The organism is Pedococcus bigeumensis, from assembly GCF_006438965.1.
Classification (GTDB): Bacteria; Actinomycetota; Actinomycetes; order Actinomycetales; family Dermatophilaceae; genus Pedococcus; species Pedococcus bigeumensis_A.
Window position 1 is genome coordinate 855,689 of sequence record NZ_RCZM01000001.1, and the last position, 56,129, is coordinate 911,817.

At 70.3% G+C, this 56,129-nt stretch carries 54 protein-coding genes, 3 tRNA genes and 1 other RNA gene (1 of these 58 cut by a window edge); 26 read left to right on the plus strand and 32 right to left on the minus strand.

From position 1 onward, the window contains the following. Positions 1 to 16: 16 nt before the first annotated feature. From EAH86_RS03905 to EAH86_RS03915, 3 genes are read right to left on the minus strand one after another with little or no spacing between them, the layout of a single operon-like run. The gene (locus EAH86_RS03905) at positions 17 to 1,084 is read right to left on the minus strand and encodes an ABC transporter ATP-binding protein (protein WP_140737260.1); all 1,068 of its coding nucleotides are present in this window, start codon (positions 1,082 to 1,084) and stop codon (positions 17 to 19) included. Continuing rightward, a complete protein-coding gene (locus EAH86_RS03910; RefSeq protein WP_140737261.1) occupies positions 1,081 to 2,634 on the minus strand; it encodes an ABC transporter permease in 1,554 nt (517 codons plus the stop codon). Before EAH86_RS03910 ends, EAH86_RS03905 begins: the two co-directional genes overlap by 4 nt. A 14-nt stretch (positions 2,635 to 2,648) precedes the next feature. Then, positions 2,649 to 3,707: an extracellular solute-binding protein gene (locus tag EAH86_RS03915; protein ID WP_140737262.1), complete on the minus strand. Its 1,059-nt coding sequence runs from the start codon at positions 3,705 to 3,707 to the stop codon at positions 2,649 to 2,651. Between the two features lie 202 nt (positions 3,708 to 3,909). On the opposite strand from EAH86_RS03915, the gene dnaG reads away from it, so the two are divergent. The 3 genes from dnaG to EAH86_RS03930 all read left to right on the plus strand — a co-directional run bounded on the left by dnaG (position 3,910) and on the right by EAH86_RS03930 (position 6,592). Beyond that, on the plus strand, positions 3,910 to 5,919 hold the full coding sequence (gene dnaG / locus EAH86_RS03920; protein ID WP_140737263.1) for a DNA primase: 2,010 nt from the start codon (positions 3,910 to 3,912) through the stop codon (positions 5,917 to 5,919). Then, positions 5,919 to 6,434 (plus strand): hypothetical protein, encoded by a 516-nt coding sequence (locus EAH86_RS03925; protein ID WP_140737264.1) that lies wholly within the window; start codon positions 5,919 to 5,921, stop codon positions 6,432 to 6,434. Before dnaG ends, EAH86_RS03925 begins: the two co-directional genes overlap by 1 nt. A gap of 85 nt (positions 6,435 to 6,519) precedes the next feature. Next, positions 6,520 to 6,592 (plus strand) — tRNA-Asn (locus tag EAH86_RS03930). Between the two features lie 140 nt (positions 6,593 to 6,732). Here the strand turns inward: EAH86_RS03930 and EAH86_RS03935 are convergent. From EAH86_RS03935 to EAH86_RS03965, 7 genes are all read right to left on the minus strand, one after another. Then, entirely contained in the window at positions 6,733 to 7,608 is an 876-nt protein-coding gene (locus EAH86_RS03935; RefSeq protein ID WP_140737265.1) for an amino acid ABC transporter permease, read from the minus strand. Beyond that, complete coding sequence (locus EAH86_RS03940) at positions 7,605 to 8,270, minus strand: amino acid ABC transporter permease (protein ID WP_140737266.1); 666 nt, start codon at positions 8,268 to 8,270, stop codon at positions 7,605 to 7,607. Before EAH86_RS03940 ends, EAH86_RS03935 begins: the two co-directional genes overlap by 4 nt. An 84-nt stretch (positions 8,271 to 8,354) precedes the next feature. After that, entirely contained in the window at positions 8,355 to 9,200 is an 846-nt protein-coding gene (locus tag EAH86_RS03945) for a glutamate ABC transporter substrate-binding protein (protein WP_140737267.1), read from the minus strand. 88 nt (positions 9,201 to 9,288) lie between these two features. Next, a complete protein-coding gene (locus EAH86_RS03950) occupies positions 9,289 to 10,029 on the minus strand; it encodes an amino acid ABC transporter ATP-binding protein (protein WP_140737268.1) in 741 nt (246 codons plus the stop codon). 84 nt (positions 10,030 to 10,113) lie between these two features. Further along, positions 10,114 to 10,761 carry a hypothetical protein gene (locus EAH86_RS03955; RefSeq protein ID WP_140737269.1) on the minus strand — a complete coding sequence of 216 codons (648 nt, stop codon included), beginning with the start codon at positions 10,759 to 10,761 and terminating at the stop codon, positions 10,114 to 10,116. Positions 10,762 to 10,868: 107 nt separating this feature from the next. After that, entirely contained in the window at positions 10,869 to 11,579 is a 711-nt protein-coding gene (locus EAH86_RS03960; protein ID WP_140737270.1) for a GAF and ANTAR domain-containing protein, read from the minus strand. Positions 11,580 to 12,053: 474 nt separating this feature from the next. After that, positions 12,054 to 12,127, minus strand: a tRNA-Ile gene (locus tag EAH86_RS03965). A 154-nt stretch (positions 12,128 to 12,281) separates the two neighbouring features. On the opposite strand from EAH86_RS03965, the gene EAH86_RS03970 reads away from it, so the two are divergent. The 3 genes from EAH86_RS03970 (at position 12,282) to EAH86_RS03980 (ending at position 14,227) form a co-directional block, all read left to right on the plus strand. After that, positions 12,282 to 12,752, plus strand: a complete 471-nt coding sequence (locus EAH86_RS03970; protein ID WP_140737271.1) for a hypothetical protein — start codon at positions 12,282 to 12,284, stop codon at positions 12,750 to 12,752. A gap of 240 nt (positions 12,753 to 12,992) precedes the next feature. Then, complete coding sequence (locus tag EAH86_RS03975; protein ID WP_140737272.1) at positions 12,993 to 13,508, plus strand: DUF3145 domain-containing protein; 516 nt, start codon at positions 12,993 to 12,995, stop codon at positions 13,506 to 13,508. Between the two features lie 95 nt (positions 13,509 to 13,603). Further along, positions 13,604 to 14,227, plus strand: coding sequence for a hypothetical protein (locus EAH86_RS03980; protein ID WP_140737273.1), 624 nt, complete (start codon positions 13,604 to 13,606; stop codon positions 14,225 to 14,227). A gap of 107 nt (positions 14,228 to 14,334) precedes the next feature. On the opposite strand, the gene EAH86_RS03985 is transcribed toward EAH86_RS03980, so the two are convergent. The 17 genes from EAH86_RS03985 to EAH86_RS04065 all read right to left on the minus strand — a co-directional run bounded on the left by EAH86_RS03985 (position 14,335) and on the right by EAH86_RS04065 (position 33,053). Further along, positions 14,335 to 14,901, minus strand: a complete 567-nt coding sequence (locus EAH86_RS03985; RefSeq protein ID WP_140737274.1) for a GNAT family N-acetyltransferase — start codon at positions 14,899 to 14,901, stop codon at positions 14,335 to 14,337. Between the two features lie 98 nt (positions 14,902 to 14,999). Continuing rightward, positions 15,000 to 16,244: a beta-ketoacyl-ACP synthase II gene (fabF, locus tag EAH86_RS03990; RefSeq protein WP_140737275.1), complete on the minus strand. Its 1,245-nt coding sequence runs from the start codon at positions 16,242 to 16,244 to the stop codon at positions 15,000 to 15,002. 112 nt (positions 16,245 to 16,356) lie between these two features. After that, positions 16,357 to 16,605 carry an acyl carrier protein gene (locus EAH86_RS03995; RefSeq protein WP_140737276.1) on the minus strand — a complete coding sequence of 83 codons (249 nt, stop codon included), beginning with the start codon at positions 16,603 to 16,605 and terminating at the stop codon, positions 16,357 to 16,359. A 109-nt stretch (positions 16,606 to 16,714) separates the two neighbouring features. After that, positions 16,715 to 17,734 (minus strand): beta-ketoacyl-ACP synthase III, encoded by a 1,020-nt coding sequence (locus tag EAH86_RS04000; protein ID WP_140737277.1) that lies wholly within the window; start codon positions 17,732 to 17,734, stop codon positions 16,715 to 16,717. 1 nt (position 17,735) lies between these two features. Continuing rightward, entirely contained in the window at positions 17,736 to 18,704 is a 969-nt protein-coding gene (locus EAH86_RS04005) for an ACP S-malonyltransferase (RefSeq protein WP_140737278.1), read from the minus strand. 120 nt (positions 18,705 to 18,824) lie between these two features. Then, positions 18,825 to 20,021: a PucR family transcriptional regulator gene (locus tag EAH86_RS04010; protein ID WP_140737279.1), complete on the minus strand. Its 1,197-nt coding sequence runs from the start codon at positions 20,019 to 20,021 to the stop codon at positions 18,825 to 18,827. An 89-nt stretch (positions 20,022 to 20,110) separates the two neighbouring features. Next, on the minus strand, positions 20,111 to 20,998 hold the full coding sequence (locus EAH86_RS04015; RefSeq protein WP_140737280.1) for an NAD-dependent epimerase/dehydratase family protein: 888 nt from the start codon (positions 20,996 to 20,998) through the stop codon (positions 20,111 to 20,113). 139 nt (positions 20,999 to 21,137) lie between these two features. After that, positions 21,138 to 23,903: a pyruvate dehydrogenase (acetyl-transferring), homodimeric type gene (gene aceE, locus EAH86_RS04020; protein WP_140737281.1), complete on the minus strand. Its 2,766-nt coding sequence runs from the start codon at positions 23,901 to 23,903 to the stop codon at positions 21,138 to 21,140. Between the two features lie 98 nt (positions 23,904 to 24,001). Further along, entirely contained in the window at positions 24,002 to 24,766 is a 765-nt protein-coding gene (locus tag EAH86_RS04025; RefSeq protein WP_338325223.1) for an SDR family oxidoreductase, read from the minus strand. Then, the gene (locus EAH86_RS04030) at positions 24,763 to 25,983 is read right to left on the minus strand and encodes a sialidase family protein (protein ID WP_194150729.1); all 1,221 of its coding nucleotides are present in this window, start codon (positions 25,981 to 25,983) and stop codon (positions 24,763 to 24,765) included. The genes EAH86_RS04025 and EAH86_RS04030 overlap by 4 nt, the downstream gene beginning before the upstream one ends. Continuing rightward, the gene (locus EAH86_RS04035) at positions 25,980 to 26,723 is read right to left on the minus strand and encodes an HpcH/HpaI aldolase family protein (RefSeq protein ID WP_425325211.1); all 744 of its coding nucleotides are present in this window, start codon (positions 26,721 to 26,723) and stop codon (positions 25,980 to 25,982) included. Before EAH86_RS04035 ends, EAH86_RS04030 begins: the two co-directional genes overlap by 4 nt. A 61-nt stretch (positions 26,724 to 26,784) precedes the next feature. Continuing rightward, positions 26,785 to 27,762: an aldo/keto reductase gene (locus tag EAH86_RS04040; protein WP_140737283.1), complete on the minus strand. Its 978-nt coding sequence runs from the start codon at positions 27,760 to 27,762 to the stop codon at positions 26,785 to 26,787. Beyond that, on the minus strand, positions 27,759 to 28,649 hold the full coding sequence (locus EAH86_RS04045; protein WP_140737284.1) for an ATP-binding cassette domain-containing protein: 891 nt from the start codon (positions 28,647 to 28,649) through the stop codon (positions 27,759 to 27,761). The genes EAH86_RS04040 and EAH86_RS04045 overlap by 4 nt, the downstream gene beginning before the upstream one ends. Then, complete coding sequence (locus EAH86_RS04050) at positions 28,646 to 29,587, minus strand: ABC transporter ATP-binding protein (RefSeq protein WP_140737285.1); 942 nt, start codon at positions 29,585 to 29,587, stop codon at positions 28,646 to 28,648. Before EAH86_RS04050 ends, EAH86_RS04045 begins: the two co-directional genes overlap by 4 nt. Continuing rightward, the gene (locus EAH86_RS04055; RefSeq protein ID WP_140737286.1) at positions 29,587 to 30,486 is read right to left on the minus strand and encodes an ABC transporter permease; all 900 of its coding nucleotides are present in this window, start codon (positions 30,484 to 30,486) and stop codon (positions 29,587 to 29,589) included. Before EAH86_RS04055 ends, EAH86_RS04050 begins: the two co-directional genes overlap by 1 nt. Continuing rightward, positions 30,486 to 31,418: an ABC transporter permease gene (locus tag EAH86_RS04060; RefSeq protein WP_140737287.1), complete on the minus strand. Its 933-nt coding sequence runs from the start codon at positions 31,416 to 31,418 to the stop codon at positions 30,486 to 30,488. The genes EAH86_RS04055 and EAH86_RS04060 overlap by 1 nt, the downstream gene beginning before the upstream one ends. Before the next feature lie 3 nt (positions 31,419 to 31,421). Beyond that, entirely contained in the window at positions 31,422 to 33,053 is a 1,632-nt protein-coding gene (locus EAH86_RS04065; RefSeq protein WP_241668169.1) for an ABC transporter substrate-binding protein, read from the minus strand. Positions 33,054 to 33,281: 228 nt separating this feature from the next. On the opposite strand from EAH86_RS04065, the gene EAH86_RS04070 reads away from it, so the two are divergent. The 3 genes from EAH86_RS04070 to EAH86_RS04080 are packed head-to-tail and all read left to right on the plus strand — an operon-like array spanning position 33,282 to position 36,397. After that, positions 33,282 to 34,535: a four-carbon acid sugar kinase family protein gene (locus EAH86_RS04070; protein ID WP_161988559.1), complete on the plus strand. Its 1,254-nt coding sequence runs from the start codon at positions 33,282 to 33,284 to the stop codon at positions 34,533 to 34,535. A 19-nt stretch (positions 34,536 to 34,554) separates the two neighbouring features. Further along, positions 34,555 to 35,559 (plus strand): 4-hydroxythreonine-4-phosphate dehydrogenase PdxA, encoded by a 1,005-nt coding sequence (pdxA, locus tag EAH86_RS04075; protein ID WP_140737289.1) that lies wholly within the window; start codon positions 34,555 to 34,557, stop codon positions 35,557 to 35,559. Positions 35,560 to 35,602: 43 nt separating this feature from the next. Beyond that, a complete protein-coding gene (locus tag EAH86_RS04080) occupies positions 35,603 to 36,397 on the plus strand; it encodes a DeoR/GlpR family DNA-binding transcription regulator (RefSeq protein WP_140737290.1) in 795 nt (264 codons plus the stop codon). Positions 36,398 to 36,407: 10 nt separating this feature from the next. Here the strand turns inward: EAH86_RS04080 and fdhD are convergent, their stop codons facing one another. After that, complete coding sequence (fdhD, locus tag EAH86_RS04085; protein ID WP_140737291.1) at positions 36,408 to 37,244, minus strand: formate dehydrogenase accessory sulfurtransferase FdhD; 837 nt, start codon at positions 37,242 to 37,244, stop codon at positions 36,408 to 36,410. Positions 37,245 to 37,364: 120 nt separating this feature from the next. Here fdhD and EAH86_RS04090 point away from each other — a divergent pair, with 120 nt between their 5' ends. Continuing rightward, positions 37,365 to 37,886, plus strand: coding sequence for a PH domain-containing protein (locus tag EAH86_RS04090; RefSeq protein WP_241668170.1), 522 nt, complete (start codon positions 37,365 to 37,367; stop codon positions 37,884 to 37,886). Then, a complete protein-coding gene (locus EAH86_RS04095) occupies positions 37,883 to 39,373 on the plus strand; it encodes a PH domain-containing protein (RefSeq protein ID WP_140737292.1) in 1,491 nt (496 codons plus the stop codon). The genes EAH86_RS04090 and EAH86_RS04095 overlap by 4 nt, the downstream gene beginning before the upstream one ends. Before the next feature lie 25 nt (positions 39,374 to 39,398). On the opposite strand, the gene EAH86_RS04100 is transcribed toward EAH86_RS04095, so the two are convergent. Next, positions 39,399 to 41,726 carry an FdhF/YdeP family oxidoreductase gene (locus EAH86_RS04100; RefSeq protein ID WP_140737293.1) on the minus strand — a complete coding sequence of 776 codons (2,328 nt, stop codon included), beginning with the start codon at positions 41,724 to 41,726 and terminating at the stop codon, positions 39,399 to 39,401. Positions 41,727 to 41,851: 125 nt separating this feature from the next. Between EAH86_RS04100 and EAH86_RS04105 the strand changes: the two genes are divergently transcribed. The 8 genes from EAH86_RS04105 (at position 41,852) to EAH86_RS04140 (ending at position 47,461) form a co-directional block, all read left to right on the plus strand. Continuing rightward, complete coding sequence (locus EAH86_RS04105) at positions 41,852 to 42,277, plus strand: DUF3052 domain-containing protein (protein WP_241668171.1); 426 nt, start codon at positions 41,852 to 41,854, stop codon at positions 42,275 to 42,277. Positions 42,278 to 42,299: 22 nt separating this feature from the next. Continuing rightward, positions 42,300 to 42,770, plus strand: a complete 471-nt coding sequence (locus EAH86_RS04110; protein ID WP_140737295.1) for a peroxiredoxin — start codon at positions 42,300 to 42,302, stop codon at positions 42,768 to 42,770. Positions 42,771 to 42,855: 85 nt separating this feature from the next. Beyond that, positions 42,856 to 42,928, plus strand: a tRNA-Val gene (locus tag EAH86_RS04115). 1 nt (position 42,929) lies between these two features. Further along, complete coding sequence (locus EAH86_RS04120; RefSeq protein WP_140737296.1) at positions 42,930 to 43,790, plus strand: Nif3-like dinuclear metal center hexameric protein; 861 nt, start codon at positions 42,930 to 42,932, stop codon at positions 43,788 to 43,790. Then, positions 43,736 to 44,527 carry a zinc ribbon domain-containing protein gene (locus EAH86_RS04125; protein ID WP_338325224.1) on the plus strand — a complete coding sequence of 264 codons (792 nt, stop codon included), beginning with the start codon at positions 43,736 to 43,738 and terminating at the stop codon, positions 44,525 to 44,527. Before EAH86_RS04120 ends, EAH86_RS04125 begins: the two co-directional genes overlap by 55 nt. 3 nt (positions 44,528 to 44,530) lie before the next feature. Next, positions 44,531 to 45,769, plus strand: coding sequence for a bifunctional RNase H/acid phosphatase (locus EAH86_RS04130; RefSeq protein WP_140737297.1), 1,239 nt, complete (start codon positions 44,531 to 44,533; stop codon positions 45,767 to 45,769). 76 nt (positions 45,770 to 45,845) lie between these two features. Then, on the plus strand, positions 45,846 to 46,259 hold the full coding sequence (locus EAH86_RS04135; RefSeq protein WP_140737298.1) for a rhodanese-like domain-containing protein: 414 nt from the start codon (positions 45,846 to 45,848) through the stop codon (positions 46,257 to 46,259). Further along, on the plus strand, positions 46,256 to 47,461 hold the full coding sequence (locus EAH86_RS04140; protein ID WP_140737299.1) for an O-succinylhomoserine sulfhydrylase: 1,206 nt from the start codon (positions 46,256 to 46,258) through the stop codon (positions 47,459 to 47,461). Before EAH86_RS04135 ends, EAH86_RS04140 begins: the two co-directional genes overlap by 4 nt. Before the next feature lie 19 nt (positions 47,462 to 47,480). On the opposite strand, the gene EAH86_RS04145 is transcribed toward EAH86_RS04140, so the two are convergent. Genes EAH86_RS04145 through EAH86_RS04155 form a run of 3 tightly spaced genes read right to left on the minus strand, consistent with a single transcriptional unit; the run spans position 47,481 to position 50,230 of the window. Continuing rightward, the gene (locus tag EAH86_RS04145) at positions 47,481 to 48,311 is read right to left on the minus strand and encodes a CHAD domain-containing protein (protein WP_140737300.1); all 831 of its coding nucleotides are present in this window, start codon (positions 48,309 to 48,311) and stop codon (positions 47,481 to 47,483) included. A 55-nt stretch (positions 48,312 to 48,366) separates the two neighbouring features. Continuing rightward, positions 48,367 to 49,464, minus strand: a complete 1,098-nt coding sequence (locus EAH86_RS04150) for an SLC13 family permease (RefSeq protein ID WP_140737301.1) — start codon at positions 49,462 to 49,464, stop codon at positions 48,367 to 48,369. A 16-nt stretch (positions 49,465 to 49,480) separates the two neighbouring features. Continuing rightward, the gene (locus EAH86_RS04155) at positions 49,481 to 50,230 is read right to left on the minus strand and encodes a YaaA family protein (protein WP_140737302.1); all 750 of its coding nucleotides are present in this window, start codon (positions 50,228 to 50,230) and stop codon (positions 49,481 to 49,483) included. An 87-nt stretch (positions 50,231 to 50,317) separates the two neighbouring features. Here EAH86_RS04155 and EAH86_RS04160 point away from each other — a divergent pair, with 87 nt between their 5' ends. From EAH86_RS04160 to EAH86_RS04190, 7 genes are all read left to right on the plus strand, one after another. Beyond that, positions 50,318 to 51,766 (plus strand): RNB domain-containing ribonuclease, encoded by a 1,449-nt coding sequence (locus EAH86_RS04160; protein WP_140737303.1) that lies wholly within the window; start codon positions 50,318 to 50,320, stop codon positions 51,764 to 51,766. Positions 51,767 to 51,942: 176 nt separating this feature from the next. After that, positions 51,943 to 52,875: a hypothetical protein gene (locus EAH86_RS04165; protein WP_140737304.1), complete on the plus strand. Its 933-nt coding sequence runs from the start codon at positions 51,943 to 51,945 to the stop codon at positions 52,873 to 52,875. A gap of 132 nt (positions 52,876 to 53,007) precedes the next feature. Further along, positions 53,008 to 53,405: RNase P RNA component class A (gene rnpB, locus EAH86_RS04170), an RNA gene on the plus strand. A 25-nt stretch (positions 53,406 to 53,430) separates the two neighbouring features. Continuing rightward, positions 53,431 to 54,093 (plus strand): MBL fold metallo-hydrolase, encoded by a 663-nt coding sequence (locus tag EAH86_RS04175; RefSeq protein WP_140737305.1) that lies wholly within the window; start codon positions 53,431 to 53,433, stop codon positions 54,091 to 54,093. A 111-nt stretch (positions 54,094 to 54,204) separates the two neighbouring features. Beyond that, positions 54,205 to 54,417, plus strand: coding sequence for a hypothetical protein (locus tag EAH86_RS04180; RefSeq protein WP_140737306.1), 213 nt, complete (start codon positions 54,205 to 54,207; stop codon positions 54,415 to 54,417). 16 nt (positions 54,418 to 54,433) lie between these two features. Beyond that, complete coding sequence (locus tag EAH86_RS04185; protein WP_140737307.1) at positions 54,434 to 55,252, plus strand: ABC transporter ATP-binding protein; 819 nt, start codon at positions 54,434 to 54,436, stop codon at positions 55,250 to 55,252. After that, positions 55,228 to 56,129: the 5' portion of a hypothetical protein gene (locus EAH86_RS04190; protein WP_140737308.1), read on the plus strand. Its footprint extends 670 nt past the window's final position; 902 of the gene's 1,572 nt are visible here — the first part of the coding sequence; it begins with the start codon at positions 55,228 to 55,230; its stop codon lies off the right edge, out of view. The genes EAH86_RS04185 and EAH86_RS04190 overlap by 25 nt, the downstream gene beginning before the upstream one ends.

Sequence of the window (56,129 nt, forward strand, 5' to 3'; positions counted from 1 at the left end):
CGAGCTCGTCGTTGGGTCAGCCCTGGTGCTCGAACGCCCGGGCCTCGCCGACGACGGACAGGCCGACGATCGACCCGGTGTGCGGGACGTCCGAGCCGTTGACGCGGGCGGTCACCACGGTGTGGTCGGCCTGCAGGCGCAGCGCCACCAGCGCATCGTGGCCGAAGTAGGTCGTCGACAGCACCTCGGCGCACGGGATCCCGGGTGCCATGTCGCGCAGCAGGATCTGCTCGGGACGGATGAGCACGTCGACCGTGCCGGCCGGGGCCGGTTGGTGGACCACCAGGCGTCCGAGCGCGGTGTTCACCACCGCACCGTCGGCACCGTCGGGGCCCTCGCCCACGTCCGCGGTCCCACGCAGGAAGACCGCGTCGCCGAGGAAGGCCGCCGCGTGCCGGTCCGCCGGAGTGCTGTAGACCTCGGACGGCGCGCCCACCTGGGAGAACCGACCATCGTGCATGATCGCGACCTGGTCGGCGAAGGACAGTGCCTCAGCCTGGTCGTGGGTGACCAGCACGACGGTGACGTCCTCGTGGGCGAGAGCCTGCGCGACGGCCTCGCGGGTCGAGGAGCGCAGGCCCGCATCGAGCGACGAGAACGGTTCGTCGAGCAGCACGACCGTGGGTCGCCGTGCCAGTGCCCGGGCCAGCGCCACTCGCTGCTGCTGGCCACCCGAGAGCTGGTCGGGTCGGCGAGCCGCGAGGTCGGGGGACAGGCCCACCAGCTCGAGCAGCTCACCGACTCGTTCGCCGGCGCGACGAGCGTGTCGCGGGAGTCCGTAGGACACGTTGGCCCCGACGCTCAGGTGCGGGAAGAGGTTGCCCTCCTGGGCGACGTAGCCGATGCCCCGCTTCTCGGGCGCGACCCACACTCCCGGGCCGGCCACTGTCCGGTCGCCGAGCTGCACGATCCCCTCGTCGGCAGGCTGGAACCCGGCGACGACACGCAGCAGCGTGGTCTTGCCGCATCCGGACGCACCAAGGATCGCCGAAGTGGTGCCCGAGGGAACGACGAGGTCGAGCCCGTGCAGCACGGGTCGGCCGTCGTAGGACGCGGCGACGCCGGAGATGCGCAGCGTGGTCACAGTGCGGGCTCCTCATCCGGTCGGCGCAGCAGCAGGTAGGTCAGTGGCGCGGACACGAGCACCAAGGCGGCGGCATACGGGGCCGCGCCCGCGTAGTCGATGCTCTCACTCGCGCTCCAGAACGCAGTGGCTAGTGTCTGCGTTCCGGTCGGAGCGAGCAACAGCGTGGCGGTCAGCTCGGTCGACGTCGCGATGAACACCATCGCGAAACCAGCCAGCGCACCCGGCGCTGTGAGTGGCACCAGGACGCGTACGAAGGCCCGGAACGGCCCGTCGCCCAGGGCTCGGGCGGCCTCGGTGAGCTCCTCGGGCGCGTGCGCCATGGCCGCACGGATGCTCACCATCGCGCGGGGGATGAACAGGATGGCGTATGCCGCGACGAGGACGACGCTGGTCTGGTAGACCGGGCGCGCGTAGCGGACCGACAGGGTGACCAGCGCGAGGGCGATGACGACACCCGGCAGTGAGGACGCGACGTAGGTGGCCCGCTCGACGAGCACCGACAGCCAGGTGCGGCGCCGGGCGATCAGCCAGGCAACGGGGAAGGCCGCCACCACCGTGACCACTCCCGCGATGAGCGCCAGGCGCAGCGTGCCCCACAGGGTGGTCACGAGCTCGGCCGGGTCGAAGGCGCTCTCGGTGAGGCCGCCGCTGCCGGCACGGAACCAGTAGACGAGGCTCCCGAGCGGCACTCCGAGAGCCAGCACCGTCAGGGCGCCCATGCCGATGAGGGCCGGCGCGGTCCACAGTCCGAGCCGCGCGGGCAGCGCGCGACGGGCCGCCCCTCGACCGAGGCGGGCGTGCCGAATCGTGCCGCGCAGCAACAGCTCCGCGGTGAGCAGACCGAGGCAGAGGGCGATGAGCACGACGGCGAGCAGGCTCCCGGCGCTGTTGCTGAACGCCACCTGGAACTGCTCGAGGATCGCTGTCGTGAAGGTCGGGAACCGCAGCATCGCGAGCACGCCGAACTCGGACAGCAGGTGGAGCGAGACGAGCAGCATCCCACCGAGCGCGGCCGGCCTCAGCTGCGGCAGGACCGCGCGGAAGAAGGACCGCCAAGGCCCGAGGCCGAGCGACCGCGCCGAGTCCTCGAGCGACTGGTCGAGCCCACGAAGCACGGCCGCCACGGGCAGGAACACGAACGGGAAGTAGGACAGCGTCGTCACGAGGACCGCCCCGCCGAGGCCCTGCAGGTCGGGGCGCACGGTCACCCACGCGTAGGAGTTGACGAACGCGGGCACCGCCAGGGGGCAGACCATGAGGACCCGCCAGAACTTGGCGCCGGGCAGGCTGGTCCGCTCGACCAGCCAAGCGGCCGCGATGCCGAGCCCCGTCGTCAGCGAGACGGTCAGGACGACCAGGGATGCGGTGTTGCGCAGCAGCTCACCGACCCGGGGTCGCCACAGCAGGTCCCAGGCAGGCCCCCAGCCGATGTCGAACGCTTTCACGGCGACGACGAGCAGGGGCAGCACGCAGACAGCCGCCACGACCAGGCTGGCCGTGACGACCGTGACGGGTGTTGGGTTCGAACGACCCCGCCGGCTGGTCATGAGAGGCGCGCCACCTAGAGGATGCCTGCGGCAGTCATCAGCTCGATGACCTTGGGGCCGTTGAGCTTGAACGGGTCCACGTCCGGCGCCTCGAGGGTGTCCAACGGCTCCAGCGCCTTGTCGGACGGCACACCGTTGCCCACGGCATACTCCTTGGCGTCGCTGGTGGCCAGCACGTTCTGGCCCGCCTTGGACGTGACGTAGGCGAGGAACTTCTGTGCGTTCGCACCCTGCTTGCTCGACTTGAGGACCGCGCCCCCGGAGATGCTGACGAAGGCACCCGGGTCCTGGTGGCGGAAGTAGAGCAGCTTGGTGTTCTTGCTTCCCACCTTGCTGAGCGCCTGGTCGCGGTACCAGTAGTAGTGGTACATGATCCCGACCGGCACCTGCCCGGCGTTGACGGCCTTCATGACCGCGATGTTGTTCTGGTAGATCTGCGCGCCGTCCTTGAGGCCCTTGAGCCAGGTGGCCGTCTTGGCCTCGCCCTGGGTCTCGAGGATGGCCGACACGATGGCCTGGAAGTCGGCGCCACCGGCGGCGGCACCCCACTTGCCCTTCCACTTCGGGTCCTGCAGATCCATGATCGACTTCGGCAGCTCGGCCTCGGTGATCTTGCTCGGGTTGTAGACCAGCACCGTCGAGCGGGCGGCGATGCCGACCCACTCGTGCGTCGACGGGGCGTAGTCCTTGCCGACCTGGGCGATCGTTGCCTCGTCGACCTTGGCGAGCAGCCCGGCGTTCTGCACCGTCGTCATCGCGGGGGAGTTCTCGGTGAGGAACACGTCGGCGGGGCTCTTGGCGCCCTCCTGCACGATCTGGGCGCCCATCGAGGAGTCCGACCCGTAGCGGATCTGCACCTTGACGCCGGTGTCCTCCTGGAACTTCTTGGCCCACGCCTGGGTCAGGTTCTCGTGCTGCGCGCTGTAGATCGTCAGCTTGTCGGGGTCGAGGCTCTTGCCGGCCTCGAGGCTCCCGCCACCGCCGCAGGCAGTCAGGGCCAGGGTGGCGGTGGTCGCCAGGGCGAGCAGGGCGGTCCGTCGGCGGATCACGGGTCTGGTTCTCCTGAACAACATGGGGGACGTGAAGGCAAGGCTTACCTTACCTTCGCGGTCGCCCACGGCCCAGTCCGGGTATGCCGGGCCGCCGGCAGGCGACGGCCCGTCGCGCCGGCGTGGGGTCGGGGAGCGCGGCGACCACCCCTCATACCGAAGCTGTGGAGGTGGCCCGCGCACCATGTGACGCACCGCCTAGACTCGGCCGCGACAAGGAGGGCCAGTGCCGGGTCGGATCAAGGCCGACGACGTCGCGCTCGTGAAGGAGCGTTCGTCGATCGAGGACGTCGTGCGTGAGCACGTGACGCTGCGACCTGCCGGGCCCGGCTCGATGAAGGGGCTCTGCCCGTTCCACGACGAGAAGACACCGTCGTTCAACATCAGGCCCGTCGTCGGCGCGTGGCACTGCTTCGGCTGCGGCGAGGGCGGCGACGTCATCTCGTTCGTGCAGAAGGTCGAGCACCTCACCTTCACCGAGGCCATCGAGCGGCTGGCCCAGAAGCTCGGCATGGAGCTGCACTACGAAGAGGGTGGCAAGCCCGGCGGCGGGGAGTCGCTCGGACGGCGCTCGCGGCTGATCGAGGCGCACCGGGTGGCGCAGGAGTTCTACCACCACGCACTGCTCAACGCGCCCGAGGCGCGGGCCGGCCGCGACTTCCTGCGCGAGCGCGGCTTCGACAGCGAGGCGGCCAAGCGGTTCGGCGTCGGGTTCGCGCCCCGCGGTGGCGAGGACCTGTCGCGCCACCTGCGGTCCAAGGGCTTCACCGACGAGGAGGTCGTCCTCGGCGGGCTGTCCGGGCGGGGGAGCCGCGGGCTGTACGACCGGTTCCGCGGCCGGCTGGTCTGGCCGATCCGCGACATCACCGGTGACACCGTGGGATTCGGCGCGCGGCGGCTCTACGACGACGACCGGATCGCGGCCAAGTACCTCAACACGTCCGAGACCCCGATCTACAAGAAGTCGACGGTGCTCTACGGGCTCGACCTGGCGAAGAAATCCATTGCAGGAGAGCGCAAAGCCGTCATCGTCGAGGGATACACCGACGTGATGGCCTGCCAGCTCGCGGGTATCGAGGGAGCGGTGGCGACCTGTGGCACGGCCTTCGGTGTCGACCACATCAAGATGCTCCGGCGGATCATGCGCGACGAGGTCGACCTGGCCCCAGCCAAGGTCGTCTTCACGTTCGACGGCGACGCGGCGGGCCAGAAGGCCGCGATGCGGTCGTTCGGTGAGGACCAGCGCTGGGCGTCGCAGTCCTTCGTGGCGGTCGCCGACGGCGGGATGGACCCGTGCGAGCTGCGCATCGCCAAGGGCGACGACGCCGTCCGGCACCTCATCGATGACGCCGTGCCGATGTTCGAGTTCGCTGTGCGCACCACGATCGACCGGTTCGACATGGTGACGGCCGAGGGACGCGTGCAGGCCATGCGGGCGGCCGCGCCGATCGTCAACTCGATCCGGGACAGCTCGATGCGCCCGGAGTACATCCGCACCGTGGCGGGGTGGATCGGGGTCGAGGTCGAGCAGGTCCAGGCCGAGGTGTCGCGCGCCCAGCGAGCCGCTGCGCGCGACGCCAAGGAGGCCAAGGACGCCCCCCAGGGTGCGGGCGGACGACCGGGTGGATCGCGTGATGCGGGGTCGGGCGGGTCCCGGGATGCAGGTGCAGGTGGCTTCCGTCCGGACGCAGACACCGTGCCGGAGCCCTCGATCGAGGAAGCCCGCGCCTCGCTGCCGACGCCAGACCTGCGCGACCCGATCGTGTTCGCCGAGCGCCAGCTCCTCCAGACGCTGCTGCAGTACCCCGACAGCTTCGCCCTCGACGACGTCGACAAGGTCTCGGCCGACGCGTTCACCGCGCCCGCCCACCGGGCCGTCTTCGACGGGGTGCGTGGGGCTGGGGGCCCGCAGCGCGGACTGTCCGTCCAGGCCTGGGCCGACCGGGTCACCCAGGCCGCACCGCTGGCCGTCCACGGCTTGGTCGCCGAGCTGTCGGTCGCGTCGCTGCCCACGCGCTTCGACAAGGCCACCGGCCTGCCCGAGCGTCGCTACATCGACGCCCTCCTCACTCGAGTCCAGGAAGTCTCGCTGACCCGCCGGATCGCCGACGCGATGTCGGCCATGCGGCGGATGGCCACCGACTCGCACTCCGACCCTGCCGCCGCGCGCACGCTCAGCACCGAGCTCCAAGAGCTCCAGCGCGAGCTCGCCACCCTCCGCGACAGTGCGTCCTGATGGCGATCTCGTTGCGGCGCACCGAGAAGCTGTCGGCTGAGCTGCGCACGGCCATCGAGCTCGGCAGCGGCGAACGCGTCCTCAGCTGGGCCCGTGAGGAGGCGACCGGCACCACCGTGGTGGCCACCAACCACCGCCTGTATGCCGTCGACGCAGCCGGAACGAGGACGCTGGCCCGACCGTGGCACGAGGTGGACGGTGGCACCTGGTCGCCCGAGCTCACCCAGCTGACAGTCACCTGGGTGGACGGCTCGAGGCCGTCGCAGTGGGTCCTGGGCGCCACCAGCCTGCTGCCCGAGACTCTGCGCGAACGGGTCCAGGCCAGCGTCGTCCTGGCCCAGCGGATCGAGCTGGGGCCGCGTCGGTGGGCCAAGGCGGTGCTCCGTCAGGACCTCGGCTCGGGCGACCTCGTCGAGCAGGTGGTGCTGGGCCGCGGGGTGCGCGCCGACGACACCGAGATGACCGCCCGCACCGACGCCACGCTGGCCTACCTGCGCGAGCAAGTCGGCCGCTAGCAACACGGCCGGGGCGTTTTCAGAACTGCGCGCATCCTTTGCTATGGTTGCGCAGCGCCGAACGCGGGGGACCGCAGACGGACATTCCCCTGTAGCTCAATTGGCAGAGCAGCCGACTGTTAATCGGCAGGTTGTTGGTTCGAGTCCAACCGGGGGAGCGCACCACACCACGAGGCCCCAGACCATCAGGTCCGGGGCCTTCGTCGTCGACTCATGCAGGGGTGGCTCAGCCCGCGCGTCGAGAGTGCACGACACGCTGAGACGAACCCACTGGGGTCAGCGTGTCGTGCACTCTCGACTAGGTCTGCGGCCCGGCGGCAGCCGGAGCAGGCACTGCGGCGGCCTCGTGCAGGGTGGTCCGGCCACGCCGGGACAGGCGACTCTCGACGTAGACGGCCAGCCGGGACAATGAGTAGTTCATCAGGATGAACAGAATCGCGGCGACGATGTAGGCGGGCACCGTGTTGGCGAAGTTGGAGCCGAGGATCTTGGACCAGGACAGCAGCTCGCCATAGGTGATCGCCGTCCCGAGAGCAGAGTCCTTGAGCACGGTGACGAACTGGCCGATGAGGGCCGGGAGCATTGCGGTGAGCGCCTGGGGGAGCTGGATCGAGCGCAGCACCTGGCTGGGAGTCAGTCCGATCGCCAGCCCGGCCTCGCCCTGCCCCCTCGGCAACGAGTAGACGCCGGAGCGCACGAGCTCAGCGACGACCGAACCGTTGTAGAGCGTGAGCCCGGTGACGACGGCGGCGAGGGGGTTGACGTCGTTCGCGAAGACGCCGTTGCTGGTGTACAGGCCGAACGCAAAGATCATCATGATCAGCACGGGGACCGCTCGGAAGAACTCCACCACGACGCTGCTCACCCAGCGCACCGCGGCAACCGTCGAGAGCCTGCCGATGCCGAACAACAGTCCGAAGACACCGGCGAGCACGATCGAGATCAGCGCGGCCTTGAGGGTGCCCCACAAGCCATGCAGCAGGTAGTCGCGCCAGACCGATCGGTCGGTGAGGAACGGCTTCCACATGTCGGCATGGAGCTGGTTGGCGTCCCGCATCTTGCGGTAGACGAGGAACAGCAAGCCGAGGAAGACCAAAAGACCCACGGCCGCGAGGAGGGCGTGGCGTCGACGGGCCCGCGGGCCGGGTGCGTCGAACAGGACCGAGGCGCTCATCGCTTCACCGCCAGTCGACGCGACAGGCTGGTCAGCCAGAGTCCGAGCGGAAGGGTGAGGATGACGAAGCCGAGCGCGAAGACGAGGAAGATCGACAGGCCGCTGCCCTCGTTCTCGATCGTCACCTGCATCAGGTTCGCGGCCTCGGACACTCCGATCACGGCGGCGACGGTCGTGTTCTTGATCAGCGCGATGAGGACAGAGCCAAGCGGAGCGATGGCGCCTCGGAAGGCCTGCGGCAGCAGCACGTGCTGCATGCTCTGGCCGAAGGTGAGTCCCATGGACCGGGCGGCTTCGGCCTGACCGTCAGGGATCGTGTTGACACCTGAGCGCAGGGCCTCGCAGACAAAGGCGCCGTGGTAGACGGACAGCATCACGACCGCCCACCGGAAGGCGTTGCCCTTGATGGAGGTGGGGTCGAGGTTGATGCCGAGGATGAAGGTCGCGCCGAGAATGCTCGACACCATGAGGAGCGTCAGTGGTGTGTTGCGGAAGACGTTGACGTACCACGTCCCCAGCAGCTGCAGCACGCGCACGGGGGAGACCCGAAGGACCGCGACCACTGTTCCGAGGACGAGCGCCCCGATGGCCGAGAGCGCCGCCAGCAGCACCGTGCTGCCGAAAGCCGAGAGCAGGGTGGAGATGGTCAGGCCGTTACCCATTCAGGACCCCTTCCGTTGCGGGAGAACGTATTTCACGCCGAGGTATGCCGCCCGCTCGGTGAGCGGGCGGCATACCTCACTGGGTCAGGAGCAGGCGTCCTGCTTGGGCGGGTTCGTGGCGGCGTCGACCTTGAACCCGGCCGGGCCGAGGTTGTCGTCGACGGCCTTCTGCCACGCCTTGTCGGTGATCATCTTGGCGATCGCGGTGTTGATCTTCTCGCAGGTGGCGGTGTCACCCTTCTTGATGCCGATGCCGTAGCGCTCGGTCGAGAAGGGGGCGCCGACAACCTTGAGCTTGCCCTTGTACTGCTCCTGCGAGGCGTAGCCGGCAAGGATCGTGTTGTCAGTGGTCAGGGCGTCGACGCCCTTGGAGACCAGGGCCGCGACGCACTCGGAGTAGGTGCCGAACTCCTGGAGCTGGACGCCCGGCACCTTCTTCTTGACGTTCTGGGCGGACGTGGAACCGGTCACCGAGCAGAGCTTCTTCCCGGTGAGCGCGTCCGGTCCGGTGATGGACGAGTCGTCGGCACGGACGAGCAGGTCCTGGCCGGCGACGAAGTACGGGCCGGCGAAGGAGATCTTCTCCTTGCGGGCGTCGGTGATCGAGTAGGTCGCGACCACCATGTCGACCTGGCCGGTCGAGATGAGCGTCTCGCGCTGGGCGGACGGGGACTGGACCCACTGGATGTCGCCGGCCGCGTGACCGAGCTCTTTGGCGATGTAGGTCGCGACATCGACGTCGAGTCCGGTGTACTTGGCGCCTTCCTTCAGGCCGAGGCCGGGCTGGTCGAACTTGATGCCCACCTTGAACTTGGCACCCCCTCCGCCCCCGGCGGTGCTGCCACCGTCCTTGGCGCTGTCGCCACAGGCGGTCAAGCCGAGCGCGAGGACCGATGCGGCGGTCACTGCGCCAATCTGACGAATCTTCATGCATTCCTCCTGGTGTGTTGCCGCTGCGCTTGGTGCGCCCCGGTGTTCCGTGCAGTGCGGTGCAGGTCTGGGGTGTGAGCAGTCAGTGTCAGTGCGTGAGGATCTTGCCGAGGAAGTCCTTGGCGCGATCCGACTTGGGTGCGGTGAAGAAGCCCTCGGGTGTGTTCTCCTCGACGATCTGGCCGTCGGCCATGAACACCACCCGGTTGGCGGCCTTGCGGGCAAAGCCCATCTCGTGGGTGACGACGACCATCGTCATGCCCTCCTTGGCGAGGGCCACCATGACGTCGAGGACCTCGGTGATCATCTCGGGGTCGAGCGCCGAGGTCGGCTCGTCGAAGAGCATCACCTTCGGGTCCATGGCCAGCGACCGGGCGATGGCCACGCGCTGCTGCTGCCCGCCGGACAGCTGGGCGGGGAACTTCTCGGCCTGGTGGGCCACGCCCACCCGCTCGAGCAGCTCCATGGCGCGCTTCTCGGCCTCCGCCCTGGGGATCTTGCGGGCCTTGATCGGGCCGAGGGTCACGTTGTCGAGGATCGTCTTGTGGGCGAAGAGGTTGAACGACTGGAACACCATGCCGACGTCGGCGCGCAGCTTGGCGAGCTCCTTGCCCTCTTCCGGCAACGGCACTCCGTCGATGGTGATCGAGCCGGTCTCGAACGTCTCGAGCCGGTTGATGGTGCGGCACAGCGTCGACTTGCCCGACCCCGAGGGGCCGATCACGACGACGACCTCGCCCTTGCCGATGGACAGGTTGATGTCCTGGAGGACGTGCAGATCGCCGAAGTGCTTGTTGACGCCCTTGAGAACGACCAGTGGCTCCGTCATGTCCGGCAACCTACCGGTTTGGGTGGATCAGGGAACCCCTCGGGGCGGCACTGTCATGCAATAGCAACTCGGAGCAAGCGGGCCTCAGGACGGGAAGGCCGGCGGATTTCGGCCGGTCGCACGGCGGTAGTCGCGAAGGGTCATGGTGAGGAACGCCGCGGCATACGCGACCAGGCACACGCCGCCGACCACGGCGGTGAGGAACCCGTTCGCACCGCAGGCGTCGGTCACCAGCGCCCCGAACACTCCTGCCACGATGGCATTCACGGCGATCATGAACAGTCCGGTGCTGCCGATGAAGTGGCTGGGCCCGCGGGTGCGGGTCATGCCGTAGGTGCGCCGGACGCCGATGAGGTCGTCGGTGATCCCGGTGACCAGGTAGGGCGCGACGCCGGGGTCCAGGTCGACGTAGGCGGCGCGCAGTCGGTTCATGCCGATGACCATGGACTCGTCGTCGGTCATGACGTTCGCGACCCGGATGCCGGTGAGCGTCCCCAGCACCAGCATGGCCGCGCTCAACCCCACTGCGAGCACGTGGAAGGCGTGGCCGAACCCCGCCACCTGCACCGTGAGCCCCACCACGACGAGGGAAGCCGACTCGATGGTGAGCAGGATCGAGATCCGTGACATCACCTCGGACCACGTCATGCTCCGGGTGGCGAGCAGGCTCCAGTGCTCGGTCGCGAGGATCTGCGCGCGAACCGCAGGTGGGACGTCTGGGCCTTCAGCCACGGAACCCACGGTAGGGGGGCGGCGCCCGGACGTCATCCCGCACGTGGACGACCGTGGTGACCACGGTGAACGGGTCGGGCCGCCACGGAGGGGGCCCTTGTCTTGGTCTAGGCCTGCAGTGCAGTCGGCACGCTCTCGTCGTTGGCCTGCTGGACCATCTCGGCGGCCACGCGGCGCAGCTTGATGTTGCTGTGTTGCGAGACGTGGGTGAGGTACTGGAAGGCGCGGTCGTCGGTCAGCTTGTACCGCTCCATGACCAGGCCGGTGGCCTGACCGATCACGGTACGGGTGTCGAGGGCGGACATCAGGTCGTCCTCGTGACGGGCCTTGCCGAGGACGAGGGCGACGTGCGCGGCCAACAGCTGGGCGGTGGCCTCGAGCTCGGGCCTGAGGGTCCCGGGCTTGGTGGCATAGAGGTTGAGTCCGCCGAGCGTCTTGCCGTCGAGGAAGATGCGCAGTCCCATCTGGGAACGCAGCCCGAGGGCGATGGCTGGCGGCAGGTACCGCGGCCAGCGTGTTTCGGTGGTGGCGTCCTCGATGGTGATGACGGGGCTGTCCTGGATGGCCGTGATGCATGGCCCCTCGCCGAGGGCGTACTGGAGCCGGTCCAGGGTAAAGGCAAGCGGATCGGAGCCCGCCAGGGTCTCGATGGTTCCGTCCGCGCGACTCACCGAGATGCCGGCGTGGTCGACACCGGGCAGCGCCTGCCGGACCGCGTTGATGAGGGTGTCCAGGTTGCTCTGCAGGTCCGCCGAGGAGCCGATTCGCCTGGTTGCGTCCGCCAGTGCCTCGAAGAGGTCGGGCCGGTCAGGGGCCATGGGGCATCCGGTTGCGATCGTGGTGAGTTGATCACCAAGCGTTCGCTCTGGGGAACAGGTCGCCTGAGGTCAATGCGGTTTTGAGCAGTTTCAAACCCGATTGGGACTATTGGTCAGGTTACTCCTGTTTGGCTCAGCGGCAGTCGGTTCGCCGCGTTGTTGTGGGAGTGGCTGTCGGTGCGATTTCAGCTCAGGTCTGCAGCCGCCGCTTCTCGGACCCCGGTGGTGTCGTGGCTGCGGCCGTGGGAGCGGACCAGTCAAGGACGAGCAAGGTGGCGAGGGGGAGCGGCAATGTCTCGGGTCGGTCACTTTGGGTAGGTATGCGGGGCGCCCGTCGGAGCGCCGCCGCATCCTTGGCGGATGACAAGGCCATGGTTTCCGACGGCATCGCCATGGCGTCGAGCGCCTCGCCTGTTGGGGCCGGAGTTTCGTGGCCGACCCCTGAATGTTCGCTCGCGGCGACGCAACGTCGTGTGGGGCAGGTCGGGCTTGAACCGACGACCGACGGATTATGAGTCCGCTGCTCTGACCGACTGAGCTACTGCCCCGGCGCCAGCTCGGCTGTCACCGGCTGGGCGCCGCGAGCCTATCGCTCACCGTGCTGGCTGCCGTGGACCGGCGCACAGCCGACCCACGGCCTGCAGAGGCCGCCGCCACAGGACGGGCACGCACGGTGGAGCTCCACCACCGAAGGAGCACCTCATGAAGATCCGAATCGTCCCCGTCGCCGCGGGCCTGGTTGCCGCCGCAGGCATCGCCATCACCGCGGCGTCCTTGGCCAGCGCCGACCCGACGTCACCGACGTCCACCCTCGCCGCCTACGGCCAGGTCGCGCCGGGCCAGGGGGAGACGCCGCAGGGCAACGGCAACACCGACCCCAGCAAGCCGATGCGGTCCGACGAGAAGCTGTTGACCGGAGACGTGGCCGCCAAGGTCACCGCCGCCGCCAAGGCCAAGGAGCCGACCGCGACCATCCAGCGCGTGGAGACCGACTCCGACGGCGTCTACGAGGCCCACATGGTCCGCGCCGACGGCACCCAGATCATCGTGCAGATCGACAAGAGCTACGCCGTGACCAACGTCCAGGTCGGCGGGGCCGGGGGACCGGGCGGGGAGGCGGGCCAAGGCGCGCCACCGGCCGCACCCTCGGCGGAGTCGAGCTCGACCACCTGAGCGTGCCCTGACCCCGCGGAGAGGGTGCCGGTGTGCCGCGTAGGGGAGCCCGCGGCATACCGGCACCGTGCGGTCCTGTTCCACCAGATGAACGTGAGGTTGGTGAGAGTGCTGGTGCGTGAGTGCTTCGTGGTGCACAATGGGCGCAGCACAGCCAACTGAAGAAGCGACACACAGCCAGGCCAGCAGGTGACGAGGTTCGTGGGGAAGACGTCCCTCGCACACCAAAGGAGGCCCGGAATGTCTGTCGCGATGCCGCGTGTCATGACCCGCGGGGTGGTGTTCATTCACGCCACCCCGAAAGCGCTGTGCCCACACATCACCTGGGCCCTCGAAGCCGTGCTCGATGGCCGGGTGGCCATCGACTGGACGCCTCAGCCGGCCGGTGCCGCACTTGTCCGCGCGGAGCTCGCGTGGGCAGGGGTGCAGGGCACCGGCGCCAAGCTCGCCTCGACGCTGCGCGGGTGGGACAACCTGCGCTACGAGGTGACCGAGGAGCCCAGCGCCGGCTCGGACGGCTCGCGCTGGTCCCACACGCCCGCGCTGGGGATCCACCACACGTGGACCTCGGCCTCCGGTGACGCGGTGATCAACGAGGACCGGCTGCGCGAGGTGCTGCGGCTGTCCCAGGGCTCACCCGAGGCGATGGCCGAGATGGTCGAGGAGCTGCTCGGCACCGACTGGGACGCCGAGCTGGAGCCGTTCCGGTATGCCGGCGACGGGGCTCCCGTGCGCTGGTTGCACAAGGTGGGCTGACCGGGTCCGACCGGCCGCGCTGACCTGCAGGTTTGGAGGGTTACGTCGGATGTTGGGTATTCTCGCCCGCTGACCGACCAACTCTGGAGGAACGTGTGACCCGCCCCAACCTCATCGTGGGGGCGCTGGCCGCAGTCTGTGTGGGGATGCTGCTGTGGTGCGCCCGACTCATCCTGGCCGCCGATCTGCCTCTCGGCGCCCACGTCGCGGCGTGGGTTCTCTGGGCAGTGGCGACCGTGGCTGTCGTGACCCTGATGGCCTACCTGCGTGAGTTCCTGACGCACCGGCAGGTCGTCGGACGCGAGGCGAGCTGGAAGCCACTGCCGTCCCTCGTACTGCTCTGGATCGGTGGGCTGACGGCGTTGCTGTCCTTCGCCTTCATCCTGCCCGACAAGGCCGCGTCGGATGGTGCGGAAGGGCCGACCAAGGCCAACACGTCCCTGACCGGACAGGCGGTCACGTCAACACCGTCGACCGCCACGCCTGCGCCGGGCGCCGCGCGACAGGCCTCGTCGACGACCTCGTCGCGGTCGGTGTCGTCGCGCACCGTGCCGCCGGCGCCTGTCTCGACGACCGCTCCGCGGTCCACCCCGACAGGGGGCGCGACAGCCTCGCGGACGTCGACAACGACGACGCCGTCGACCACCACGTCGCCGCTCATCGACATCCACATCCTGCCGCCCCCGGCCAAGCCGACCACACCGCCGGGGCGCGGCTAGGGACCCTCCTCAGGATGCCTACGACCCACCGACCGCGCACGGTGACGGGAGTAGGGCGGCCCGCCTGAAGGTGCTGGAGCAGCGGTGCACAGTCCGGTTCGCCACCATCATCGGCGTTCCCACTGCTCCCTCGTGATCTCGAACCGGAAGCCGCCACGCTCAGCACCTTCGACGCCCTGCATGTCGTCAGGTGTCGGGACCGCCGCGACGACGGACATGCCGACCTTCTGCATGACCCGCTGGGAGGAGACGTTCAGCGCCATGGTCTCGCCCCAGACGGTGCTGACACCAAGCTCGGTGAAGCCTTTGTCCAGAAGGGCCTGCGAGCCCTCGGTCGCGTACCCCTTGCCCCAGCCGTCCCGGCGGAGCCGGTAGCCGAGCTCGACCTCGTCCAGCGGACCCGTCCGCTCCGGGCGAAGGCAGAACCAACCGATGAAGGCGCCGGTCTCCTTTTCGTAGGCTGCGAACAGTCCAAACCGACCGTTCCACCGCTCATACGCGGCAAGGAGGCTCGGGATCACCTCGTCACGGACGACGTCATCCGACAGCGACGGCTCGCCACCAGTGAGGTAGCGCATCACGGCGGGATCACTATCCAGCTCGATCAGCAGGTCCGCGTCGTCCGAGGTGAACTGGCGCAGCACCAGGCGGTCGCTCTCGACGTAGTCGCTCATGGCAGAAGCATGCCGAGGACGGCACGCATCGCCAAACGACTTTCCTGGTGGGCCGGCCTTCCTGCGCGGGAGGTGCCCACCACACCTTGCTGGTGATCTCAGATCGAGGTGAAGACCACCGCGACGTTGTGACCGCCGAAGCCGAACGAGTTGTTGAGCGCGGCGATGTCGCCGTCCGGCAGCTTGCGGGCCTCCCCGTGCACGACGTCGAGCTTGATCGCGGGATCGAAGTCGTCCAGGTTGATCGTCGCCGGGGCGAGCCGGTGGTGCAGCGCCAGGATCGTGAAGACGCCCTCGAGCGCGCCGGCCGCACCGAGCAGGTGCCCGGTCATCGACTTCGTGGCACTGACCGGCATACCGTCGGCGTCGTCGCCGAAGGCGCGCCGGATGGCGTTCGACTCGGCCACGTCACCGACGGGGGTCGAGGTGGCGTGGGCGTTGACGTGCACGATGTCCTTGGGAGTCAGGCCGGCTCGCTCGACCGCCTCGACCATGGCACGGGACGCGCCAGCACCTTCGGGCTCGGGCGCCGCGATGTGGTGCGAGTCGGAGGACATGCCCACGCCACCGATCTCGGCGTAGATCTTGGCGCCACGGGCCTTGGCGGCTTCGTACTCCTCGAGCACGATCACCGCGGCACCCTCACCGAGGACGAACCCGTCACGACCGGTGTCGTAGGGGCGGGAGGCGCGCTCGGGGTCGTCGTTGCGGGTCGACAGCGCCTGCATGGCGGCGAAACCGGCGATGGGCAGCGCGTGGACCGCGCCCTCGGTGCCACCGGCGACGGCGATGTCGGCGCGACCGTTGCGGATCATCTCGTAGGCGTAACCCATCGCCTCGAGCCCGGAGGCGCAGGCCGACACCGGGGTGTGGGCTCCGGCGCGGGCGCCGATGTCGAGCGAGACCGCAGCGGAGGAGGCGTTGGGCATGAGCATGGGGACGGCGAGCGGGAAGACCCGGCGCGGACCCTTCTCGCGCAGGTTGTCCCACTGGTCGAGCAGCGTCCACACGCCGCCGATGCCGGTGCCGATGCAGGCCGCGAGGCGCTCGGGGTCGACCTCGGGGGAGCCGGCGTCGGCCCAGGCCTCGCGGGAGGCGATGAGGGCGTACTGGGCACTGGGGTCGAGTCGGCGGACCTCGACCTTGGTCAGCACGTCCAGCGGCTGGGTGTGGATGGTCGCGGCGAACTTCACCGGGAGCTCGTACTTCTCCACCCAGTCGAAGGGCATGGTCTTGGCGCCCGACCGTCCGGCCAGGATGGCGTCCCACGTCTCGGGGACGGTGCCGCCCACGGGGGTGGTGGCTCCGAGGCCTGTGACGACAACGCGTCGTTCGGCGGTCATGGCTGGAGGTGCTCCTTCATCTGGGGTGGGACGGGTGCGTGCGCAGGGCTGCGCAGCGGGGGCGGCGGGCACGGACGGCAGGTTTGCCGGGTGCCCACCACCCCGCGCGGGATCAGCTCTGGCTCTTGGCGATGAACGACACGGCGTCGCCGACGGTCTTGAGGTTCTTGACCTCGTCGTCGGGGATCCGCACGCCGAACTTCTCCTCGGCGTTGACGACGATGGTCATCATCGAGAGAGAGTCGATGTCGAGGTCGTCGGTGAAGGACTTCTCGGACTGCACCGAGTCGGTGTCCAGTCCGGTCTCCTCGTTGACGATCTCGGCCAGACCCTCGAGGATCTCCTGTTCGCTCTGCGCCATGCGGCTCAGCTCCTTCTTTCTGTTGGTGTGACTGGTGTTGCGTGACTCTGGTGTCACTGGTGTGGTCACTGCGGTGGCCCGGTTCACCCGCGGGCCGACGGGAGTCTGGTCAGGGGAGGACGACGACCTGGGCGGCGTAGACGAGCCCGGCGCCGAACCCGATCTGCAGGGCCAGGCCGCCATGTGCGACCTCACCCTCGCGCAGCATCCGCTCGGTGGCGAGCGGGATCGACGCGGCCGAGGTGTTGGCGGTCTCGGCGATGTCGCGGGCGACGGGGATGTCAGCAGGCAGCTTGAGCTGCTTGATCATCGCGTCGATGATCCGCATGTTGGCCTGGTGCGGGATGAACGCGTCGAGGTCCTCGGCGCGGACGCCGGCGGCATCCAGCGCCTTCTGCGCGACGGGTGCCATGCCCCACACAGCCCAGCGGAAGACGGACTGCCCGGCCATGCCGATGGCGGGCCAGCCGAGGTCGCCGTCGCGGACCTCGACCCACGAGTCGCGCTGGGAGATGGTCTTCCACTGCGATCCGTCCGAACCCCAGACGGTGGGGCCGATGGCCGGGGTGTCGGACGGGCCGACGATGGCGGCGCCGGCGCCGTCGCCGAAGATGAACGCCGACCCGCGGTCGGTGGGGTCGGTGAAGTCGGAGAGCTTCTCGACCCCCACGACCAGGACGTGGCGGGCGCTGCCGCCGCGGACCATGTCGCTGGCCAGGCTGACGGCGTGGCAGTAGCCCGCGCAGGCGGCCGAGATGTCGAACGCCGCCCCGCGGATGCCGAGGCGATCGGCGAGGATCGGCGCGGCTGCGGGGGTCTGGTAGGGGTGGGTGACCGTGGCCACGATCACCGCGTCCACGTCGGAGGCCTCGAGCCCGGCTGCCACGAGCGCATCGCGGGTGGCCGGCTCGGACATGTCGACCACCGACTCGTCCTTGGCCGCGAAGCGGCGGCTCTTGATGCCGGACCGCTCCTGGATCCACTCGTCGGAGGAGTCGATGGCCTCGATGATCTCGGAGTTCATGACGACTCGCTCCGGACGGTAGCCGCCCACGCCCATGATGCGCGCGTACGTCGCACCATCGGACGGAGTGATGAAGCCGGTGCCCTTGGGGGCTGGTGTGCTCATGTCAGGCCTCTTGCGCGTCGGTCGGGGTGGAACCTGCGGGAGCGGGGTCTCCGCCGTGCTCGCGAATCAGTTGCTGTGCCGCCTCGAGGTCGTCGGGCGTCTTGACTGCCAGTGTGGCAACTCCGGGCATCGCGCGCTTGGCGAGGCCGACGAGGGTGCCCGCCGGGGGGAGCTCGATCATGGCGGTGACGCCGAGGTCGACCAGGGTCTGCATGCACTGGTCCCACCGCACCGGGCTGCTGACCTGTCGCACGAGACGGGCCAGTGCGTCGGCCCCGTCCGCGACCGGTCGGCCGTCGGCGTTGGACAGCAGGGTGACTCCCGGGTCGCTGACGTCGAAGTCGGCCGACAGCCGCTGGAGGTCCTCCACCGCCGGGGACATGTGGACGGTGTGGAAGGCGCCGGCTACCTGGAGTGCGATGACGCGGGCCTTGGCCGGGGGATCGGCTGCCAGGGCCGCGAGCTGGTCGAGCGTGCCGGCGGCCACCGTCTGACCGGCGCCGTTGGCGTTGGCAGCGGTGAGGCCGTGGCGGGCGAGCACCTCGGCGACCTCGGTCGGGTCACCGCCGAGGACGGCACTCATGCCGGTCGGGGTGAGCGCGCTGGCGGCGGCCATCCCGGTACCGCGCTCGCGGACGAAGACCATCGCGTCGTGGTCGGACAGCACGCCGGCGAAGGCCGAGGCCGTGATCTCACCGACCGAGTGGCCGGCCGTGGCCCCGACCGCCCCGGAGGGTCCGTCCGGGAGCAGGACGGCGGCTGCAGCGAGCCCGGCGGCGACGATCAGCGGCTGGGCAACTGCCGTGTCCTTGATCGTCTCGGCGTCGGAGGTCGTGCCGTGCGCGACCAGGTCGAGCCCGGCGACGTCGGACAGCGACTCGAGCCGCTCGCGAAACGCCGGCAGCTCGAGCCAGGGCGCGAGGAAGCCAGGGGTCTGGGAGCCCTGTCCCGGGCAGACGATTGTTAGCACGGGCTCAGCCTTGCGGTAAGCCGGTGGCGTCAGCGTGACCGTTTGGCACGAACATCGGCGACGACTGTTGGAGGATGTCTACAAATTCGTGCTCGACCCTGGAGCGGGTTGTGCCGCGTCTCACACCCCTGTGCGAGGCCTCGGTGTCGCGCTGAACGGTCGGCTGAGCCTGCCGAGAGCCAGGGCGATCCGCACGGTGTGGGCGTCGTGCGGGTCGGTGAGCTGGTAGCCCGTGAGGTCGGCGATCTTGCCCAGGCGGTAGCGCACCGTGTTGGGGTGGACGAAGAGCACGCGGGCAGTCCCCTCCAGCCCACCCCCTGTCTCGAGGTAGGCCGATGCCGTCTCCAGCAGGCCGCCGCTGCTCGACGAGAGGGGGTGCCAGATGCGGTCGAGCAGGAGCGCCCGGGCGGGGGCGTCACCCACGAGGACCCGCTCCGCGAGCAGGTCGTCGGCGGTCACCGGCCGGGGCGCGCCGGGCCAGGCGTGGGCGCAGGACTGGCCGGCCAGGGCGGCCCGAGCGGATCGGCCCGCTGCGAAGAGGTGGGGCACGGTCGGCCCCACCACCAGTGGTCCGTCGCCGAAGTGGTCGGCGACCGCACGGGCCGCCGCCATCGGGTCGTCGACGTTGCCGAAGATGCACACCAGCCGGCGTCCCTGGACGGCTGCGAGCGTGTCCACCCCGGCGCGTTCGGCTGCCCGGCGGAGCCCGTCCACGACTCCCGCTGAGCCTCCCGGAGGCGTGCTGCCCGCGATCACGGCAACCCTGGTCGTGGACCCCCAGCCGAGCGCCGCCGCGCGCGACTGCATCGAGTCGTCGGCCTCGCCACGGAGCACCGCGTCGACGACCAGGCCTTCGAGGCGGGCGTCCCACGCGCCACGCGCCTCGGCGGCGTGGGCGTAGACCTCCGCGGCCGCGAAGGCGATCTCGCGCGAGTAGCGCAACACCGACTCTCGCAGTGCCTGCTCCTCACCGGGCTCGGCAAGAGCCGTCGCGTCCTGCTCGACGACGTCGACGACCGAGCGCACCAGGTCGAGGGTCTGGCGCAGGGTGATCGAGCGGGTCAGCTCGCGAGGCGCGGTGCCGAACACGTCGGCGGTGACCGGCGTCTGGTCGCCGCCGTCCCGCAGCCACGCGATGAACGCCGCGATGCCCGCCTGGGCGACCAGGCCGACCCAGGAGCGGTCCTCCGCGGAGAGCGAGCGGTACCAGTCGTGCGTCGCCTCCACCCGGCGCGTCGCAGCCGACGAGAGCTCACCGGCGGACCGCTCGACCCGCTGCAGGGTGGCGGTCGAGGTGCTGACGCGGGTGGACGGCATACCGGCAGTCTATTTGTATGCCGCCCACAACCGGGGGTGGTCGTCGCGGGAAGCCGACCATCCCGGAAAGCTGCTGGTGGCGCGTGGTTTCAGCCGACGTGGTCGCGCCAGGAGTGGTCTGGCTGGTAGCCCAGCAGCCGTCGGGCCTTGTCGATGGACAGCAGGGTCTCGTGCTCGTCGAGGGCCTTGCGCACCTCGACGTCGGGGAAGACCTGGGCCATCAGGTCGGCACTGCTGCGTGACATCACCGTGTCGGCGTTGGCGACGATGAAGACCTCCACGCCCGGGTCGGTGCGCTCCAGCCCGAGCCGGACCGCCTGGGCTCCGTCGCGCGCGTCGATGTAGCCCCACAGGTTCCACTGGCGCAGCGACGGGTCCTCGTCGTACGCCGGGAAGGCGGCGTAGTCCTCAGGGTCCATGACGTTGGAGAACCGCAGGCCCACCATGGTCAGCTCAGGGTCCCAGCGGCAGAAGTGCCGGGCCATCTCTTCCTCGAGCGCCTTGTTCAGCGAGTAGGTCGTCTCGGGCCTCGGGTGGTACTCCTCGTCGACCGGCGCGTACGGCGGCGGCGTGTCGAACGGCAGGCCGAGCACCGTCTCGCTGGATGCCCAGACGACGCTGCGGATCTTCAGGGCCTTGGCCGCGGCGAAGACGTTGTAGGTCGCCGCCGAGTTGTTCGCGAAGGTCGCGGCGTTGGTGGTCAGTCCCGGCGCCGGGATCGCGGCGAGGTGGACGACCGCGTCCACCGGGGTCGGGTGCTCGTCGACGCCTCCGGAGAGCGCCTCGAAGACCTGGCCGTAGTCGGTGAGGTCAACCGCGACGAACGGCGCCGCGGGGGACTCGGGTCGCGTCCGGTCGAGGGCCAGCACGTCGTAGCCCTGCTCCACCAGGTGGGCGACCACAGTGCGGCCGAGCTTGCCGGTGGAGCCTGTGACGGCGACGCGGCGCGAGCCGTTCTGTACGGAGTCGGAGGTCATGGCCTCATCCTGCCCCAGCCGGCGCGCTATCCCAACCGAAAGCCCTACCCCAACAGAAAGGTATGCCGCCCACTCGGCTGAGTGGGCGGCATACCTTGTCGTGCAAGGGCTTTCGTCACATCGGCATGGCCAGCCAGGGTCAGCTGTCGCCGCCGGAGTTGCCGGACGTGCCGGCAGTGACGTCGAGCAGCCGGTAGCGAGACGCTGCCTCACGGGCCACGCCACCCTCGACCTCGCCACGCTGGACGAGCATCTGCAGCGCGCGCACGGCGACGGACGGACCGTCGATGTGGAAGAACCGTCGCGCGGCGGGACGGGTGTCGGAGAACCCGAACCCGTCGGCACCGAGCGAGGCGAAGTCTCCGGGCACCCACTGCTGGATCTGGTCCTGCACCTGGCGCATGTAGTCCGAGACCGCCACCACCGGTCCGCGCGTGTCGCGGAGCCGCTCGGTGACGTAGGGCGTGCGGGCCTCACCCTCGGGGTGGAGGAACCGCTGCTCGTCACAGGCCATGCCGTCGCGACGCAGCTCGCTCCACGACGTCACCGACCACACGTCGGCCACGACGCCCCAGTCATTGCGCAGCAGGTCCTGCGCCTCGAGCGCCCACGGCACGCCGACACCCGACGCGAGCAGCTGCACGCGTGGGGCCTCGTCGGGGAGGCCGTCGGAGATGCCGGGGGCGAACAGGTGCATGCCCCGCAGGATGCCCTCGTGGTCGACGTTCTCGGGCTCGGCCGGCTGGCTCATCGGCTCGTTGTAGACGGTGATGTAGTAGATGACGTTCTCCGGGTCGTCGCCGTACATCCGGCGCAGCCCGTCCTCCATGATGTGCCCGATCTCGAACCCGAACGCCGGGTCGTAGGCCACCACGGCAGGGTTGGTCGCCGCCATCAGCGGGCTGTGGCCGTCCGCGTGCTGCAGGCCCTCGCCGGTGAGGGTGGTGCGACCTGCGGTGGCGCCGATGAGGAAGCCACGAGCCATCTGGTCCGCCGCGGCCCAGATCGAGTCGGCGGTCCGCTGGAACCCGAACATCGAGTAGAAGATGTAGATCGGGAGCATCGGTTCGCCGTGCGTCGCGTAGGACGTGCCGGCCGCCGTGAACGCCGCCATCGAGCCCGCCTCGTTGATGCCGAGGTGCAGGATCTGCCCGTCCTTGGCCTCCTTGTAGGCGAGCATCAGCTCCGCATCGACCGAGGTGTACTTCTGCCCGTGCGGGTTGTAGATCTTGATCGTCGGGAAGAACGAGTCCATGCCGAAGGTGCGGGCCTCGTCGGGGATGATCGGCACGACGCGCTTGCCGAACTCCTTGTCGCGCATGAGCTCCTTGAGCAACCGGACGAACGCCATCGTCGTGGCGATCTGCTGCTTGCCGGTGCCCTTCTTGACGATGTCGTAGGCCGAGTGGTCGGGCAGCTTGAGCGGCTCGTGCTGCACACGGCGCACCGGCAGGTGGCCACCGAGCTTCTCGCGACGCTCGAGCAGGTACTTGATGCTCGGGTCGTCGGGTCCGGGGTGGAAGTAGGGCGGGGAGTAGGGGTCCCGCTCCAGCACCTCGTCGGAGATCGGCAGCTTGAGGCTGTCGCGCAGGCCCTTGAGGTCGTCGAGGGTGAGCTTCTTCATCTGGTGCGTCGCGTTGCGGCCGGCGAAGTGGCTGCCGAGGCCGTAGCCCTTGATCGTCTTGGCGAGGATCACGGTCGGCTGCCCGGTGTGGTTCATCGCCGCCTGGTAGGCCGCGAACACCTTGCGGTAGTCGTGGCCGCCACGCTTGAGCTTCCACCAGATGTCCTCGTCCGACCAGTCCTTGACCATGTCGCGGGTGCGGGGGTCGCGGCCGAAGAAGAAGTCCCGGACGTACTTGCCGTCGTTGGCCCGGAAGGTCTGGTAGTCACCGTCGCTGGTGGTGTTCATGAGGTGCACGAGGGCGCCGTCACGGTCCTGGGCGAGCAGCGGGTCCCACCCGCGACCCCAGACGACCTTGATGACGTTCCAGCCGGCACCGCGGAAGAACGCCTCGAGCTCCTGGACGATCTTGCCGTTGCCGCGCACCGGGCCGTCGAGACGCTGCAGGTTGCAGTTGACGACGAAGGTGAGGTTGTCGAGCTCCTCGCCGGCGGCCAGCTGGAGCAGGCCACGCGACTCCGGCTCGTCCATCTCGCCGTCGCCGAGGAACGCCCAGACGTGCTGCTGGCTGGTGTCCTTGACGCCGCGGTTGTGGAGGTACTTGTTGAACTGCGCCTGGTAGATGGCGTTCATCGGGCCGATGCCCATCGACACGGTCGGGAACTGCCAGAAGTCCGGCATCAGGCGCGGGTGCGGGTAGGACGGCAGCGCGACCGGCTGGCCCCCGACGAGGTGGCTCTTCTCCTGGCGGAAGCCGTCGAGCTGGTCCTCGGAGAGGCGGCCCTCGAGGAACGCGCGGGCGTACATGCCGGGGGAGGCGTGCCCCTGGAAGAACACCTGGTCGCCGCCACCCGCGTGGTCGGGACCGCGCCAGAAGTGGTTGAAGCCGACTTCGTAGAGGGTCGCGGCCGAGGCGTAGGTAGAGATGTGGCCGCCGACGCCGATGCCGGGGCGCTGCGCGCGGTGCACCATGACCGCGGCGTTCCAGCGCAGGTAGGCGCGGTAGCGGCGCTCGACCTCCTCGTCGCCGGGGAACCATGGCTCCTGCTCGGGCGAGATGGTGTTGATGTAGTCGGTCGCCGTCAGCGACGGGACCCCGACCTGCATCTCACGGGCACGCTCGAGCAGCTTGAGCATGACGTAGCGAGCCCGCTGCCGACCGCCTTCCTCGATGACCCCGTCGAGGGAGTCGAGCCACTCCTTGGTCTCCTCGGGATCGATGTCCGGGAGCTGGCTGGGGATGCCGTTGAGAATGGGTCCGGCTTCCTCGCGTGCGGCCACGGTCGTGAGTCCTTTCTCGCGCCTAGGGCCGCGGGGTTGCCTGCGACCTCCGCGTCCATCTTCCACCCGAAGGACGTACCGGTCACAACGGGATCCGGCTACTGGCCAGTATCCGGAGCGCTCGTCAGATATATCCCGGCCGGGTCGGCCCCGAGCGAGGCCCCGGCGCAGATGACGAGGTGCTGCCCGGTCACCATGGCTCCGGTTTCCTCGAGCAGGAACGAGGCGTAGGACGCCACCTCCTCGGCGCGCACCAGGCGGCCCAGTGGCGGGGTCCGTGGTGGTGTCGCGGCGCGCCGCGGGTCGGTCGTCATCGCCGTCAGGGTAGGCCCCGGCTCAAGGACGTTCACCGTGACACCCCGGCCGGCCAGCTCCATCGCCCACGAGCGACCGAGGGCGCGCAGTGCAGCCTTGGTCGCGGCGTACTGGCTCTTGCCCCAGGCGCCGTCGGCGGTCCGGCTGCCGATGAGCAGGATGCGTCCGCCGTCGACGAGGCGCCCCTCGAGGCACGACGCGAGGCGCACTGCGGCGCCGACGTGGACCGCGTGCATCCGGTCCGTGGCGTCGGGGTCGAGGTCGCGCAGCGGCCCGGACTCCTGGAAGCCGGCGGCGTGCACGAGGGCGTCGACCCGGGTCAGGTCGGCCACCGCGCTCGCGACGTCGTCACCCGCGAGGTCCACCGCTCGCCAGTCCAGCCCTGGCCGGTCGGGCCGGTCGGGCAGGTCGGGCCGGGTGCGAGACAGGCCGACCACCGCCCAGCCGTCGTCGAGCAGACGGCGGGCGATGGCCCGCCCGATGCCCGAGCTGACGCCGGTGACGACGGCGGTGCGCCGAGGTCGCATGGTGTCGGGAGCCGAGCTCACGGCGAGGGTATGCCGGTCCGCGCCTCGAGCGCGGACGCGGAGATCCGCACGTGGCGGATGGCCCGGCGGTGGTAGGTGTAGGCCACGTGGACCGTCCCCGTCGCGTCCTGGCAGACCGACGGGTAGCTGAGCTCGCGGTTCACGCCGTCGCGCGAGTTGTTGCTCAGGCAGTAGCCGTCACCGTCCTCGAGGACCCACCGCACCGGCCAGGTCTGTCCGTCGTCCGAGGAGACCGCGAGCGTCAGCGGCGCCCGGGGGGCTCCCCAGAAGGCACCACGGACCTCTGCCAGCTCTTCGGGCGTGGCGGCCTGCGGCTCGGCAACCGGGGAGTCGCTGATCCCGTGGTCGTCGATCTCGTCGTAGAGCGACACGCGGCGGGCAACGGCGTCGAGCCGGCTGCTCTCGTTGAGCACCAACCCGATTCGGCGGTCGGACAGCGATGCTGCCTGGATCGAGGAGTTGTTGTTCGGCAGCTCCGTGGGCTGCGGCTGAGACCACTCGAGACCGTCGTCGGAGACGCTCCGGTAGACGTGGTCGGCCCACCGACTGCGGTAGTACGCGGCATACCTGCCGTCGCTGAGGGGGACGATGCTCATGTGGACGCAACCCGTCGAGCCGGGCACCTCCCGCTCCGCCCACGAGACGCCTTCGTCGGTCGACACCCACACGCTGCTCGTGTCGCTGTCACCGACCCATTTCTCGCCCGGCACGCGGACGCAGGTGAACGTCGGCAGCACCCAGGTCCCGTCCGGGAGGACGACAGGGGGCTGGCGGACGAACACGCCACCGCGGTCGCTCTCCAGCAGGGTGCGCGACTCGCTCCACGTGCGCCCGTGGTCCCCGGAGGTCCGGACCCGCACGAACGAGGTGTCCTGGTCGCCGGCGTGCTGGGCCGTGTGCAGGAGCCACAGCAGGCCATCGGGGGCCGGGAAGAGGAGGGGGTTCTGCTCCGAGCGGGTGGGGTCGCCCGAGAGCCGCACCGGCTCGGTCCACACGTCGGCTCCCTCCTCCAGCCGGGAGAACCACACGTCGATGTCGGCCACACCCTCCTGGGTGCCCCCGAACCACACACAGCCGAGGCTGCCGTCGCCGAGCACCGTGAGGTTGGCCGCGTGGGACTGCACCGTCGGCGCCGGGAGGAAGGTCTCCTCGAGGCCGTCCTCAGTCTCCCGGGCGCGCAGCACACCGTCCGTGACGAGGGTGGCGGGCGCGCTCACGTCGCCGCGCCGGTGGCCGCCGCCAGGTGCTCTGCCGCGGCTCGCTCGAGGTGGACCAGGTCGGACGAGACCGTCGCGAAGGTGTAGCCCTGATCCAGCCGGCGGGCCGCGTCGGATCCCGAGGGTGTGTGGATCCCGGCTGCCACCCCGGCAGCCTCCGCAGCCGCGCTGATCCGTTGCAGCGCCGCCTCGAACTCGTCCGCCACCGCCGGGTCTCCCGGGAACGCCCCACCGACGGCGAGGCAGAGGTCGGAGGGACCGACGTAGATGCCGGTCAGTCCCGGCACGGCACAGATCTCTTCGACGTTGGCCAGGCCCTCGGGCGTCTCGATCATGGCCAGGCAGGACACTGCGGCGTTGGCTTCCGCAGGGACCGGACCGATCCGCAGCCCGGACCGCATCGGCCCGTAGGACCGGATACCGGTGGGCGGGTAGGTCGCAGCCGCCACGGCCCGACGGGCGTCGTCAGCGGTGTTGACGAGGGGGACGATGACTCCGGCAGCACCTGCATCGAGGGCCTGGCCGATGTGGAAGGGGTCGTTGGCACCCACCCGGACCAGGCCTACGCACGAGCGGCCGGCGTCGATGGCCATCAGCCCTGCGAGCAGGCCGCTGTAGCCGAGCAGGCCGTGCTGGGCGTCCAGGCAGACGTAGTCGTAGCCCAGCCGGGCGATCCGCTCGGTGGCGACGGGGGCGTCGAGGACGACCCAGTAGCCGACCGCGCGCTCGCGTCCACCCACCCTCCGGGTGAAGTCCTGGGCGGTCGGAAGTGGCTGCTGCTCAGGGGAACTCACGGTGCTCCTATCGGTTGTAGGCGGGCATCGGACCGGCCAGGGTGGCACCGACCTCGTCGCACGCGGCGACGACGTCGACAGGCAACGGGCCGCGTTCGGCGGCAGCGATGTTGGCCCGCAGCTGGTCGGGCTTGGACCCGCCCAGCAGGACGGACGTCACCAGGGGTCGCGAGAGCAGCCAGCGCAGGGACAGCTCGGGCAGCCCCACGCCGGCGTCGGAGGCGATGGTGGACAGCGCGTCGACCGCCTCGAAGAGGCTGCGGTTCCAGTAGCGGTCCCGGTACATGCTCGACAGCGCGGACGAGCCGAACCGACCGTCGCCCGGGTCGGCGTCGAAGCTGTGCCGACCGGTGAGCAAGCCACCGCCGAGCGGGTTGTAGACGATGGTGGCGAGCTCGTGGGTCGTGGCGTACTCGGCGTACTCGTCCTCGACCCGGCGGGCGACGAGGTTGTAGAGCTGCTGGGCGACGACGGGACGTGGGGCGCCCACCCGTTCACAGGCCACCGTCAGGTCGGCGATCTGCCAGGCGGCGAAGTTGGACACACCGACGGCCTTGGCGAGCCCCGCGGACACCACCTCGGCGAGGGCCTCTGCGGTCTCGTCGACGGTGACGGTGCGGTCCGGTTGGTGCAGGTAGAAGAGGTCGACGTGGTCGGTCCGGAGCCGGCGCAGGCTGGCCTCGAGCGAGGACCGGATCCCCTTGCGGGACAACAGTGGGTTGCCTCCGGCGTCACCGGCGTAGATACCGGCCTTCGTGGCCAGGGACACCTGCTCACGCCGGCCTGCGAGGACCTCGCCGAGGATCTCCTCGGTGCGCGTCGCGGCATACCCGTTGGCGGTGTCGAGGGAGGTGAGGCCGGCCTCGAGGGCGGCATCGACCATGGCCCTCGACGTCGTCGCGTCGGCGGTGTCGCCGAAGGTCATGGTCCCGAGGACCAGCTGTGGCAAGGGTGTCGGCAGACCAGGGACGTCGGTGGACCTCATGCGCTCGCTGCACTCTCGGCGATCCGGGCCGCGGCGATCCCGCGGACCACCTCGCGCGGCTTGCGACCCACCATCCGCGACGGTTCGAGCGCGGAGCGGCGCAACCGGCGGGTGTAGGGGTCGGACGGGGCCGCGAGCACCTGCTCGGTGGCGCCGCGTTCGACGACCTTCCCCGCGCGCAGCACGAGCACCTCCTCCGAGATCGCCCGCACGACACCGAGGTTGTGCGAGATGAACAGGTAGGTCAGCCCGGTGTCGCGTCGCAGCTGGGCGAGGATGTCGAGCACCTGCGCCTGCACTGACACGTCGAGCGCGCTGGTCGCCTCGTCGAGGACCAGCAGGTCGGGTTCGGACGCGAGGGCGCGGGCGATGCCGATGCGCTGGCGCTGCCCACCGGAGAACTCGTGGGGCTTGCGCTGGAGGGCCGAGGTCGGCAGGCCGACCCGGTCGATCAGCTCGGCCGACCGCTGCCTGCGCACCGTGGCGGAGCGCTCGCCGCGCACCGCCATCGGCTCGGCCACGATCTGCTGCGCCGTCAGGTGCGGGTCCAGCGATCCGTAGGGGTCCTGGAAGACCATCTGGATGCGGTGCCGCATCGGGCGCAGGTCCCGCTCCGACACGGTCGCGAGGTCCGTCCCGTCGAAGGTCATCGAACCGGCGGTCGGCTTGATGAGGCGCACCAGCGCCTTGGCGATCGTGGACTTTCCGCAGCCGGACTCGCCGACGACGGCGAGGCAACCGCCGCGCGCGATCGAGAAGGACACGTCGTCAACGGCCCGGAAGGTCTCGCCGCCACGGCGGTACTCGACGACCAGTCCGGAGACGTCCAGCAGCGGGGTGCCACTGGCGGCTGGTGACACGTCGTGCTGGCTCAGGGTCGTGCTCATGGTCGGGGCCCTCCCTTGGTGGCGGGTATGCCGGCCTGCTCGGGCCTGGTCGTGGGTGCGGCGGGTTCGGCAGCCGGGTCCGTCGCGGGTGCGGCGGTCTCGGCAACAGGGTCGATGTAGTCCGGGTGGTCGGGGTCCTCGGGGTCGTCCCACGCGCCCAGCTCGGGGATGGCGGCGAGGAGGTTGCGGGTGTACTCGTGCTGCGGGTTGTCGACCACCTGCTCCACGTCCCCGTCCTCGACGAACCGTCCCCGGTGCATGACGTGGATCCGGTCGCTCATGAGCCGGGCCACGCCCAGGTCGTGCGTGATCAGCAGGACCGCTACCCCGGTGCGCTCCTGCATCTCCAGGAGGAGGTCGAGGATGCCGGCCTGCACGGTCACGTCGAGGGCCGAGGTGGGCTCGTCGGCGACGATGAGACGCGGCTCGGTGGACAGCGCCATCGCGATGAGCACCCGCTGGAGCATGCCGCCGGAGAGCTCGTGCGGGTAGGACTTGACCCGTCGCTCGGGCGCACTGAGGTGGACCTGCCGGAGCAGCTCGAGGGCGCGCTCCCTGGCCTGCGCCTTGGACAGCGACCCGTGGGCGTGCCGGATGGCCTCGACCATCTGCTGGCCGATCGTCGCGATCGGGTTGAGCGCCGTCATCGGGTCCTGGGGGATGAGGGCCACCGAGCGGCCCCGGATCCCACCGATGTGCTTGCGGGTCCCCACGACGTCCTGGCCGTCGATCTGGGCCGATCCGGAGATGACGGCGAGGTCGTCGGGCAGCAGTCGTAGCAGGGCCATCGCGGTGGTCGACTTGCCGGAGCCCGACTCACCGATGATGGTGACCGTCTCGCCGGCGTCGATGTCGAAGCTGACACCGTCGACGGCACGGATCACGCCGCGGGGGGTGATCAGCTCGACCACCAGGTCACTCACGGTCAGGACGGCCATCAGGAGTCACCCGCCTTGGCCCGACGAGTGCGGTCCCGCAGCCCGTCTCCGAGCAGGTTCACGCCGATGACCAGCAACGCGATGGCGATGCCGGGGATGGTCACGAGCCACCACTTGCCGGTCACGAAGAGCTCACGGCCGTCCGAGATGATTCCGCCCCAGGTGGGGTAGGGCCGCTGGACACCGGCACCGAGGAAGCTCAGGGCGCTCTCGAGCAGGACGGCCTGGGCCAGCAGGAGGAAGACCACGACGAGCACCTGCGGGAGGATGTTGGGGATGATGTGGCGGCCGATGACGGTCGGTCGGCGCAGGCCGAGGACCTGAGCCGCTGCCACGTAGGGCTTCTCGCGTTCGACGAGCACGAGGGCCCGTGTCAGTCGGGCTGGTTCGGGCCACTGGGCCACCGCGATGACGAGCGTGATCACCGCGATCGACGGGCCGAAGAGGGCCACCACGAGCAGCAGCATGAGCAGCAGCGGGAGCGACATCTGCGCCTCGAGGGCTCGCGAGACGAGGGTGTCGACCCAGCCGCCGTAGTAGCCGGCCACGGCTCCGAGGACGATCCCGACGAGCCCGGAGATCACGATGGCCAGCAGGCCGATGACCAGGCTGGTCTGACCGCCGAACAGGATCCGGGAGAGCAGGTCGCGACCGTTGGGGTCGGTGCCGAGCAGGTGGCCGTCGGACAGGGGCGGCAGCGAGCTGTCACGCAGCACGCCGCGCACCGGGTCCGGCAGCGGGAGGACCCGAGCCAGGGCGACCGGGATGATGATGATGGACGCACAGATCGCGCCCAGCCAGATCTTGATCGTGCTGTGCCTCGCCCGACGTGCCGCGGCCGAGCGGCGCAGCAGCCGTGGGGTCACGGCGGTCGGTGGGGCGGTCTGGTCCAAGGCCATCAGCGGGCCCCCTCTCCGAGCCTGACCCGCGGGTCGAGCAGTGGGTAGATCAGGTCGACAGCGAGCTGGACGAACAGCGCCAGCAGCACGGTCACGAGCACGGTGGCCTGGATGACGGGCAGGTCGCGGCGCTCGAGGGCGTCGACGACGAGCTGACCGACGCCCGGCCACCGGAAGACGACCTCCACGATGACCACGCCGTTCAGCATGGCCGCGAACCGGGTGCCGAGGGCGGTGACCACGGGGATCGCGGAGTTGGAGAACGCGTAGCGCCAGGTGAGCCGACGCTCGGACACTCCGCGAGACCGGGCGATGGTCACGTAGGACGCGTTGAGGTTGACCGACATCTCACGTCGTACCAGACGCGAGATCAGGGCGACCTGGAGGACGACGATCGTGAGCGTGGGCAGCACCAGCGAGGAGATCGACGTGAAGCCTGAGGACGGGAACCACTGGAGGTTCACCGCGAACACGATCAGCAGGACGAAGCCGATCCAGAAGTCCGGCATCGACTGACCGGCGATGGTCGCGATGTTGGCGCCCAGCTCGCCGGCCGTGTTGGCCCGCCGGGCCATCCACACGCCGAGCGGGATCGCCAGCACCGCAGTGATGACGATCGCCGCCACGGCGAGGGTGATCGTGTAGGGCAGCCGCTCCAGCACGACGGTCAGGGCCGACTGCCGGAACTGGAAGGACTGGCCGACATCACCGTGGAGGAGGTGCGTGAGGAACGTCCAGTACTGGCTGAGCAGCGGCTGGTCCAGCCCGAACTCGCGCCGGATCGCCTCGAGCTGCTCGGAGCTCGGGTTGGGTGGTGCGTAGCTGACCGCGGGGTCGCCGGGCGCCAGCCGAAGTAGTACGAACACCACCGTCACCGTGAACCAGGCGGTCAGGATCGTCTGCACGACCCGTTTGAGGACGTAGCGGCGCATGGCTCAGCCGGAGACCTTGACCGTGGACAGGTCGTAGAAGTTGCCGGGCGACAGGTCCAGCGTCGTGACCCGCTTGCGACGGGCGAGCAGGTTGTTCGGCGTCCAGGCCCACATCGCCGGCCAGAGGGCCCAGATCTTCTCCTGGGCGTCCTTGAGCTGGGCGTTGCGCGCTGCCACGTCGGGGTTCTGCGAGGCCGCGTCGAGCAGGGAGGTCACCTCGGGGTGGACGAACCCGTGGTAGGTGTCGCGGGTCTTCTCCTTCGCCGCGGTGCCGCCGTACTGCCCCTGGAGGTTGGTGATGGCGAGCCCGGTCTGGTTGCCGTAGCCGTTGGCCAGGATGTCCCAGTCTCCGGCCTCTCCGCGACGCCAGGCGTTGATGTCGCCACCCTTGGGGATCTGCTTGAGCTCGAGGGCGACGCCGACGTCGGCCAGCATGCCGACGATGGCCTCCATGACGCGGGCCGCACCGGCGAACTCCGAGTCCTCCCAGATGGCTCGGAGCTTGAGCCCGGAGACACCCTCTGCGGCGAGCATCGACTTCGCCTTGGCGACGTCGAAGGTGTAGGTGCCCGTCTGGGCGAAGCCCTCGAGCGTGCTGGGGACCACACCCTCGGCGGAGGTCACCTGTCCGGCCATGAGCGACTTGATCAGGGCGTCGTGGTCGATCGCGTGCGAGAGGGCCTCGCGCACGGTGGCCTTGCTGAGGGGGTGCCCAGCAGGCTTGCGGAAGTTGTAGAAGAGGTGGATCAGCCGGGTGCCCTTGGTCTGGAGGACTTCGATGTCCTTGTTCGACTTGAGGCTCGCCGCCGACTCGGGGGTGATCGTGTCGATGACATCGGTCTGGCCGGAGGTGAGGGCGATGACGCGTGCGCCCTCCTCCTCCTGGTAGCTGACGTTGACCTCGTCGAGGAGGGCCTTCTCTCCCCAGTAGTTCTCGTTGCGCACCAGGCGGTAGGTGCCGGTGCCGGAGTCGGCGGCAGCGACCGTGAAGGGTCCTGAGCCGAGGCCGTCGCGCAGCTCCTCCGCCTTGTTGGCGGCCGCCGGCGTGATGAGGATGTTGGACATGAGCGAGTTGAGGGTCACCACGGGCTTCGTGGTGGTGAGGGTGAAGCTCTTGTCGTCGACCTTGGTGAAGGTCGGCTGCTCGGGGAACTGGGAGGCGACGTAGCCGGCCTTGACCTGGAAGTAGAGCTTGATGGCGGTCTCGACGTCGGCCACGGTCACCGGTGACTTGTCCGAGTAGTGGATGTCGTCGCGCAGGGCCACGGTCCACACGGTGGGGGAGGTCTGCTTGAAGGACTTGGCGAGGACCAGCTCGGGCTTGAGGTCCAGACCGATCCGCGTGAGGGCCTGCCGGACGGCGCGCTGGACGGTGACGGCCGCGTCGTACTGGTTGAGCTTGTTGTCCAGGCTCACCAGGTTGCGGTTGAGTGTGATGCTCAGCTTGCCGCCGGTGCCACCGCTGGCAGAACCGCCACTGGTGCTCTGCGGGCCGGCGCACGCCACGAGGGTCGGGCCGAGCAGGGTGCCGGCTCCGAGGAACGCGGCCAGCTGCAGGATCGAGCGGCGGGACACGCCGCCCTCAGCCACCACCTCGGCGCCGCTCGTGCCACCCATGGGGATGTTGTGGGTCATCGAACTTCCTCCTTGAAGTCTCTGAGCGGCCCTGTCGTCGGGCGCCATGTCTTGCTTTCCGAACCCTGACACAGTTGCGCGTTGTGCGCAATACCTGTAGCGTCATTCGCGTCAGAAATATCTCGATACCGGATCGTGAACACGGGTTCAGCGAGAACATCGCATCGGCGTACGGCATCAATGATGTTGCCGTATAAGAGAGTTCAAAGTACTCGAAGGAGGTTGCCGGTGCTCGAACAGTTGATCGTGGCCGATGATCTCTCCGGCGCGGCCGAGTCAGCAGCCACCTTCCTGTTGCGCACAACGCGCATTACGGTGCTGGTCTCTGGTGCGGCCGACCACAACCACGTGGCCCCTGACGACTCGCCTCGAGTAGTGGTGCTCGACACGGACAGCCGTCACCTGGCAGCCGAGGCCGCCGGGACTGAAGTTGCACGCTGCGTCGCCCGGGCCGGGACTGGGGCCGCTGGGGCGCGGGTAGTCAAGAAGGTCGACTCCCTCCTGCGCGGCAACATCCTAGCCGAGGTAAGCGCGCTCGCAGCTCTGCTGAGCGCCACCCCAGTCGTCGCAACGGCCCTGCCCTCCGCGGGCCGCACCGTCGTGGACGGCCAGCCCCTGGTGCACGGCCGTCCACTGGCAGACACCACCTTGTGGGACGCCGAGGAAGCGGACGCCCCCGCCACCGTCGCCGACGTCCTGGCCGGCCTGGATCCGGTCACCGTGCCCCTTTCGGTGGTGCGCGACGGGCCCCGGCTGCGCGCCGCGCTGGCCGACGCGGCACGTTGCGGAGCCGCGCCGTTGTGCGATGCCGAGACGGACGCCGACCTCGACGCGGTCGTGGCAGCCTCGACCGTGCTGGACACACCGTTGCTCGTGGGATCTGCCGCCCTCGTCGCGGCCGTCGCGAGGCGGCTCGACGCTGACGACGCCCCAGCACAGCCGGACGACGCCCCAGCACAGCCGCCCGTCCGCTCTTCCAGCGAGCCGCAGCACGTCGTGGTCGCGGTGGTCGGTTCCGCGGCTCCCACGATCGCCGCCCAGGTCGCCCTGCTCACGGACCTCGGCCTGCCCGTGCTGAGACTCGACCCCGGCGAGCTGCTGACTGCGCCGGCGCAGGCCCGGACACGTGTCGAGGAGGCGCTCTCGGGCGCTGGCCTCGTGGTCGCCATCGACCACACCGCGGACGTCGACCCGTCGGCTGCCCGTCGGCTCAGCACCGCCCTCGCCGCCGCCGCCCGGCCCGCCACGAGTCGGGCCACGGTCCTGCTCGCCACCGGGGGCGAGACCGCGCACGCCGTGCTCACCTCGATCGGGGTGGACCGACTGCGCCCCGTCGCGACGAGCGCCGAGGTCGTGCGCTCGCACACCCCCGACGGCCCGGTCGTCCTCACCCGACCCGGGAGCCACGGTTCGACCAGCTCCCTCCTCGATGCCCTGGCGCCGTTCCTCGACGGCCACCCGTCCACCGATCTCCACCGCTGAACCCGACCAAGGAGCCACGATGACTGAACTGCCCCGCATTGCCGTGACGATGGGGGATGCTGCCGGCATCGGCCCCGAGGTGATCGTCCGTGCCCTGCTCGACCCGGAGTGCGCAGGGCGGTCGAACTGTGTCGTCGTGGGCGATGCTGCCCGGCTGCGCCGCGCCGCCGAGCTCGTCGGGCTGCAGCCCGACATCGTCACGGTGACGGACGTGTCCGAGTGCGAGTTCGTGCCCGGCCGGATCAACGTCATCGACCTCGGCCTGATCCCCGAGGACCTGCCGTTCGGCGCGCTCTCTCCGGTCGCCGGCGATGCGGCATACCACTATGTGCGGGTCGCGTCCGAGCTCGCGATGGCGCACGAGGTGCAGGCCATCTGCACCGCGCCGCTCAACAAGGAGGCACTGCACTCGGGCGGGCACATCTTCCCCGGCCACACCGAGCTCCTCGCCAAGCTCACCGGCACCAGTGAGGTCTCGATGATGCTCGCCACGCCCCGGGTGCGGGTCATCCACGTGACCACCCACATCGGCCTCATCGACGCCGTGGAGCGGATCGAGCCCGGCCTGGTCGAGCGCACCATCCGCCGCGGCCACCAGGCCCTCGTGGACGCCGGCGTCAGCGAGCCCAAGATCGGCGTGTGCGGGATCAACCCCCACGCCGGTGAGGGTGGCCTGTTCGGCCGTGGCGAGGAGGAGGAGAAGATCGCGCCCGGCGTCAAGGCGGCCCAGGCGGATGGCATCGACGTGGTCGGCCCGCTGCCGGCTGACACCTTGTTCTTCCTCGCGGGTCGGGGCGACTACGACCTCGTCGTCGCGATGTACCACGACCAGGGCCACGGACCGGTCAAGATCCTCGGTCTCGAGGCGGGCGTGAACATCACCGTGGGTCTCCCGGTGATCCGCACGTCGGTCGACCACGGCACCGCCTTCGACATCGCCGGCAAGGGCATCGCCGACCACCGTTCGATGGTGGAGGCGCTGCGGCTCGCGGCCGAGATGGCACCGACGCCGTCTGCTGTCTGAATCCAGCCGGTGACGTGACGATGTCGGATAGGGTGCGCGACTGATGGCACGGTTGAGATCTGAGAAGCGTCGCGACGAGATCGCCAGGCTCGCCGCCTCCCACGGGCTGACCAGCGTCGAGCAGCTGTCGGCGCGGTTCGGGGTGACCGCGTCGACCATTCGCCGGGACCTGGCCCTGCTCACCACCCAGGGCAAGCTCGCCCGCACCTACGGCGGCGCGCTCAGCCTCGAGCCGCACCCGGAGGCGACGCTGCGCCAGCGGCTGGGGGAGGCCCACGAGGCCAAGCAGGCCATTGCTGCCTGGGCGGCCACCCAGGTGGTCCCCGGCGAGAACGTCATCCTCGACGGCGGTTCGACCAACGCCGCCCTGGCCGAGGAGTTCAAGGACTTCCGCGACCTGTCGGTCTCGACCATCGGCCTCACCTCTCTCGAAGTGCTCGCCGACGCCGAGGACATCGAGGTCATCCTGCTCGGGGGGCGGCTGCGCACCGTCAGCCAGAGCTTCGTCGGTCCGGTCACCGAGGCTGCCCTCGAGCGGATGTCGTTCGACCGGGCGTTCATGGGTGCCGACGGCGTGCGCGCCGACCGCGGGATCTGCGAGAAGGACCTGCAGCAGACCCGGCTCAAGGAGCTCATGATGAGCCGGGCCGACCACGTCTACGTGCTGGCCCACGGCGCCAAGCTCGGCCAGGCACCGTTCCACGCCTGGGCCGTGATGCCGACGCACTGGACCCTGGTCACCGACGACACCGCCCCCGTCGAGCAGGTCCGGATCTTCCGCGCAGCGGGCGTCGAGGTCGTTGTCGTCGAGACCGTGGAGGAGCAGACCGGGGCCTGAGTGGGCCAGTCTACAGACCCAGCCGGGACGCTCCCGCGTAGACGGTCAGCCGCGGCGGCCGCGCGAAGCCGACGAGGGTCAGCCCCGACTCGGTCGCCAGCTCCACCGCCAGCGACGACGGCGCGGACACCGCCACCAGGGCCGGCAGCCCGGCCATCACGGCCTTCTGCACCAGCTCGAAGCTGGCCCGGCCGCTCACGACGAGGACGTGCCCCGTCAACGGCAGCAACCCCTCACGACCGGCCCAGCCCACGACCTTGTCGACGGCGTTGTGCCGACCGACGTCCTCGCGCACGGCCAGCGGTTCGCCGTCGGCGGTGAAGATCCCGGCGGCGTGCAGGCCTCCGGTCTTGTCGAAGACCTTCTGCCGGGTCCGCAGCATCTCCGGCAGCCCAGCCACGACGGCCGGTGACAGGCGGACGGTGTCGTCGGCCACGGCATACGGGCTGGTCGCGGTGATGGCGTCGATGCTGGTCTTGCCGCACACGCCGCAGGCGCTGCTCTGGTAGCCCGAGCGGGCGCTGCGACCGAGGTCCGGCACCACGTCCGGGGCCAGCGTCACGTCGACGACGTTGTAGGTGGGGGAGCCCGCCTCGTCCTCGTCGAGGCAGTGCATCAGCTGGCGCACCTCGTCGGCGCGGCGCAGCACGCCCTCGGTCAGCAGGTTGCCCAGGGCGAGGTCGAAGTCGTCACCCGGTGTGCGCATCGTGACCGTCACCGACGTGCCGGCCACCCGGATCTCGAGGGGTTCCTCGACCGCGAGCGTGTCCGGTCGCGACGTCGACCGGACCCCGTCCGGGGTCACCTCGACCCGGATCGCCGGCGCCCGCCTCGTCACCCTTCCCACGTCAGCAATGTATGCCGCGCCCTCACCTGCAGCCGCGGCGGGAGGGCAGGTGGCGTGGCGACCGACCCGAGCGGGCCGGGCGTCCGAACCGGGCGGGGTCGTGGCGGATAAGTTGGGGGCGTGAGCGACGCCCCCAACAACCAGTCCCCGTCCCCCCACGAGGTGCGCCTCTTCGGCGACACCGGTATGCCGTGGCGCCCGGTGTCGCCGAAGCTCGCCACCGCGCGACTCCTCGTCCTGTCGGTGTTCCTCGGACCGCTCCTGGTCGCCCTGCTCGTGCTGGCCGCCCTCGTCTGGAAGGGCTTCTGGGTCGGGGTGCTGCTCGTGGCCCTGGCGCTCGCCACCGGTGCCTGGCTGATCAGGCGGCAGGTTCCGGCGATCACCTGGGCCGAGGGGGAGGAGGAGCTGGTGGTCCGCAGGGGGCGGATGTTCCGGACCCTGGTCAGCGTCCCCTATGGCCGACTGCAGTTCGTCGACGTCCAGTCCGGCCCCCTGGAGCGACGGTTCGGCATGGCCACCGTCGAGCTGCACACCGCCTCACCGCAGAGCGGTGGCCAGATCCCCGGCCTGCCGACGGCCGAGGCCGAGGCGCTCCGTGAGCGGCTGGCTGCGCGGGGCGAGTCGCAGCGGGCGGGTCTGTGAGCACTGCCGAGCCGACGCCGACCCCGGCGACCGAGCCGACCCCAACGACCCCGCCGACCCCGCAGCCTGAGTGGCGCCACCTGCACCCGCTCTCGCCGCTGCTCAAGGGCGGGATCGCGTTCGTCGCCGTGCTGGCCTACATCGTGTCGCAGCAGGCGGACTCGTTCTTCGGTGCCCAGCGCGACGACCCCACCAACGGCCACCTGGGTTGGGCCGCGGTCGGCGTACTGGTCGTCCTGCTCGGAATCATCGCCGGGGCGTGGGTCTCGTGGCGGTTCTCCCGGTTCCGGGTCGGGGACGCGCTCATCGAGCTGCGCACCGGTGTGCTGTTCCGCCAGCACCGCCAGGTGCGCTTCGACCGGATCCAGGCGGTCGACCTGGGGCGGCCACTGCTGGCGCGGCTCACCGGGTTGTCCGAGGTCGTGGTCCAGTCGGCCGGCGGCAAGGACTCGCACCTCAAGCTGTCCTTCCTGACCGACGCCCAGGCCCAGCAGGTGCGCGAGCAGCTGATGGCCCTCGCGGGGCGCAGTGACGAGGTCGCCGCGAACCCCGCGGCCGCGACGTCCCACCACGCGTCCGCTGCCGGTGGGTCCGAGTGGGGCGGTGCACAGCTCACCGACGAGGACTACGCCGACCTCCCTGCTCCGCCCCCTGTCGGGCAGCCGATCCTGGCGATCCCGAACCTGCGCATCCTGCAGTCCATCCTCTACAGCGGCCCCGGGCTGGTCATCGCGCTCGCCATCCCGGCCCTGGTGGTCTCGATCGCGCTGGGCGTGCCCGAGATGGTGGCCTGGCTCGGCCCGATGACCGTGGCCGTCGGCTCGTCGCACCTCAAGCGACTCACGCAGGAGTGCAACTTCGAGCTGCTCCACCAGGGCGACCGCCTGCGGATCCGCCACGGCCTCACCGACCTGCGCACCACGACGGTCCCGTTGCACCGCATCCAGGCGGTCGAGGTGAGCCAGTCGCTGCCCTGGCGGCTGACCGGTTGGTGGCGGATCCAGGTCAATGTGGCGGGGGCGGGTGCCGGCGGCGACGACGTCACCCAGACGGTGCTGATGCCCGTCGGCAACCGCGAGGAAGCCCTCCGCGTGCTCACCCTCGTGCACCCCGGCATACCTCGGGGTGCGGCCCTGGCCGCGCTCGAAGGTGACGGACCCGCCGAGGGGTTCGTCACCACGAGCACGCGGGCGCGGAGCCTCGACCCGCTGAGCTGGCGACGACAGGGGTATGCCGTCCTGCCCGAGGGGCTGCTCACTCGCCGCGGCGGGTGGTACCGCGCCGCCCAGTTCGTGCCGCACGCAAGGATCCAGTCGCTCAAGGTCGAGCAGGGTCCGGTGCAGCGCAGGCGCGGAGTCGCCACGGTGCGGCTGATGTCCACGGTCGGGCCGGTTTCGCCGGTCGTCGCCCACCTCGACGAGCCCGAGGCGGTCCGCCTGCTTGCCGAGCAGGTGGTCCGTTCCAGCCAGGCCCGCCAGCGGGCCTAGCCGGGCGACGGCGTGAGTGTGGCCCTCAGCGGGCTTCGAAGCGGATCACCAGCGCCTTGGCCACCGGGGTGTTGGACCGCAGCGCCACGTGGTCGGCCGACATGAGCACGTTGGTCTCCGGGTAGTAGGCCGCGGCGCACCCCTCGGCGGTGGGGTAGGACACGAGCGTGAAGCCCTCGGCGCGGCGGTCGGTGCCCTCGAACTCGCTGACCACGTCGACGACCTGACCTTGGTGGAACCCGAGCCGGTGCAGGTCGTCGGGGTTGACCAGGACCACGCGCCGGTTGCCCGAGATGCCTCGGTAGCGGTCGGCATGCCCGTAGATGGTGGTGTTGAACTGGTCGTGGCTGCGGATCGTCTGCAGCAGCAACCGGGCGTCCGGCACCTCGAGCATCGGCACGCTCCCGGCGATGAACTCGGCCTTGCGACTGGGGGTGTCGAACTCGCGCAGGTCACGCGGCTTGTGGGGGAGCAGGAAGCCGCCGGGCACGCGCACCCGGGCGTTGTAGTCCTCGAAGTGGGGGACCACGCGCGAGATGTGCTCGCGGATGAGGTCGTTGTCCTGCGACAGCGCGGGCCAGTCGATGGAGCCCACGCCAGGGGCGATCCGCTCGGCCAGTCCGGCGACGATCGCGACCTCCGAGCGACACAGGTCTGAGGGCGGCTCGAGCCGGCCCTGGGAGAGGTGCACCTGCCCCTGGGAGTCCTCGACGGTGACGCCCTGGTGCCCGCGCGGGGTGGCGTCACGGTCGGTCCGGCCCAGACACGGCAGGATCAGCGCCTCCGTGCCCGTGACGGTGTGCGACCGGTTGAGCTTGGTGGACACGTGGACCGTCAGGTCGCAGGCGCGCAGCCCCTCGTGCACAACGGGGGTGTCCGGGGTGGCCATGGCGAAGTTGCCGCCCATGCCGAAGAAGACCCGGACCGACTTGTCGCGCAGCCGCGTGACGGTGGCGGTGGCGTCGACACCGTGCTCGGTGGGCGGGGTGAAGGCGAACTCTGCCCCGAGGTCGTCGAGGAACTTCTGGGACATCTGCTCCCAGATGCCCATGGTGCGGTCGCCCTGGACGTTGGAGTGGCCGCGGATCGGGCAGGGACCGGCGCCGTCCTTGCCGATGTTCCCCTGCAGCAGGAGGACGTTGACGATCTCCTGGATGGTCATGACTGCGTGCACGTGCTGGGTCAGCCCCATCGCCCAGCAGACGACAGTTGCCTTCGACTCGGTGAACCGCTTGGCCAGTGCATCGATCTCGGAGCGCTTCAGTCCGGTTGCGAGCTCCGTTGCGGCCCAGTCGATCTCGCGCACGGCGTCCACGTAGGCGTCATAGCCGGCGGTGTGTGCATCGAGGAAGTCCCGGTCCACGACGGTGCCGGGCGCGGACTGCTCGGCGGCGACGAGCAGGTGCCCGACCGCGCGGAAGAGCGCGTGGTCCCCGCCGAGCCGGACCTGGAGGTAGTCGTCCGCAAGGGCCGTGCCGGGGCCGACCAGGCCGCGCGGCGTCTGCGGGTTCTTGAACCGGATCAGCCCGGCCTCTGGCAGCGGGTTGACGGCCACGATGACCGCGCCGTTCTTCTTGGCGTTCTCGAGGTGCGTCAGCATGCGCGGGGCGTTGGTGCCCGGGTTCTGGCCCGCGATCACAATGAGCTCGGCCTGCTCAAGCGACTCGAGGGTGACCGCTCCCTTGCCGATGCCGATCTGCTCGGTCATCGCAGTGCCGGAGGACTCGTGGCACATGTTCGAGCAGTCGGGGAGGTTGTTGGTGCCGTAGGCGCGGACCATCAGCTGGTAGAGGAAGGCGGCCTCGTTGCTCGTGCGGCCGGACGTGTAGAACACCGCGTCATCAGGGGTCGGCAGGGCGGTGAGGTGGCGGGCCATGATCGCGTTGGCCTCGTCCCACGACACCGGGGTGTAGTGCGAGGCGCCGGGTGCGCGGTGCATCGGCTCGGTGAGCCGACCCTGCTGCCCCAGCCACCACTCGCTCTGGCCGTCGAGCCCGTCGATGCTGTGGCGGGCGAAGAACTCCCGGTCGATCCGACGCTTGGTGGCCTCCCACGCCACCGCCTTGGCACCTGACTCACAGAACTCCGCGACGTGCCGGTCGCCGGCCTCGGGATCGGGCCACGCGCAGGACGGGCAGTCGAAGCCCTGCGTCTGGTTGAGACGGCCGAACACCCGAGCCGTCCGGGGCAGCCCCATCTGGTCGACCCCGTGGCGGAACGAGTTGACGACCGCGGGCAGCCCGGCGGCCCACTGCTTGGGGGCATGCGCGTCGACGGCTCCCGTCGGATCGATGCTGCTCAGGGCTTCGGGGGCCGCTCCTGAGGGGCGGCTGGGGGGACGCTCGTCGGCCATGTGCCCGACCCTAACCCCGTCCACGCGGTGGGAATGTGTGCCTATTCCGCGGACTCGGTTGAAAATCCCGGCCCAACCCGATGGACTTACCCCGCAACTGACCGCCTCGAGGGATGGAGAAGGGTGTGACCACGCCAGCGCAGTCTGCGCTGCAAGCAACGGTGGGCCGACTTGGCCTCACCGCAGGACAGGTGATCCAGGAGTTCGGCTACGACTCCGATGTCGACGACGAGTTCCGCTTCGCCGTCGAGGACCACACCGGCACAGAGCTCGAGGATGAGGAGTACCAGGACGTCGCTGACGTCTCGCTCATCTGGTGGCGGCAGGACGACGGAGACCTCGTCGATGCCGTCGTCGATGCGCTCACCAACCTCGGCGAGGGCGGCTCGGTCGTCGTCCTCACCCTGAAGTCGGGTCGCCCCGGACACGTCGAGGCGAGCGACATCGAGGAAGCCGCGACCACCGCAGGTCTGCACACCTCGGGCACGGTGAACGCCTGCGAGGACTGGACGGCCACCAAGCTCGTCGCCCCCAAGACCGGGCGGCGTTGACGGCGCTGGCAGACTGCCGAGCATGACGTCACCCATCGCCGTTGGGGCTACGGCTCCGGACTTCGCCCTCAAGGACCAGAACGGGCAGGACTTCTCCCTGGCGCAGTTCCGCGGCGCCAAGAACGTCGTGCTGGTGTTCTACCCCTTCGCCTTCTCGGGCATCTGCACCGGAGAGCTCTGCGAGATCCGCGACGACCTCGGTGGTTTCGTCGGCGACGACGTGCAGGTCCTGGCCGTCTCCTGCGACCACATGTTCAGCCAGCGGGCCTGGGCCGACAAGGAGGGCTACTTCTTCCCCCTGCTGTCGGACTACTGGCCGCACGGCGGGGTGGCGCAGCAGTACGGCGTGTTCAACGAGCAGGCCGGTGCGGCGCTGCGCGGGACCTTCCTCATCGACACCGAGGGCGTGGTCCGCTGGTCGCTCGTCAACGAGATCGGCACGGCCCGCGACTTCACCGGCTACCACGAGGCGCTGGCCGGCCTGCGCGCCTGAGCGTCCTCGCAGGAAACCGTGGCGGGACCTGACACAATGGCGCCCGCAGTCAGATCGCGGCGCCCGCGCCGGTCGTGACGACGCGGGGCCTGTAGCTCAGTTGGTAGAGCGCCACGTTTACACCGTGGATGTCGTCGGTTCGAGCCCGGCCGGGCCCACATGCACACCACCCTCGCCGACGTCGTCCGTGTGCTCGAGGACCTCTACCCTCCGTTGACGGCGCAGTCGTGGGACCAGGTCGGGCTGGTGTCCGGCGACCTCGCCCAGCCGGTGCGCCGGATCCACTTCGCTGTCGACCCCACGCTGGCGGTCATCGAGGAAGCGCGGGCCCTGGGGGCCGACCTCGTGGTGACGCACCATCCCTTGCTGCTGCGCGGCATACACAGCGTTGCCACCTCGGGCGCCAAGGGCGCCACCATCACCTCGCTGGTGGTGAACGACATCGCGCTCTACGTCGCCCACACCAACGCCGACGTGGCCTCGCCGGGTGTCAACGACGCCCTCGCCGAGGCCTGCGGCCTCACGGACGTCGAGCCGCTCGCCGTCGTCGAGGGGCAGCCACTGGGCCGGGTGGGGCAGCTCACCGAGCCCATGACGCTGGCCGAGTTCACCGCGTCGCTGTATGCCGCCCTGCCGCCCTCCCCGGGCGGGCTGCGGGTGGCCGGCCCGGCCGATGCGCGAGTCCAGCGCGTGGCCGTGATGGGCGGCGCGGGCGACGACATGTTCGACCACGTGCGCGCCAGCGGCGCCGACGTCTACGTCACCGCCGACCTGCGGCACCACCCGGTCCTCGAGGCTCGCGAGCAGGCCCGGGGCGGTCCGCCCTACCTCGTCGACGCCGGCCACTGGGCCACCGAGTCGTTGTGGCTCGCGGGTGCCGCCGAGCGCGTCCGGACGGCGGTTGCGGACGGCGGGGAGGGGGCCCCTAAGGTGGAGACCCACATCTCAACACTGCGCACCGACCCGTGGGACTTCGTGGTCGGAGCCGAACCGCCCGCTGGCCCTGGAGGTACGTCCTGAAAGCCGACCCGTCCCGTCAGTGGAGACTGCTCGACCTGCAGGCGATAGACACCCGTCTCGACCAGATCACGCATGCGCGCAAGAACCTGCCGGAGCACGCCGTGCTGGCCGACCTCGAGACCAAGGCTGCCGGCCTGGACTCCCTGCTCGTGCGGGCTCGCACCGAGCTCGGCGACATCCAGCGCGAGGTCGCCAAGGCCGAGGCCGACGTCCAGCTCGTCCGAGACCGCGCGGCACGTGACCAGTCCCGGCTCGACGCCGGCACCGGGTCGGCCAAGGACCTGCAGGCGATCCAGCACGAGCTGGCCTCCCTGGTCCGTCGGCAGTCCGAGCTCGAGGACGTCGAGATCGAGGTGATGGAACGCGCCGAGGACGCCGAGTCGGCCGTGTCCCAGCTCAACGCCGAGCACACGACGCTGGCGGCGCAGGTCACCGCGGCCGTCGAGGCCCGGGATGCCGCGTTGGCCGACCTCGACTTCGAGGCGACCAAGATCGCTGCCCCGCGTGCCGACATCGTGGCGGGGGTGGGGGATGAGCTCGTCGGTCTCTACGAGAAGATCCGCGTGCAGAGTGGTGGTCTCGCTGCGGCACCACTGCGGCAGCGTCGCTGCGGCGGCTGCCAGCTCGAGCTCAACAACGTCGAGATGAACCGGATCAAGGCCGCGCCCGACAACGAGGTCCTGCGGTGCGAGGAGTGCCGTCGCATCCTCGTGCGCACCGCCGAGTCCGGCCTCTGACCCGTGCCTTCGACCCGACGCGCCCTGGTCATCGAGGCTGACGGCGGCTCCCGAGGCAACCCCGGCGTGGCCGGCTACGGCGCCCTCGTGCGCGACGCCATCAGCGGTCGGGTCCTGTGGGAGGGTGCCGCCCCACTGGGCAAGGAGTCCAACAACGTCGCCGAGTACTCCGGTCTCATCGCCGGGCTGAAGGCGGTCCTGCGCATCGACGCCGGCGCCGACGTCGAGGCACGGATGGACTCCAAGCTCGTGGTCGAGCAGATGGCCGGGCGCTGGAAGATCAAGCACCCCGACATGCGGCAGCTCGCCCTCGAGGCCCGTGACGTCGCCGCCCAGATCAGCGCGGCCGGTGGGTCGGTGTCCTTCACCTGGATCCCGCGCGAGCAGAACAAGGACGCGGATGCCCTGTCCAACGACGGCATGGACGGCCGGACCATCGACCGCATGCTGGGCGACGGCGACGGCGACGGCGACGGCGACAGCGACGGCGACGGCGACAGCGACGGCGACAGCGACGGCGACAGCGACGGCGGCACGGACAGGGACGCCGACGGCGCCGCGGAGTCCGTCGCCGAGGTGGTCGACGAGCTGATCGACCCCGACCCCGGTCCCGCTGCCACCGGGCCGTGGCAGGGCACCCCGACGCGGATCGTGCTGGTCCGCCACGGGGTCACCGACTTCACCGTGGCCTCACGCCTCGACGGTCGGGGTGGGTCGGACCCGTCGCTCAACACCGCGGGCCAGGCCCAGGCCGCCGCAGCCGGACGGGCCGTGGCCCACCTGCTGGGTGGCTCGCCAGCACGCGTGGTCACGTCCTCCCTGGCTCGCGCGCGTCAGACCGGGGCCGCGGTGGCGGAGCCGATCGCGGTCACGCCAGTCGTCGACGCGGACTGGGACGAGCAGGACTTCGGTGACTGGGACGGCGCCAGCATCCCCGACCTGGTCCGCGACCACCCGGGCGAGCTGACCGCGATGCGTGCGGACCCGGCATACACCCGGCCTGGCGGGGAGTCGCACGACCAGCTGGCCGCACGCGTCGTTGCCGCGTTCGACCGGGTCGTCGCCGCGGGCGGCACCACGGTGGTGGTCTGCCACCGCAAGCCGATCATGTGCGTGCTGACCCACGTGCTGGGCATCCCGCACGACAAGGTGTGGCGCCTCGCCGCCGCGCCCGGCTCGCTGACGGCGCTCGAGGTCTGGCCGGACGGCAACGTGTCGGTCGCCTTCACCAACCGCAGCTGATTCCTCGCCGCCGGCGTGATCGTCCACGAAGTGGGCCGGACGTCTCGCCATGTGGCCTGAGTTCTACGCTGGCGCCATGACTTACGCCGGAGACGTCGCACCGCAGGATGCGTATGCCGCGCTGGCCGCCGAGGAGGACGCCGTCCTCGTGGACGTGCGGACCACCGCCGAGTGGAACTACGTCGGGCTGCCCGACCTGAGCGCGCTCGGCAAGCGGGTGGTCTGCGTCGAGTGGCAGCGGTTCTCCGACGGCGCCGTCAACGGCGACTTCGTCGAGCAGCTGCGGGACGCCGGCCTTCCGGATGGCGCGCCGATCTACTTCCTGTGCCGGTCCGGGGTGCGCTCGGTCGCGGCGGCCGACGCAGCCACTCGGGCCGGCCTCGAGCCGTCCTACAACGTGCTCGAGGGCTTCGAGGGCCCGACCGACGAGCACGGCCACCGGGCCGTCTCGGGTTGGAAGAACGCCGGACTGCCGTGGCGGCAGCGATGAGCGAATCGACGCCGGAATCGTTGCCACAGAAGGGTTTCCGGCCCGACACCATCGCCGTGCGCGGTGGCCTGGCGCGGAGCAACTTTGATGAGACGGCGGAGGCGCTCTACCTCACGTCGGGGTTCGTCTACGAGAGCGCCGAGCAGGCCGAGGCGGCGTTCAAGGACGAGGTCGACCACTTCATCTACTCGCGCTACGGCAACCCCACCGTCACGATGTTCGAGCAGCGGCTCAAGGAGCTGGAGGGAGCGGAGGCCTGCTTCGCCACCGCGTCCGGGATGTCGGCTGTCTTCGTCGCACTGGCCGCGCTGCTGGGCCAGGGTGACCGGGTGGTGTCGTCCCGCGGGCTGTTCGGGTCGTGCTTCGTGATCCTCGACGAGATCCTGCCCCGGTGGGGCGTCGAGACCGTCTTCGTCGACGGACCGGACCTCGACCAGTGGCGCGAGGCCCTGTCCGTCCCGACCCAGGCCGTCTTCTTCGAGACCCCGAGCAACCCGATGCAGGAGCTCGTCGACATGCGGGCCGTCTCGGACCTGGCCCACTCCGCGGGCGCCCAGGTCGTCGTCGACAACGTCTTCGGGACACCGGTGTTCTCCAAGCCGCTGGAGCACGGCGCCGACATCGTCGTGTACTCCGCCACGAAGCACATCGACGGCCAGGGCCGCACCCTTGGCGGCGCCGTCCTCGGGACCGCCGAGTTCGTCAACGGGCCCGTCAAGAACCTGATGCGCCACACCGGACCGTCGATGTCGCCGTTCAACGCCTGGGTGCTCGTCAAGGGGCTGGAGACCCTGTCGCTGCGAGTCGAGAAGCAGGCAGCCAACGCGCTCGCCGTCGCGGAGGCCCTCGAGGCCCACCCCAAGGTGACGAAGGTTCTCTATCCCTGGCTCCCGTCCTTCCCGCAGGCCGAGCTGGCCAAGCGGCAGATGCTGGGCGGCGGGACCGTGGTGACGTTCGAGCTCGACGGCGGCAAGGCCGAGGCCTTCGCACTCCTCAACGCCCTGCAGGTCGTCGACATCAGCAACAACCTGGGCGACGCGAAGTCGATGGTCACCCACCCGGCCACGACGACGCACCGGCGGCTCACGCCCGAGGCGCGGGCGGCCGTCGGGATCGCCGATGGCACCGTGCGCATCTCCGTCGGGCTCGAGGACGTCCAGGACGTCATCGAGGACCTGCAGCGAGGTCTCGGCTCGTCCTAGGCTGATTCCGCCGATGCGGCTAACGGGGTCCGAAGTGCGGCTCGAGCTGCGGCCAGGCGGTCTCGAACCTCGCCAGGGCTCGGTCCCGGGCCGTGGTCTCCACGTCGAACAGCAGGGCGTAGGCCGCGAGCCGAGCAGGGTCGCGTTCGGTGAGCGCAAGCCCGCGCAGCAGGCTGAGGCTGACCACCGCGTCGTGGTGTTCCCCGAGGACCTCCTGAACCGCCCTGGCCTCCGCTGCGCCCGCCGCGAGCCGGCTCCCACACGACGTCCCCAGCGCGTCACACGCGTAGCGCAGCCTGCGCAACGACTTGCGAACCTCGTGCAGCGCCTCGTCCCGGAGGTGCTCGTCGACGGCCGCCAGGTAGGCCGCGTGCCGCCGGACCGTTCGCTGCCAGCCTCGCCGGACCGCTCGGCGAAGGTCGCTGCGTCGTGGACGTGGCTTCGCCGTCGCGCCGACCTCGGCCAGGGCCAGGGGCAGTGCGGCGAACCGCGCTGACTCCAGGGCCGCCCTCAGGTCGGTCGTCGCCTTGGCCAACGTCTCGGTCAAGGCCTCCCCGACCCGGATCGGCACCTCATGTCCTCCGGGCAGCCTCGTCGCGAGGACCTCGGCGTCCCGGAAGGCTCCGAGCTCGGCCGTGAGCCAGGCCAGCTCGGTGCGGAGACCGGCGTCGTCGCTGAGGAGCAGCACAGGTCCGAACATCGCCAGGCACGCGGACGCCCGCCGAGTCGTGGTGCGCATCTGGTGGGCGGCATCCGGAGTGCCCGCGATGACGGCCGGCGCCAGCTCGTCGAGCCGCACGGCCAGGTCACGCAGGTAGCGACCGACGTCGCGCCCCACGTGCGGTCTCATGACCCAGTTCTACCGGACCTGGCCCACCCGCACAGGGACCCCGACAGTCTCGGGGTCACGTGGTGACGACGAGGGCGGCCAGCGCCAGTCCGGCGGAGACGACGGCGCACAGGAGGCCCTGGGCCGCAAGGGACCTCACCGGGATGTGTATGCCGCGCGCCCGGCAGCGCTGCGCCCACAGGAGCGTCGCGAGCGACGCCCACGGGGTGACCAGTGGCGCGACGTTGACACCGATGAGCAGCGCCATCAACCGGGCCGGGGCATCGGACGTGACCGACTCGAGGGCGATGTAGGCGGGCAGGTTGTTGACCCCGTTCGCGGCCAGCGCGCCGACACCGGCGACCCGGGCGAGGTCACTGGGGGAGGTGCCGTCGCCCGCGAGGGAGGCCAACGCGGGCTGGAGCCCCAGCTGGAGGGCGGCGTCGATGACCACGAACAGGGCAGCGACAGCCAGGGCCATCTGCCACGGGACCTTGAGGTGACGGACCAGGTCGCGGTTGCGGGCCCAGGCCGCGGCGACGAGCACGACGGCCGCAACCGATGACACCCAGGCCGGGGACAGCCCGAGCGCGAAGAGCGGACCGACTGCGATGCAGACCGCCGCCGCCACCCGCAGCAGCACCAGGTCGTGCGGATCCGGTGGGGCATCAGGCAGGTAGCGGCCGTGCAGGTTGCGCCGGTTCAGGACGTAGAGCACCAGCACTGTGCCGACGACCGCAGCGACAGCAGGCAGGGCGGCCAGTCGTACGTACCCGGCGTGCCCGACCCCGAGCACCTCGAAGTGGTGCAGGGCAAGCAGGTTCGTGAGGTTGGAGACGGGGAGCAACATGCTCGCCGTGTTCGCGATCCACAGTGTCGTCAGGGCGAAGGGGACGGGGGAGATGTCGAGCTGGACGGCGATGGCCAGGCCGACCGGGGTCAGCAGGACGGCAGTCGTGTCCAGGCTGAGCACGATGGTGCAGGCGACCGCGACGAGGACGAACAACAGCCACAGCAGCGGTGTCCGGTGCCGACCGGCGCGAGACGCCCAGTGCCCTGCGACATCGAAAACCCCTGCGGCGTCGGCGATCTCGGCCACGACAGTGATCGCTACGAAGAAGACCAGGACGGGAAGGACCCGGGTCAGCACATCGCCGAGCTCGGCGACGTTCACCGCTGCAGCGCCGCCGTCACGACCGTGCCGTGACGTCGATGACCCAGGGGCGGCCTGCCTTGGTGGGCTCCTCGACCGTCACCACGAAGGCATCGGCGAGCACCTCGGCGAGCTGGGGCACCCGACGGACGTCCCGACCGACGCGGCACAGCTCCCGGGCGACCAGGCCGCGGGTGTGCTTGGCCATGTGGGTGGCCCCGGGCACGCGGACCTGCACCCAGCGGTCGGCGAGGTCGCCCTCAGGCGTCCACGCCGCGGCATACGTGCTGGAGCGGCAGTCGACCACGACGCCACGGCCGGCGAGGACAGGCAGGACGCGGCGCAGCTCGGGCTTCCACGCGCTGGCGAGCGGGCCGACGCCGGGGAGGTTGACCGCCATGGAGAGCCGGTACGGCGCGATCGCATCCGTGGGGCGCACGGCACCGTAGAGGGCGGAGACGACGACGAGCCAGCGGTTCGCGCGACGCTTGGCCGCGCTGTCGAGGGTGGCGTAGTCGAGAGCGTCGTAGAGGACCCCCGAGTAGACGCGCGAGGCGGGCATCGCCGGCGCGGTGTGCAGCACGAGGTTGCGGGCGATCTCGGCGGTGAGGTTGGGGCTGACCCCGAGCGTCGCGGCCGCATCGGGGTGAGCGCTGACCTTGGCGACCGTTTCGGCGACGGACTGCCGGGTCGCGCTGAGCTCGGGGAAGGAGAGGTGCTCGTGGACCACCGACCGCCCACGGGCGCGGCCCGTCTTGGACTCCGACGGGGGTAGCAGGATCAGCACGAGCACAGCCTAGGTGGCGGCATCTGCGGGCCGTCGTCGTGTCCGATGACGACCCGTCCCGGCGGTCCGTCTGGGTAGGTTGGCTCTATGCCTACCCGCAGCATCCACGTCCAGCAGCCGAGCACCGAGACAGCCGTCGCGCAGTCCGCCCAGCTGGCCGCCAGGTTCGACGCGATCCGCGCCGAGCTGAAGGTGCCGGAGGCGTTCCCACCTGATGTCGAGGCGGAGGCGGCGGCCGCGGCGGCCTCGCCCGGCCTGCCGGACCGCGACGAGACGTCGGTGCCGTTCCTCACCATCGACCCGCCCGGCTCGATGGACCTCGACCAGGCCTTGCACATCGAGCGTGACGGTGACGGCTACCGCGTCCGCTATGCCATCGCCGACGTGCCGGCCTTCGTGAAGCCCGGCGGCGCCGTCGACGCCGAGACGCGTAGGCGTGGGCAGACCGTCTATGCGCCGGACAAGCGAACTCCGTTGCACCCCACCGTCTTGAGCGAAGGTGCCGCCAGTCTGCTGGCGGGCGAGACGCGACCGGCGTTCGTGTGGGACCTGCGGCTCAAGGCCGATGGTGATGGCACCGACGCCGAGGTCTACCGGGCCATGGTCAAGAGCACCGACCGGCTCGACTACGAGGGGGTGCAGAAGGCCATCGACGACGGCTCGGCCGACGAGCGGCTGCTGCTGCTCAAGGAGGTCGGGCAGAAGCGGATCGAGCTCGAGCGCCGCCGCGGGGGAGCGAGCCTGCCGATGCCCGAGCAGGAGGTCAACGAGGACGACCAGGGGCACTACCGGCTCTACTTCCGGCCACCGCTGGACGTCGAGGACTGGAACGCCCAGATCTCGCTCCTGACCGGCATGGCCGCCGCCGAGATGATGATCAAGGCCAAGGTCGGGATCCTGCGCTCGATGCCCGCCCCGGACCAGAACGCGATCGGCCGGTTCCGCCACGCGAGCCGGGCGCTCGGGATCGAGTGGCAGGAGGGGACGCCCTACGGCGAGTTCCTGAGGACGCTGGACCGCACCAACCCCAAGCACCTGGCCCTGATCCACGAGGCGACGTCGCTGTTCCGCGGTGCCGGCTACACCCCGTTCGACGGCGAGGCGCCCGACCACGCCGAGCACGCGGCGGTGGCCGCTCCCTATGCCCACGTCACGGCGCCCCTGCGGCGGTTGGTGGACCGGTTCGGGCTGGCCATCTGCGAGGCGGTCAGCTCCGGCGGGGAGGTGCCGGGGTGGGCTCGAGAGGCCCTGCCGTCGCTGCCCGAGGTCATGTCAGCGTCCGACAAGGTGGCCAACGGCGTCGAGCGAGGCTGTGCCGACGCCGTCGAGGCCGCTGCGCTCGAGGACCGGGTGGGCGAGGTGTTCGACGCGATGGTGGTCGACAAGCGCGAGAAGGGCGATGCGGTCGTCCAGATCCAGGACCCTGCCGTGCTCGCGAACGCCGAAGGCCAGAACCAGCTCGGGACCGAGGTCAAGGTCAAGCTCACCGAGGCCACCATCTCGACCGGCACCGTTCGCTTCGAGATCGTCCACTAGCTCGATTCGCTCTCCGACCGCGCCTGCGCCCTGTTGGAAGTGAAACTTCCGGATATCCGGAAGTAACGGCACCGAACCGGCGGGGCTGTCCACCACTGCCGCGGCGCCGGTCAGCCCTTCCACAGGCTGTTCCCGCGTCGCTGGCCGCGAATTCCTGCTAGCCGAACGATGCTCGGATGAGTCCGACACCACGCAGCCAGCTCCGCTTCGCAGCCGCGCAGTCCGCGCAGGGCCATGACGGGGTGCTGACTCGCAGCGCCCTCCTCGAGCTGGGTATCACCCACCAGGCCACTGCCCGAGAGGTCGCGGCCGGTCGGTGGCGTGCCCAGGGCCGGCACACGATCGCCCTGCACACGGGTGAGCTGTCGACTGTTGCCCAGCGGTGGCGCGCCGTCTGGGAGGTGGGAGCAGGTGCCGCACTCGACGGTGTCTCGGCGCTCCAGGCCGCCGGACTGACCGGCTTCGACACGGACGTCATCCACGTCTCCGTCCCGGCAACCCACAGACCACCCCATGTGCCCGGCGTGCGGGTCCATGTTGTCTGTGCGCGTGACGAGGGTGACGTCCTGGCCGCGGGGATTCCTCGCACCAGACCTGCCGTCGCCGCGATCCGTGGGGCCCACTGGGCGGTGTCCGACAGGCAAGCGGCACTGGTCGTGTGCATGGCCGCGCAGCAGCGGTTGCTCACGGGGCACGCACTGCTGGAGGCCGAGATGCGCCGGCACGGCCGAACCCGCCGGGCCTTCATCAGGACCCTGGTGCGCGACGTCGCCGAGGGAGCGCAGGCGTTGGGTGAGCTCGACTTCGCCCGCCTGTGTCGCCTTCGAGGGATCCCCGGGCCGACCCGTCAGGTCGTGCGTCAAGGCCCGCGGGGACGGATCTACCTCGATGTGGCCTGGGAGGAGCATGGGGTCGTCGCCGAGATCGACGGAGCACAGCACCGGCAGGGGCTGGCAGTCACGGCGGACAACCTGCGCCGCAACGACCTGCAGATCGGCGGCGAGATCACCTTGGCCATCGACCTGGTCGGACTGCGCCTCGAAACCGATGCTTTTCTAGCGCAGGTCAAGGCTGCGCTGTCCGTCGCGGTACTCCGACGGGTCTCGTAACGGATCCGGCGACGGGAGTGCGTGCGAGAACTTCCGGGAATCCGGAAGTTTCGCTTCCAACAGGGCGGGACGACGGTGAGGTATGCCGCGTGGCGGGCCACGCGGCATACCTGCCCTATCCTTGGCGGCGGATGAGTCGGTCAGGCGGTCGCGTCGGTGAGCAATCACCGCCGAGGAACGTCCGGGCTCCGAAGGGCAAGGTGGTGGCTAACGGCCACCCGGGGTGACCCGCGGGACAGTGCCACAGAGAACAGACCGCCACGGTGGACCACCCGGCTCCGGCCGGACAGGCACCGCGGTAAGGGTGAAACGGTGGTGTAAGAGACCACCAGCGGGCCAGGTGACTGGTTCGGCTAGGTAAACCCCACCTGGAGCAAGCTCAGACAGTGCGCGTTCGAGGGCGGCCCGCCCGAGTGCACGGGTAGGGCGCTGGAGGCAGTCGGCAACGGCTGTCGTAGATGGATGACCGTCTCCTGCTGGCCGGTAACGACCAGCGGTGACAGAACCCGGCGTATCGACCGACTCATCCACCCCACCTCGGCTTACGGTGGGGCCATGCGGATCACCCACCTCGGCCACGCCAGCCTGCTCGTCGAAGTCGCCGACGCCCGGATCCTGCTGGATCCCGGTGTCTGGTCGCCCGGCGCCCACGGACAGCGGGACCTCGACGCGGTCCTGGTGACCCACCAGCACCCGGACCACCTCGACCAGGAGCGGTTCTCCGGGCTCCTCGAGGCCAACCCGAACGCGCAGGTCTTTGCCGACCCCGATACGTCGAAGCTGTTGCAGGACAAGGGTTTCGATGTTACCGCCTTCGGACCCGGCGACTCTGCAACCGTCAGGTCCGCGACTGTGACCGGGGTGGGGGAGCTGCACGCCCTCATCCACGAGGACATCCCGAGGATCCACAACACCGGGATGCGGATCAGCGCCGACGGCGAGCCGACCTTCTTCCACCCGGGCGATGCCGTGGACGCCGAGCCGGACGGGGTGGACGTGCTTGCCTTCCCCCTCAACGCCCCCTGGGCGCGCAGCCGGGAGATGACCGGCTTCCTGCGCCGGCTCGCGGCCCCGCACGCGATCCCGATCCACGACGCCCTGCTCAGCGAGCTCGGGCGGACCCTCTACCTCAGCCAGGCCGGCACCCTCGGGTCGAAGGACACCCGCATCCACGACCTTGCTGGGGGAGAGCCACAGGAGTTCGACCGCGGTCGCTGACGCGAGGTGCGAGCGGTCGGTGCAGGCCCGGCATACCCCGTCCTGGCGTGGACCGGCCCGACCATCGAGCCTGATTTGGAGACTTAGGTAAGGCTCACCTACTCTCGGCGGGTGGCCAAGAACCCCAAGGCAGCCAAGGGAGCCAAGCTCGCCAAGGCGAAGAAGAAGTGCTGCAAGGACAAGCCGCGCTGCGCGACGTGTCCGGTGGTGCTGATGCGCCTGGAGAAGATGGGCTACGCCGAGCGGGACGCCGACAAGCCGCGCCGGTTCGCGGTCGACACGAACGTGCCCAAGAAGGTCATGCTCATCGCGAGGCAGCGCTAACGCTAGCGTCGGGGCCATGCAGGAGTCCGAGACCGCGCCATCCGTCGCGCCCCAGGTCGTGCCGCCCGCCGCGCCCCAGGTCGCCCTGCGCCTGCGCGGCCTCACCAAGCGCTTCGGCGAGACGACCGCCGTCGACAACCTCGACCTCGACGTGCCGCGAGGGTCGTTCTACGGCCTGGTCGGTCCCAACGGCGCCGGCAAGACCACCACCCTGTCGATGGCCACCGGGTTGCTGCGCCCCGATGCGGGGACGGCGCAGGTCCTCGGCACCGACGTGTGGGCGGACCCCGTGGGCGCCAAGTCGCAGATCGGCATCCTCCCGGACGGGCTGCGTCTGTTCGACCGGCTCACCGGACAACAGCTGGTGACGTATGCCGGTCTGTTGCGCGGGATGGACCGGGCGATGGTGGCCGAGCGCACCGGAGAGCTGCTCGCCGCGCTGGGCCTGACCGATGCCGCCGAGAAGCTCGTCATCGACTACTCCGCGGGCATGACCAAGAAGATCACCCTGGCCTGCGCGCTGGTCCATGCTCCGCGGCTGCTCGTCCTGGACGAGCCGTTCGAGGCCGTCGACCCGGTGTCGGCCCGCACGATCCGACGGATCCTCGAGGACTTCGCGGCCAACGGCGGCACGGTGGTGCTGTCGAGCCATGTCATGGACCTGGTCGAGCGGATCTGCACCGACGTGGCGATCATCGCCGCGGGCGTGGTGCTGTCAGCCGGGACCCTTGACGACGTCCGTGCGGGCGTGAGCCTCGAGGACCGGTTCCTCGGCCTCGTCGGCGGCAGCACCGACGTGGAGGGTCTGGCGTGGTTGCGCACCTCCTCCGACTGAAGCTCCACCTGCTGCGCAACGGGTTGCGGCGCAGTGTCGCCGCCATCGTGGGCATGGTGGTCGGCGTGCTCTACGGCGGCGGCTTCGTGCTGGTCGGGCTGGCAGCGTTGATCTCGCTACGCGCCCAGGGCGATCTCCACCTCGCCCGCTCGGCCGTGGTCATCGCCGGAGCCGGTCTGGTGGCCGCGTGGGCCCTCCTGCCGATCCTGCTGTTCGGTGTCGACCCCACTCTCGACCCCACCCGGTTCGCCACCTTCGCCGTGCGCGAGCGCACCCTCGCTGTCGGGCTGGTGCTCACCGCGCTGGTCGGGCTGCCCGGCGTCGCCACGACCCTGCTGGTGCTCGGCAGCGTGGTGGCGGGATCCCGGTCGGTGCCGTCCACCCTGGCTGCGCTCGTCGGCGGGCTGCTGGGGCTGCTCACCTGCGTCCTGCTCAGCCGGATCGGCACGGCTGCCGCGTCGGCGGTGCTCGCCACCCGTCGCGGCCGCGACGTGGCGGGGATCGGCGGCCTGCTCCTGTTCGTGAGCCTGGGCCCGGTGCTGGCCGGGCTCACCGGCGGCGGCCTCAACCGGGCGACGGTGGACCGGCTAGCAGAGGTGCTCGCCTGGACCCCTCTTGGCTGGGCCTGGGCTCCCGCGGGCGACCTCGCCCTCGGCGACTGGGGCGGTGGGCTGCTGCGACTCGCCCTCGCAGCGGCCCTCTGCCTCGCTCTGCTCATGGTCTGGGAGCGACTGCTCGTCGCGGTCCTGCGCAACCCACGCTCGGCGTCCGCTGGCGGCGGCACAGTGGGGGGAGGGCTGGGGCTGTTCGCGCGGATGCCCGGTACTCCGATGGGCGCCATCGCTGCGCGCGCCGGGACCTACTGGATCCGCGACCC

Coding starts and splice junctions, on each gene's coding strand:
- EAH86_RS03910 (WP_140737261.1), bottom strand. CDS start 2,634: ATGACCAGCCGGCGGGGTCGTTCGAACCCAACACCCGTCACGGTCGTC.
- EAH86_RS03915 (WP_140737262.1), bottom strand. CDS start 3,707: ATGTTGTTCAGGAGAACCAGACCCGTGATCCGCCGACGGACCGCCCTG.
- EAH86_RS03925 (WP_140737264.1), top strand. CDS start 5,919: ATGGCGATCTCGTTGCGGCGCACCGAGAAGCTGTCGGCTGAGCTGCGC.
- EAH86_RS03935 (WP_140737265.1), bottom strand. CDS start 7,608: ATGAGCGCCTCGGTCCTGTTCGACGCACCCGGCCCGCGGGCCCGTCGA.
- EAH86_RS03940 (WP_140737266.1), bottom strand. CDS start 8,270: ATGGGTAACGGCCTGACCATCTCCACCCTGCTCTCGGCTTTCGGCAGC.
- EAH86_RS03945 (WP_140737267.1), bottom strand. CDS start 9,200: ATGAAGATTCGTCAGATTGGCGCAGTGACCGCCGCATCGGTCCTCGCG.
- EAH86_RS03950 (WP_140737268.1), bottom strand. CDS start 10,029: ATGACGGAGCCACTGGTCGTTCTCAAGGGCGTCAACAAGCACTTCGGC.
- EAH86_RS03960 (WP_140737270.1), bottom strand. CDS start 11,579: ATGGCCCCTGACCGGCCCGACCTCTTCGAGGCACTGGCGGACGCAACC.
- EAH86_RS03970 (WP_140737271.1), top strand. CDS start 12,282: ATGAAGATCCGAATCGTCCCCGTCGCCGCGGGCCTGGTTGCCGCCGCA.
- EAH86_RS03975 (WP_140737272.1), top strand. CDS start 12,993: ATGTCTGTCGCGATGCCGCGTGTCATGACCCGCGGGGTGGTGTTCATT.
- EAH86_RS03985 (WP_140737274.1), bottom strand. CDS start 14,901: ATGAGCGACTACGTCGAGAGCGACCGCCTGGTGCTGCGCCAGTTCACC.
- fabF (WP_140737275.1), bottom strand. CDS start 16,244: ATGACCGCCGAACGACGCGTTGTCGTCACAGGCCTCGGAGCCACCACC.
- EAH86_RS03995 (WP_140737276.1), bottom strand. CDS start 16,605: ATGGCGCAGAGCGAACAGGAGATCCTCGAGGGTCTGGCCGAGATCGTC.
- EAH86_RS04000 (WP_140737277.1), bottom strand. CDS start 17,734: ATGAGCACACCAGCCCCCAAGGGCACCGGCTTCATCACTCCGTCCGAT.
- EAH86_RS04010 (WP_140737279.1), bottom strand. CDS start 20,021: ATGCCGTCCACCCGCGTCAGCACCTCGACCGCCACCCTGCAGCGGGTC.
- EAH86_RS04015 (WP_140737280.1), bottom strand. CDS start 20,998: ATGACCTCCGACTCCGTACAGAACGGCTCGCGCCGCGTCGCCGTCACA.
- EAH86_RS04040 (WP_140737283.1), bottom strand. CDS start 27,762: ATGAGGTCCACCGACGTCCCTGGTCTGCCGACACCCTTGCCACAGCTG.
- EAH86_RS04045 (WP_140737284.1), bottom strand. CDS start 28,649: ATGAGCACGACCCTGAGCCAGCACGACGTGTCACCAGCCGCCAGTGGC.
- EAH86_RS04050 (WP_140737285.1), bottom strand. CDS start 29,587: ATGGCCGTCCTGACCGTGAGTGACCTGGTGGTCGAGCTGATCACCCCC.
- EAH86_RS04055 (WP_140737286.1), bottom strand. CDS start 30,486: ATGGCCTTGGACCAGACCGCCCCACCGACCGCCGTGACCCCACGGCTG.
- EAH86_RS04060 (WP_140737287.1), bottom strand. CDS start 31,418: ATGCGCCGCTACGTCCTCAAACGGGTCGTGCAGACGATCCTGACCGCC.
- EAH86_RS04065 (WP_241668169.1), bottom strand. CDS start 33,053: ATGACCCACAACATCCCCATGGGTGGCACGAGCGGCGCCGAGGTGGTG.
- pdxA (WP_140737289.1), top strand. CDS start 34,555: ATGACTGAACTGCCCCGCATTGCCGTGACGATGGGGGATGCTGCCGGC.
- EAH86_RS04080 (WP_140737290.1), top strand. CDS start 35,603: ATGGCACGGTTGAGATCTGAGAAGCGTCGCGACGAGATCGCCAGGCTC.
- EAH86_RS04100 (WP_140737293.1), bottom strand. CDS start 41,726: ATGGCCGACGAGCGTCCCCCCAGCCGCCCCTCAGGAGCGGCCCCCGAA.
- EAH86_RS04110 (WP_140737295.1), top strand. CDS start 42,300: ATGACGTCACCCATCGCCGTTGGGGCTACGGCTCCGGACTTCGCCCTC.
- EAH86_RS04120 (WP_140737296.1), top strand. CDS start 42,930: ATGCACACCACCCTCGCCGACGTCGTCCGTGTGCTCGAGGACCTCTAC.
- EAH86_RS04135 (WP_140737298.1), top strand. CDS start 45,846: ATGACTTACGCCGGAGACGTCGCACCGCAGGATGCGTATGCCGCGCTG.
- EAH86_RS04140 (WP_140737299.1), top strand. CDS start 46,256: ATGAGCGAATCGACGCCGGAATCGTTGCCACAGAAGGGTTTCCGGCCC.
- EAH86_RS04145 (WP_140737300.1), bottom strand. CDS start 48,311: ATGAGACCGCACGTGGGGCGCGACGTCGGTCGCTACCTGCGTGACCTG.
- EAH86_RS04160 (WP_140737303.1), top strand. CDS start 50,318: ATGCCTACCCGCAGCATCCACGTCCAGCAGCCGAGCACCGAGACAGCC.
- EAH86_RS04165 (WP_140737304.1), top strand. CDS start 51,943: ATGAGTCCGACACCACGCAGCCAGCTCCGCTTCGCAGCCGCGCAGTCC.
- EAH86_RS04175 (WP_140737305.1), top strand. CDS start 53,431: ATGCGGATCACCCACCTCGGCCACGCCAGCCTGCTCGTCGAAGTCGCC.
- EAH86_RS04185 (WP_140737307.1), top strand. CDS start 54,434: ATGCAGGAGTCCGAGACCGCGCCATCCGTCGCGCCCCAGGTCGTGCCG.